This is a genomic window from Psychrobacillus sp. OK032 (genome assembly GCF_900111345.1).
In the GTDB taxonomy this organism is placed as follows: Bacteria; Bacillota; Bacilli; order Bacillales_A; family Planococcaceae; genus Psychrobacillus.
Window position 1 is genome coordinate 1 of record NZ_FOGY01000009.1, and the last position, 57,671, is coordinate 57,671.

The 57,671-nt window shown below is 37.0% G+C and carries 65 protein-coding genes and 1 rRNA gene; 44 read left to right on the plus strand and 22 right to left on the minus strand.

Annotated elements, in window-relative coordinates; all coding sequences use genetic code 11:
- Positions 1 to 92, plus strand: a 5S ribosomal RNA gene (gene rrf, locus BMZ04_RS16445); the annotation flags it as partial.
- A 386-nt stretch (positions 93 to 478) separates the two neighbouring features.
- Here rrf and BMZ04_RS16450 read toward each other — a convergent pair.
- The gene (locus tag BMZ04_RS16450) at positions 479 to 838 is read right to left on the minus strand and encodes a VOC family protein (protein ID WP_093273840.1); all 360 of its coding nucleotides are present in this window, start codon (positions 836 to 838) and stop codon (positions 479 to 481) included.
- A gap of 147 nt (positions 839 to 985) precedes the next feature.
- Between BMZ04_RS16450 and BMZ04_RS16455 the strand changes: the two genes are divergently transcribed.
- The 5 genes from BMZ04_RS16455 to BMZ04_RS16475 all read left to right on the plus strand — a co-directional run bounded on the left by BMZ04_RS16455 (position 986) and on the right by BMZ04_RS16475 (position 4,826).
- Positions 986 to 1,864 carry a helix-turn-helix transcriptional regulator gene (locus tag BMZ04_RS16455; RefSeq protein WP_369802683.1) on the plus strand — a complete coding sequence of 293 codons (879 nt, stop codon included), beginning with the start codon at positions 986 to 988 and terminating at the stop codon, positions 1,862 to 1,864.
- A gap of 296 nt (positions 1,865 to 2,160) precedes the next feature.
- Positions 2,161 to 2,535 carry a GntR family transcriptional regulator gene (locus tag BMZ04_RS16460; RefSeq protein WP_093273844.1) on the plus strand — a complete coding sequence of 125 codons (375 nt, stop codon included), beginning with the start codon at positions 2,161 to 2,163 and terminating at the stop codon, positions 2,533 to 2,535.
- The gene (locus BMZ04_RS16465) at positions 2,532 to 3,410 is read left to right on the plus strand and encodes an ATP-binding cassette domain-containing protein (protein WP_093273850.1); all 879 of its coding nucleotides are present in this window, start codon (positions 2,532 to 2,534) and stop codon (positions 3,408 to 3,410) included. Before BMZ04_RS16460 ends, BMZ04_RS16465 begins: the two co-directional genes overlap by 4 nt.
- Positions 3,397 to 4,128 (plus strand): hypothetical protein, encoded by a 732-nt coding sequence (locus BMZ04_RS16470; RefSeq protein ID WP_093273853.1) that lies wholly within the window; start codon positions 3,397 to 3,399, stop codon positions 4,126 to 4,128. Before BMZ04_RS16465 ends, BMZ04_RS16470 begins: the two co-directional genes overlap by 14 nt.
- Positions 4,125 to 4,826, plus strand: coding sequence for a hypothetical protein (locus tag BMZ04_RS16475; protein ID WP_093273857.1), 702 nt, complete (start codon positions 4,125 to 4,127; stop codon positions 4,824 to 4,826). Before BMZ04_RS16470 ends, BMZ04_RS16475 begins: the two co-directional genes overlap by 4 nt.
- Positions 4,827 to 4,852: 26 nt before the next feature.
- On the opposite strand, the gene BMZ04_RS16480 is transcribed toward BMZ04_RS16475, so the two are convergent.
- Positions 4,853 to 5,995, minus strand: coding sequence for an FAD-dependent monooxygenase (locus tag BMZ04_RS16480; protein WP_093273861.1), 1,143 nt, complete (start codon positions 5,993 to 5,995; stop codon positions 4,853 to 4,855).
- 95 nt (positions 5,996 to 6,090) lie between these two features.
- On the opposite strand from BMZ04_RS16480, the gene BMZ04_RS22920 reads away from it, so the two are divergent.
- Positions 6,091 to 7,080, plus strand: a complete 990-nt coding sequence (locus BMZ04_RS22920) for a GNAT family N-acetyltransferase (RefSeq protein ID WP_255367977.1) — start codon at positions 6,091 to 6,093, stop codon at positions 7,078 to 7,080.
- 7 nt (positions 7,081 to 7,087) lie between these two features.
- On the opposite strand, the gene BMZ04_RS16490 is transcribed toward BMZ04_RS22920, so the two are convergent.
- Positions 7,088 to 8,083, minus strand: a complete 996-nt coding sequence (locus BMZ04_RS16490) for a PQQ-dependent sugar dehydrogenase (protein ID WP_093273866.1) — start codon at positions 8,081 to 8,083, stop codon at positions 7,088 to 7,090.
- Positions 8,084 to 8,247: 164 nt separating this feature from the next.
- On the opposite strand from BMZ04_RS16490, the gene BMZ04_RS16495 reads away from it, so the two are divergent.
- Positions 8,248 to 8,982, plus strand: a complete 735-nt coding sequence (locus BMZ04_RS16495) for a sulfite exporter TauE/SafE family protein (protein ID WP_093273870.1) — start codon at positions 8,248 to 8,250, stop codon at positions 8,980 to 8,982.
- An 18-nt stretch (positions 8,983 to 9,000) separates the two neighbouring features.
- Positions 9,001 to 9,963: a D-2-hydroxyacid dehydrogenase family protein gene (locus tag BMZ04_RS16500; RefSeq protein WP_093273874.1), complete on the plus strand. Its 963-nt coding sequence runs from the start codon at positions 9,001 to 9,003 to the stop codon at positions 9,961 to 9,963.
- A gap of 42 nt (positions 9,964 to 10,005) precedes the next feature.
- Here BMZ04_RS16500 and BMZ04_RS16505 read toward each other — a convergent pair whose 3' ends face one another.
- Positions 10,006 to 12,168, minus strand: coding sequence for a M28 family peptidase (locus tag BMZ04_RS16505; RefSeq protein WP_218145529.1), 2,163 nt, complete (start codon positions 12,166 to 12,168; stop codon positions 10,006 to 10,008).
- Positions 12,169 to 12,359: 191 nt separating this feature from the next.
- Here BMZ04_RS16505 and BMZ04_RS16510 point away from each other — a divergent pair, with 191 nt between their 5' ends.
- A complete protein-coding gene (locus BMZ04_RS16510) occupies positions 12,360 to 13,520 on the plus strand; it encodes a PstS family phosphate ABC transporter substrate-binding protein (protein ID WP_093273879.1) in 1,161 nt (386 codons plus the stop codon).
- 40 nt (positions 13,521 to 13,560) lie between these two features.
- On the opposite strand, the gene BMZ04_RS16515 is transcribed toward BMZ04_RS16510, so the two are convergent.
- From BMZ04_RS16515 to BMZ04_RS16540, 6 genes are all read right to left on the minus strand, one after another.
- Positions 13,561 to 13,971, minus strand: coding sequence for a DUF3021 domain-containing protein (locus BMZ04_RS16515; protein WP_093273885.1), 411 nt, complete (start codon positions 13,969 to 13,971; stop codon positions 13,561 to 13,563).
- On the minus strand, positions 13,968 to 14,426 hold the full coding sequence (locus BMZ04_RS16520) for a LytTR family DNA-binding domain-containing protein (protein WP_093273888.1): 459 nt from the start codon (positions 14,424 to 14,426) through the stop codon (positions 13,968 to 13,970). The genes BMZ04_RS16515 and BMZ04_RS16520 overlap by 4 nt, the downstream gene beginning before the upstream one ends.
- Before the next feature lie 49 nt (positions 14,427 to 14,475).
- Positions 14,476 to 15,222, minus strand: coding sequence for an ABC transporter permease (locus BMZ04_RS16525; RefSeq protein ID WP_093273895.1), 747 nt, complete (start codon positions 15,220 to 15,222; stop codon positions 14,476 to 14,478).
- A gap of 12 nt (positions 15,223 to 15,234) precedes the next feature.
- Positions 15,235 to 15,954 (minus strand): ABC transporter ATP-binding protein, encoded by a 720-nt coding sequence (locus tag BMZ04_RS16530; RefSeq protein WP_255367978.1) that lies wholly within the window; start codon positions 15,952 to 15,954, stop codon positions 15,235 to 15,237.
- Positions 15,955 to 16,203: 249 nt separating this feature from the next.
- Positions 16,204 to 17,214, minus strand: a complete 1,011-nt coding sequence (gene bioB, locus BMZ04_RS16535; protein ID WP_093273901.1) for a biotin synthase BioB — start codon at positions 17,212 to 17,214, stop codon at positions 16,204 to 16,206.
- Complete coding sequence (locus tag BMZ04_RS16540) at positions 17,211 to 17,813, minus strand: biotin transporter BioY (RefSeq protein WP_369802684.1); 603 nt, start codon at positions 17,811 to 17,813, stop codon at positions 17,211 to 17,213. Before BMZ04_RS16540 ends, bioB begins: the two co-directional genes overlap by 4 nt.
- 157 nt (positions 17,814 to 17,970) lie before the next feature.
- Here BMZ04_RS16540 and BMZ04_RS16545 point away from each other — a divergent pair, with 157 nt between their 5' ends.
- The 11 genes from BMZ04_RS16545 (at position 17,971) to BMZ04_RS16595 (ending at position 29,155) form a co-directional block, all read left to right on the plus strand.
- Positions 17,971 to 18,900, plus strand: a complete 930-nt coding sequence (locus BMZ04_RS16545) for an AEC family transporter (RefSeq protein WP_093273904.1) — start codon at positions 17,971 to 17,973, stop codon at positions 18,898 to 18,900.
- Between the two features lie 12 nt (positions 18,901 to 18,912).
- Entirely contained in the window at positions 18,913 to 20,547 is a 1,635-nt protein-coding gene (locus BMZ04_RS16550; RefSeq protein WP_093274616.1) for an ATP-binding protein, read from the plus strand.
- Positions 20,507 to 21,196, plus strand: a complete 690-nt coding sequence (locus BMZ04_RS16555; protein ID WP_093273909.1) for a response regulator — start codon at positions 20,507 to 20,509, stop codon at positions 21,194 to 21,196. The genes BMZ04_RS16550 and BMZ04_RS16555 overlap by 41 nt, the downstream gene beginning before the upstream one ends.
- Before the next feature lie 134 nt (positions 21,197 to 21,330).
- A complete protein-coding gene (locus BMZ04_RS16560) occupies positions 21,331 to 22,365 on the plus strand; it encodes a Bug family tripartite tricarboxylate transporter substrate binding protein (protein ID WP_093273912.1) in 1,035 nt (344 codons plus the stop codon).
- Between the two features lie 53 nt (positions 22,366 to 22,418).
- Positions 22,419 to 22,868: a tripartite tricarboxylate transporter TctB family protein gene (locus BMZ04_RS16565; protein WP_093273915.1), complete on the plus strand. Its 450-nt coding sequence runs from the start codon at positions 22,419 to 22,421 to the stop codon at positions 22,866 to 22,868.
- 18 nt (positions 22,869 to 22,886) lie between these two features.
- The gene (locus BMZ04_RS16570) at positions 22,887 to 24,413 is read left to right on the plus strand and encodes a tripartite tricarboxylate transporter permease (RefSeq protein ID WP_093273917.1); all 1,527 of its coding nucleotides are present in this window, start codon (positions 22,887 to 22,889) and stop codon (positions 24,411 to 24,413) included.
- Between the two features lie 209 nt (positions 24,414 to 24,622).
- On the plus strand, positions 24,623 to 25,237 hold the full coding sequence (locus BMZ04_RS16575) for an NUDIX hydrolase (protein WP_093273920.1): 615 nt from the start codon (positions 24,623 to 24,625) through the stop codon (positions 25,235 to 25,237).
- Positions 25,238 to 25,356: 119 nt separating this feature from the next.
- Positions 25,357 to 26,178: an alpha/beta fold hydrolase gene (locus BMZ04_RS16580; RefSeq protein ID WP_093273924.1), complete on the plus strand. Its 822-nt coding sequence runs from the start codon at positions 25,357 to 25,359 to the stop codon at positions 26,176 to 26,178.
- Positions 26,179 to 26,329: 151 nt separating this feature from the next.
- Positions 26,330 to 26,941, plus strand: coding sequence for a pyroglutamyl-peptidase I (gene pcp, locus BMZ04_RS16585; protein WP_093273927.1), 612 nt, complete (start codon positions 26,330 to 26,332; stop codon positions 26,939 to 26,941).
- A gap of 141 nt (positions 26,942 to 27,082) precedes the next feature.
- Positions 27,083 to 28,471, plus strand: a complete 1,389-nt coding sequence (locus tag BMZ04_RS16590; protein WP_093273931.1) for a plasmid pRiA4b ORF-3 family protein — start codon at positions 27,083 to 27,085, stop codon at positions 28,469 to 28,471.
- A 21-nt stretch (positions 28,472 to 28,492) separates the two neighbouring features.
- Positions 28,493 to 29,155: a GNAT family N-acetyltransferase gene (locus BMZ04_RS16595; RefSeq protein ID WP_093273934.1), complete on the plus strand. Its 663-nt coding sequence runs from the start codon at positions 28,493 to 28,495 to the stop codon at positions 29,153 to 29,155.
- Positions 29,156 to 29,177: 22 nt separating this feature from the next.
- Here BMZ04_RS16595 and BMZ04_RS16600 read toward each other — a convergent pair whose 3' ends face one another.
- From BMZ04_RS16600 to BMZ04_RS16610, 3 genes are all read right to left on the minus strand, one after another.
- Entirely contained in the window at positions 29,178 to 30,047 is an 870-nt protein-coding gene (locus tag BMZ04_RS16600; RefSeq protein ID WP_093273937.1) for an AraC family transcriptional regulator, read from the minus strand.
- A gap of 92 nt (positions 30,048 to 30,139) precedes the next feature.
- Entirely contained in the window at positions 30,140 to 30,808 is a 669-nt protein-coding gene (locus tag BMZ04_RS16605) for a GNAT family acetyltransferase (protein WP_093273942.1), read from the minus strand.
- 33 nt (positions 30,809 to 30,841) lie between these two features.
- Positions 30,842 to 31,744 (minus strand): carbon-nitrogen hydrolase family protein, encoded by a 903-nt coding sequence (locus tag BMZ04_RS16610; protein WP_093273945.1) that lies wholly within the window; start codon positions 31,742 to 31,744, stop codon positions 30,842 to 30,844.
- 159 nt (positions 31,745 to 31,903) lie between these two features.
- Here BMZ04_RS16610 and BMZ04_RS22925 point away from each other — a divergent pair, with 159 nt between their 5' ends.
- The gene (locus BMZ04_RS22925) at positions 31,904 to 32,038 is read left to right on the plus strand and encodes a hypothetical protein (RefSeq protein WP_255367979.1); all 135 of its coding nucleotides are present in this window, start codon (positions 31,904 to 31,906) and stop codon (positions 32,036 to 32,038) included.
- 40 nt (positions 32,039 to 32,078) lie between these two features.
- Here the strand turns inward: BMZ04_RS22925 and BMZ04_RS16615 are convergent, their stop codons facing one another.
- Positions 32,079 to 32,495 (minus strand): helix-turn-helix domain-containing protein, encoded by a 417-nt coding sequence (locus BMZ04_RS16615; RefSeq protein WP_093273949.1) that lies wholly within the window; start codon positions 32,493 to 32,495, stop codon positions 32,079 to 32,081.
- A gap of 165 nt (positions 32,496 to 32,660) precedes the next feature.
- Here BMZ04_RS16615 and BMZ04_RS16620 point away from each other — a divergent pair, with 165 nt between their 5' ends.
- From BMZ04_RS16620 to BMZ04_RS16655, 9 genes are all read left to right on the plus strand, one after another.
- Positions 32,661 to 33,176, plus strand: a complete 516-nt coding sequence (locus tag BMZ04_RS16620; RefSeq protein ID WP_093273956.1) for a hypothetical protein — start codon at positions 32,661 to 32,663, stop codon at positions 33,174 to 33,176.
- A gap of 83 nt (positions 33,177 to 33,259) precedes the next feature.
- Positions 33,260 to 34,264 (plus strand): nucleoid-associated protein, encoded by a 1,005-nt coding sequence (locus BMZ04_RS16625; RefSeq protein ID WP_093273960.1) that lies wholly within the window; start codon positions 33,260 to 33,262, stop codon positions 34,262 to 34,264.
- A 725-nt stretch (positions 34,265 to 34,989) separates the two neighbouring features.
- Complete coding sequence (locus BMZ04_RS16630; protein ID WP_093273964.1) at positions 34,990 to 35,670, plus strand: response regulator transcription factor; 681 nt, start codon at positions 34,990 to 34,992, stop codon at positions 35,668 to 35,670.
- A gap of 44 nt (positions 35,671 to 35,714) precedes the next feature.
- Positions 35,715 to 37,424 (plus strand): sensor histidine kinase, encoded by a 1,710-nt coding sequence (locus BMZ04_RS16635; protein WP_255367980.1) that lies wholly within the window; start codon positions 35,715 to 35,717, stop codon positions 37,422 to 37,424.
- A complete protein-coding gene (locus tag BMZ04_RS22465; protein ID WP_177184483.1) occupies positions 37,417 to 38,352 on the plus strand; it encodes a hypothetical protein in 936 nt (311 codons plus the stop codon). The genes BMZ04_RS16635 and BMZ04_RS22465 overlap by 8 nt, the downstream gene beginning before the upstream one ends.
- A gap of 141 nt (positions 38,353 to 38,493) precedes the next feature.
- Positions 38,494 to 38,673 (plus strand): ATP-binding protein, encoded by a 180-nt coding sequence (locus BMZ04_RS23205; protein ID WP_369802687.1) that lies wholly within the window; start codon positions 38,494 to 38,496, stop codon positions 38,671 to 38,673.
- 297 nt (positions 38,674 to 38,970) lie between these two features.
- Entirely contained in the window at positions 38,971 to 40,080 is a 1,110-nt protein-coding gene (locus tag BMZ04_RS16645; protein WP_093273970.1) for a TolB family protein, read from the plus strand.
- A 284-nt stretch (positions 40,081 to 40,364) separates the two neighbouring features.
- On the plus strand, positions 40,365 to 41,111 hold the full coding sequence (locus BMZ04_RS16650; RefSeq protein WP_093273973.1) for a hypothetical protein: 747 nt from the start codon (positions 40,365 to 40,367) through the stop codon (positions 41,109 to 41,111).
- A gap of 438 nt (positions 41,112 to 41,549) precedes the next feature.
- Complete coding sequence (locus tag BMZ04_RS16655; protein WP_255367982.1) at positions 41,550 to 41,741, plus strand: DUF2798 domain-containing protein; 192 nt, start codon at positions 41,550 to 41,552, stop codon at positions 41,739 to 41,741.
- Positions 41,742 to 41,821: 80 nt separating this feature from the next.
- On the opposite strand, the gene BMZ04_RS16660 is transcribed toward BMZ04_RS16655, so the two are convergent.
- The 3 genes from BMZ04_RS16660 to BMZ04_RS16670 form a co-directional block, all read right to left on the minus strand.
- Complete coding sequence (locus BMZ04_RS16660) at positions 41,822 to 42,355, minus strand: dihydrofolate reductase family protein (RefSeq protein WP_093273979.1); 534 nt, start codon at positions 42,353 to 42,355, stop codon at positions 41,822 to 41,824.
- Positions 42,356 to 42,441: 86 nt separating this feature from the next.
- On the minus strand, positions 42,442 to 43,020 hold the full coding sequence (locus BMZ04_RS16665) for a hypothetical protein (RefSeq protein WP_093273983.1): 579 nt from the start codon (positions 43,018 to 43,020) through the stop codon (positions 42,442 to 42,444).
- A gap of 96 nt (positions 43,021 to 43,116) precedes the next feature.
- Entirely contained in the window at positions 43,117 to 43,518 is a 402-nt protein-coding gene (locus BMZ04_RS16670) for a hypothetical protein (protein WP_093273986.1), read from the minus strand.
- A gap of 99 nt (positions 43,519 to 43,617) precedes the next feature.
- Here BMZ04_RS16670 and BMZ04_RS22470 point away from each other — a divergent pair, with 99 nt between their 5' ends.
- Positions 43,618 to 43,764: a hypothetical protein gene (locus BMZ04_RS22470; RefSeq protein WP_177184484.1), complete on the plus strand. Its 147-nt coding sequence runs from the start codon at positions 43,618 to 43,620 to the stop codon at positions 43,762 to 43,764.
- Positions 43,765 to 43,864: 100 nt separating this feature from the next.
- Here the strand turns inward: BMZ04_RS22470 and BMZ04_RS22475 are convergent, their stop codons facing one another.
- Complete coding sequence (locus BMZ04_RS22475; protein ID WP_177184485.1) at positions 43,865 to 44,167, minus strand: hypothetical protein; 303 nt, start codon at positions 44,165 to 44,167, stop codon at positions 43,865 to 43,867.
- A 1,050-nt stretch (positions 44,168 to 45,217) separates the two neighbouring features.
- Between BMZ04_RS22475 and BMZ04_RS16680 the strand changes: the two genes are divergently transcribed.
- From BMZ04_RS16680 to BMZ04_RS16710, 6 genes are all read left to right on the plus strand, one after another.
- Positions 45,218 to 45,418: a cold-shock protein gene (locus BMZ04_RS16680; RefSeq protein WP_093273989.1), complete on the plus strand. Its 201-nt coding sequence runs from the start codon at positions 45,218 to 45,220 to the stop codon at positions 45,416 to 45,418.
- Between the two features lie 150 nt (positions 45,419 to 45,568).
- Positions 45,569 to 46,207: a PAQR family membrane homeostasis protein TrhA gene (locus tag BMZ04_RS16685; protein WP_093273994.1), complete on the plus strand. Its 639-nt coding sequence runs from the start codon at positions 45,569 to 45,571 to the stop codon at positions 46,205 to 46,207.
- Between the two features lie 41 nt (positions 46,208 to 46,248).
- A complete protein-coding gene (locus tag BMZ04_RS16690; protein ID WP_093273999.1) occupies positions 46,249 to 46,674 on the plus strand; it encodes a GatB/YqeY domain-containing protein in 426 nt (141 codons plus the stop codon).
- A gap of 319 nt (positions 46,675 to 46,993) precedes the next feature.
- Positions 46,994 to 47,476, plus strand: coding sequence for a DUF2975 domain-containing protein (locus tag BMZ04_RS16700; RefSeq protein ID WP_093274007.1), 483 nt, complete (start codon positions 46,994 to 46,996; stop codon positions 47,474 to 47,476).
- 11 nt (positions 47,477 to 47,487) lie between these two features.
- Positions 47,488 to 47,703 (plus strand): helix-turn-helix domain-containing protein, encoded by a 216-nt coding sequence (locus BMZ04_RS16705; protein WP_093274011.1) that lies wholly within the window; start codon positions 47,488 to 47,490, stop codon positions 47,701 to 47,703.
- A gap of 48 nt (positions 47,704 to 47,751) precedes the next feature.
- Positions 47,752 to 48,999: a DUF4153 domain-containing protein gene (locus tag BMZ04_RS16710; protein WP_093274015.1), complete on the plus strand. Its 1,248-nt coding sequence runs from the start codon at positions 47,752 to 47,754 to the stop codon at positions 48,997 to 48,999.
- Between the two features lie 731 nt (positions 49,000 to 49,730).
- Here the strand turns inward: BMZ04_RS16710 and BMZ04_RS16715 are convergent.
- Positions 49,731 to 50,294: a hypothetical protein gene (locus tag BMZ04_RS16715; protein WP_093274019.1), complete on the minus strand. Its 564-nt coding sequence runs from the start codon at positions 50,292 to 50,294 to the stop codon at positions 49,731 to 49,733.
- Between the two features lie 454 nt (positions 50,295 to 50,748).
- Here BMZ04_RS16715 and BMZ04_RS16720 point away from each other — a divergent pair, with 454 nt between their 5' ends.
- The 4 genes from BMZ04_RS16720 to BMZ04_RS16735 all read left to right on the plus strand — a co-directional run bounded on the left by BMZ04_RS16720 (position 50,749) and on the right by BMZ04_RS16735 (position 52,949).
- The gene (locus BMZ04_RS16720) at positions 50,749 to 51,294 is read left to right on the plus strand and encodes a GNAT family N-acetyltransferase (protein WP_093274023.1); all 546 of its coding nucleotides are present in this window, start codon (positions 50,749 to 50,751) and stop codon (positions 51,292 to 51,294) included.
- Between the two features lie 187 nt (positions 51,295 to 51,481).
- A complete protein-coding gene (locus tag BMZ04_RS16725; RefSeq protein ID WP_093274028.1) occupies positions 51,482 to 51,784 on the plus strand; it encodes a DUF3139 domain-containing protein in 303 nt (100 codons plus the stop codon).
- A gap of 148 nt (positions 51,785 to 51,932) precedes the next feature.
- Positions 51,933 to 52,370, plus strand: a complete 438-nt coding sequence (locus BMZ04_RS16730) for a VOC family protein (RefSeq protein ID WP_093274033.1) — start codon at positions 51,933 to 51,935, stop codon at positions 52,368 to 52,370.
- A 357-nt stretch (positions 52,371 to 52,727) separates the two neighbouring features.
- Entirely contained in the window at positions 52,728 to 52,949 is a 222-nt protein-coding gene (locus BMZ04_RS16735; protein WP_093274036.1) for a hypothetical protein, read from the plus strand.
- A gap of 229 nt (positions 52,950 to 53,178) precedes the next feature.
- On the opposite strand, the gene BMZ04_RS16740 is transcribed toward BMZ04_RS16735, so the two are convergent.
- On the minus strand, positions 53,179 to 53,589 hold the full coding sequence (locus tag BMZ04_RS16740) for a pyrimidine dimer DNA glycosylase/endonuclease V (protein ID WP_369802688.1): 411 nt from the start codon (positions 53,587 to 53,589) through the stop codon (positions 53,179 to 53,181).
- Between the two features lie 210 nt (positions 53,590 to 53,799).
- Complete coding sequence (locus BMZ04_RS16745; protein ID WP_093274044.1) at positions 53,800 to 54,291, minus strand: hypothetical protein; 492 nt, start codon at positions 54,289 to 54,291, stop codon at positions 53,800 to 53,802.
- A 359-nt stretch (positions 54,292 to 54,650) separates the two neighbouring features.
- Here BMZ04_RS16745 and BMZ04_RS16750 point away from each other — a divergent pair, with 359 nt between their 5' ends.
- Positions 54,651 to 55,775: an NADH-dependent flavin oxidoreductase gene (locus BMZ04_RS16750; protein ID WP_093274049.1), complete on the plus strand. Its 1,125-nt coding sequence runs from the start codon at positions 54,651 to 54,653 to the stop codon at positions 55,773 to 55,775.
- A gap of 50 nt (positions 55,776 to 55,825) precedes the next feature.
- A complete protein-coding gene (locus tag BMZ04_RS16755) occupies positions 55,826 to 56,557 on the plus strand; it encodes an MBL fold metallo-hydrolase (protein ID WP_093274052.1) in 732 nt (243 codons plus the stop codon).
- A gap of 135 nt (positions 56,558 to 56,692) precedes the next feature.
- Here the strand turns inward: BMZ04_RS16755 and galU are convergent, their stop codons facing one another.
- Entirely contained in the window at positions 56,693 to 57,577 is an 885-nt protein-coding gene (gene galU, locus BMZ04_RS16760) for a UTP--glucose-1-phosphate uridylyltransferase GalU (protein ID WP_093274056.1), read from the minus strand.
- Between the last annotated feature and the right edge of the window lie 94 nt (positions 57,578 to 57,671).

The following is a 57,671-nucleotide window of genomic DNA, read 5'->3' on the forward strand; positions in this document are numbered from 1 at the left end:
ACACCCGTTCCCATACCGAACACGGAAGTTAAGCTCTTTTGCGCCGATGGTAGTTGGGGGATTCCCCCTGTGAGAGTAGGACGTCGCTGGGCACTAATAAGAAGTCGTTATCGAGTAATCGGTAACGACTTTTTTGTGTTCTTAGAATAGCAGTAACAATAAGAAACGACATTTCCCAGGAAATAACGACATGATTCATCAAAAATTTGAAGTTTAAATAATTCTTCAAAGATCGTTTTCCATCGGAATATATTATTTCTCCTTTTTATGCAAATTTACTTTTTAGCTAGTAAGTGATTGCCCCATTTTAGGGAGAGATCGTCCAACTATCGCGCAAGATTGTCCTGGTTTTAAAAGACAGAATAAAATAATGAAAATTTATCAATGGAATTGTACATAAATAAACAGTAAAAGTTATAATTGGGCGGCTTAAGAAAAATCTATTTATAAAACAAAAAATCCCCAATAAGGGGGATTATTAACTAGAAATTTCACTCATTAACGCATGGGTGTTACCTTCTGTGTCTTTGAAAAATGCCATCCAAGTTTCAGTATCATCCATTTTAGCTACCATATGTGGTTCATCTATAAATGTTGCCCCTGCTGCTTTCATACGAGTTACCTCTGATTGTAAATCATCTACTTTAAAATACAACACAGAACTTGGATGATCAAATTCTTCCGATTCCGGCCTACTCAATAATAGTCTTGTATCTTCACACTGGAAAAAGGCTAGCCCGCTTGTTTCGAATAACAACGGTAACCCTATTACTTCTTTATAAAATTCGACAGCACGTTCCACGTTTTCTACATTTACTGCAATTTGACCTATCTTCATCTATAAAACCTCCATCTCTCTAATACAATTTCTATATAAATCCAAAAAATCCTTTATACTAATTATATTAAGTAAAGTTTCGCAAAAAATATCAAAATGAAACTAAATAGAACGATTATGATAAGTACTAAGGAGGTGCATGAGCTAGTGAATATCATTCAAAAAACGGTAAGCTGGCTAGAAACAAAGATTGAAGACTCTATTAAAAATGAAGAGATTGTTCAATTCACAGGATATTCCTTTTATCATTTTCATCGTTTATTTCAAAAGCATGTTGGCATGTCACTCCATGAATATGTACGACAAAGAAGGATCACAAGCGCAGCAAATAAACTTATTTACACAGATACTCGGATATTGGAAATTGCAATTAGTTATCAGTTTGAATCACAAGAATCCTTTACGAGAGCATTTCGCAAGGTGTATGGATTACCGCCAGGAAAGTATCGAACGCTCATGCGGACTTTATTGGAAGAAAAAATTTTTGAGGAGGTAGAGAGAATGGAAGGTTGGTTTTTAAGTGGTACGAATAGTGAGAGTTATGAGATGCGAAGAGATATTGAAAATGTTCTTAAAGGAAATGCTTCAGGTCAATTGCGATCTATAGGAGAAGTTGCAAAAGAAGGTTTCGGAACTGTCATGCAACAGTTTCATGCGCAAGAATGGCTAGGAAAACGCATGAAATTGTCTTGCTTTATTCAAACGAAGGATGTGGAAGGGGCAGCTGGATTATGGATGAGAGTCGATGGGAAAGATGGAGACACCTTGCAATTTGATAATATGCAAAACCGTCCTATTAAAGATACGACTGGTTGGAATCATTACTCGGTAGTGTTAGATGTTCCACCAAATGCAGGTGCTATTTATTTCGGTGTTATGCTGCTAGGTGCTGGAGAGGTATGGATGGATGAATTTACATTAGTAGAAGTGGATGAAAAAACACCCTCTACGAATATGATGATGCCTGAAAACATGCCAAGTAAGCCAGTTAATTTGAATTTTGAACTAGAGTTAGAATATAAATGAGTAACGAACAAAAAGTATTATTGGACTCGCTATTACTGCTACGATCTTTATTCTTATAATAGCTTTGAAATTTTACTTAGGAAATAGCTTTTACGATTGGATTAAAGATATTGTTAACCATTAAATATGGAAGTATACAGGCGTAATGGGACCGTCAGATATATCGAAATTAAAACAAGCAGCCACATTCCTATAATGTGGCTGCTTGTTTTAATTAGATAGACATTTTCGAAAAATTGATATATACTACATTACAACACTAATGTACTGACTCTCTTGAAAGGAGGACAGTTAAATTGGATTTAAATTCAGATAGCACGAAGCCTATTTATATTAGAATCGCAGAATGGATTGAAAATGAAATAATTGCTGATCGTTTTCAGAGTGATGAAAAAGTTCATTCTCAATATCAATTAGCTGACCTATTTAACATCAACCCAGCAACAGCAGCAAAAGGATTAACGATACTTGTAGAACAACAAATCCTGTATAAGAGAAGAGGATTAGGCATGTTCGTAGCATTAGAAGCGAAAAGCATGATTCTTGAGAAGCGACGAAACGAAACATTAACACAGATGGCAATGGAGCTTGTTTTAGAAGCAAGGCGGCTATCTGTGACAGAAGAGGAACTGATTCAGTTGATAAAGAAATGTGAGGGGGAACAAAAGTGACGGTTATTGACTGCCAAAATCTAAAAAAGCGTTATAAGAGAATGAATGCATTAGAAGATATAACATTTCAATTGGAAGACCAAAAAATTACCGGTTTGATCGGACGTAATGGCGCCGGGAAAACGACATTGCTAAAAGTATTAGCTGGTTTTATTCGAGAAAGTTCTGGAGACGTTAAAGTATTCTCAAACAACCCATATAACAATTTGCGTGTATCAGCAAACAGTATATTGGTTGATGATCAAATGAGCTTTCCCGATTCTTTGACGCTAGCAGATATATTAGAGACCGCACCGGATTTTTATAAGAGATGGGATGCGGAGCTTGCGACTAACCTTTTTCGGTATTTTAGATTGAATCCAAAACAATTACATGCAAGATTATCTAAAGGTAATAAAGCAACGTTTAATATGATTTTTGGGTTGTCGACTAGATGCGAGTTGACGATGTTTGATGAACCTACAAATGGAATGGATGAAGCGGTTCGATCGGATTTCTACCGAGCGCTATTGAAAGATTATATAGCACATCCTCGTACCATCTTGATATCGAGCCATCACTTAGCGGAAATGGAGCATTTGCTAGAAGATATTTTACTTATCCACAAAGGGAAGGTTGTTTTTCATCAATCATTAGAGGAAGTAAAAGAGTATGCAGTTGCTCTTCAAGGTCCGACAAATTTAGTAGAAAAGATGACTGCGGGGAAGGAAATTCTTCATACGAAGCAATTAGATAGTCAGCGGAAGTATGTAGTGATTAGAAGGGAAGACTTACCTCTGATAGAGGGGGTTATGATTTATCCGGTTTCTGCTAGTGATGTGTGCATGTATGTGACGGATGATAGGAAAGGGGGAATCGATGATGTTTTTAAGTAATAGTACATTGGGAGAAGTAGTTAGGACGCAAGTAAAATTTAAGATGAATGCATATTTGGGTACTCTCGTATCTCTAGTTTTTGTACAGTTACTTGGGCTGGTATTTTCGATGAATGGAACGAGTTCTATGAGCACCAATATTAACAATACGGATATTCAAGTCGTTGTAGTTTCGACGGATACTGTTTTCATATTTGTAGCAATTTGGGCGCTGTTTATTGGGAACGTCATTACAACAAAGGGATATCGAAATAGCAACTTATCGTTTGTCACAAATAGTTTTAGCAATAATTTATCAAATATTATTGTACTTATTATGATGAGTGTATTTGCTGGTGTTACTACGTTTTTATCTAATAATATATTACGCACTGTGCTGCCTCTTTTTAACAATGTAGATTATGTGAAAAGTGTAAGTATTATAGATGATCCGCTTGGTTCGATTATCAATATGGGCTTATTAATCTGTTTAATTCTTATGATTTCTGCTGGAGGGTATCTATGGGGAACGCTTGTTTATATGCATAAGGCATATATGTTTCTGTTAATCGTTTTAATCATTGCAACACCTACGACGAAGACCGGTCAAATGATTCTTCAATTTATATTTGTTGATAATGGATCTTTGTTATTTTTGATCGTCAAATTAATTGGTGTATCAATTGTTCTCTTTGTACTAGCAATTGTTTGTTCGAATCGATTGGAGGTCAGACGATGAGTAATTTCGCAATGTTATCCATTTTACCTTTTCTCGGTATACTATTTATCATCTGGCGAATACTTCGGGTGGCAAAAAGTACATCGAATCGTTTCAATTGGTCGCAACGATTGAATAAGTGGGTACTATATATTTATGTAGGTATTCTTTTATTGGCAGCTTTTGTGTATGAACTTATCTCAGCAAATGGGGATGAAATTGTAGCTCCAAAAGAATATACAATGCTTAAAACTGAAAATAAAGTATTTCAGCAAGCATTTGAAAACAATGAGGAAAGTAAGTTTGATCCAAATTTTTTAGTAGAAGAATGGACACAAGAATTAGAAGGAGATACATTAGAAATAATTTCAATTGGTTCTAATTTTCCAACTGAAAGATTGAACATTGAATGGACGGATTCAAAGGAGCAATTGGTGGAAGTCAAAATGTATAAGACACATTCATACATGGATGGTATAAACTTGGGAGAGGAAATCCCATTATCAAAGATTGAAATAAAAGACAAACAAATAATATTGAAAGCCCCTCCTCATAAAGAACTAACATATTATCGTTTTTCCAATGAACTAGCGGCCCTTTCGATTGTTGATAGCTTGGATGTCAGGGAACAAAGACGTGTTTTAGGCTACACATATATTTACTTAAAAGTCCCAAAACATATTAATGTGATAGATAAAGATGGACTACAATTTTATTAAGCAAGAGTGCCTTCTTAGAGGCACTTTTATTTTTGTTTCACATCAAATAGAAACTTTAATCGCCATAACAGCAATTTAGATGGGATTAATGGAAATAAAAAATCACGAGCACTAGCAAGTGAGCGGGAACAAAGCTGTGCTGCTGCACCGATTTGCCGTGATAAGTTAATCACTTTTGTCGTACGCGCTATACGTTTTTCTTCGTAATAAGTAAGTACTTTTTCCACTTCATCGAACTGCTGAAATGCGTTTCCAAGCACGATCGCGTCTTCAATCGCTTGTCCAGCACCTTGTCCCATATTTGGGGTGGTTGCATGTGCAGCGTCGCCTAGTAACACAATACGACCGAATGTGAAGTTGTGCAGAGGCTTAATGTCCATAATGTCATGATGAAGTATGAACTCAGTTGGCGTATCCCGAATTGTGGCAGGTACTATATCAGGAAAATGTTTATAAAGATTGGCGATTTCCTTGCGTTCGAGATGTTGATAAAAAGGATCCTTTTCGCGTGCATTGATACATGCAAACCAGTAGATTTGTCCATTTCTCATCGGTGCCATACCAAATCGGCCGGTAGAGGACCAAATTTCAGTTGATGTAAACTCGTCTACTTTGCCTTTATTTTCCGTGATACCGCGCCAACAAGTATAGCCAGAATATCGTGGAGCAGAATTTGGCACTAGTTTTTTTCGAATAGGGGAATGAATACCATCCGCAGCAATAAGTAAGTCTGCGGTCACTTCTGTTTCATCTTCAAAATAAGCGGTTACTTTGTCTCCATTCTGTTCAACATTCACACATTTTTTATTGTAATGAACCGTAGTTGGTTTTAATGCTTCTAAAAATGTTTGATGTAAATCAGCTCGATGAATGGTAATGTTCTCTTGTCCAAATCGTTCTTTTAGTACGGAGAAATCAATGGAATTTAGTGTCCGCCCTTTGGCATTTAGAAAAATTTGCGTGTGCAAAACGTTCCCATTTGCAAAAACTTTTTCACCGACACCAATATTCATAAGGGCTTGCATGGCATTCGAGCCAATTCCAATACCAGCCCCGACCGGTTGAAAAGTTGGAGATGTCTCGTACACGTTTACCGAAAACCCTTGTTTTTGTAAAGTTATAGCAGCGCAAAGACCTCCAATTCCACCGCCAATAATTACAATATCCATAGCAATCAGCACCTTTCTTATCCTTAGTTTATCAAATTAAATTGAAAATTTTATGTTATGCTAATATAAAATCAATGATTGGGGGAATTATTGTGATGGAACTTGTAGTATATGATGAAAAATATCGAACTGCATTAGAAGATTATCCACTGTCAGAAGAACATCTTACGTACACAGCACATCCGCTTGAATTGCTCGAACGAAGAGTTCGCATGTCAACTTACACACCAGTAGTGATATTAGAAAATGAGCAAGTTGCAGGTTTTTTTGTGTTAGATACGGGTGATGATAAATTCCATTATACAGATCAGCCAGATAGTATTTTACTTCGGGGATACTCGATTCATCCAGCGTATCAAGGTCGAGGAATTGCAAAGTCATCTATGGCGCTCATTCCATCATATATAAAGGAACATTTTCCTCAAGTAAATCAAGTTGTACTAGGCGTTAATGAAGCGAACAAAGCAGCACAATCCCTCTATATAAAAGCAGGATTCATCGATGAAGGGAAACGATTTACTGGAAGATCGGGTGTACAGATTGCTATGTGTTTGAAGTTGAAGGAAATTATTATTCGACAAGCAATCCCTGGAGATGAACAAGGGATTGTAGATATATGCGTTACTGCACAGTGGAATACATATAAAGAGTTGTACACAACGGAATACATAGAAAGAATCATTGAGAAGTATTATACGACTGCACGAATTCAGGATGAAATCATATCTACAAGTCGTGAGTGGAACGGATATTATGTTGCGGTGCTAAACGACCAAATTGTCGGGGCAATAGGTGGAGGAGTAGACGAGGAAGGTGTAGCAGAAATATACGTACTGTATTTAGATCCTGTAAAACGTGGACAAGGTATTGGCACTAAGTTACTAAACTATTTTACGGAGATTCAGCGTATACAATACAAAGCAAAAGAACAATGGGTGTCAGCTGCAAAAGGAAATGATCTCGGTATTCCTTTTTATGAAGCACGAGGGTTCATTTTTCAAATGGAAGAACAGGCTTATGAAAGTACTGGAGATGACAATATTAGTTCATTGCGTTACCACCGAATGATAAAATCCCCTTGTTAAAGGGGGATTATTCATTCAATTTATATAACACATCATCGTCTGCATTAGGTGTTCCTCGTCCATCCGTATTATTCGTAATAAAATATAGTGATTCACCATCTGAATATACATCTCGAACTCTTCCAAATCCAGTAATCGAACGCTCGACTTCTCCTGTGGAAACATCCATTACTTTTACTGCTTCTCCGCGGAGTGTGGCGACGTACAGTTTTCCTTTATGAAAAGTAATACCAGATGGAGCCCAGGTTTCTATGTCTCCTGAAGTTATAATAGGTATTTCTAGCCCTTCTTTCGCTTCATTCCCTTGTATAATTGGGTATCCATAGTTTTTCCCTTGTTCAATACGATTAATTTCATCATTGGCAGATTGACCATGTTCTGCTTCATAAAGTGTTCCATCTTTGTCCCATGCGAGCCCTTGTGGATTACGATGTCCACTTGAGAAAATTTCGAAGGATCCGTCCTCCTTCATTCGTAGTATTTTACCATTAAGAGAGGTTGGATCCTGAGCATTTTGTGGGTTCCCAGCATCTCCAACAGTTACATATAGTAGATTATCAGGTCCAATTGCTAACCGACCACCATGATGGATATTTCCAGTAGGTATTTTATCGAGGTGTATGATCTTTTCATACCAAGTATTGTTTTCTTTTTTCAATGTCACCACTCGGTTGAAAGCCTCTTCGTTTTGATCATATGTGTAATAGGCATATGCTTCCTGTGAATCCTTGAAATCATTCTTCAACACAAAACCTAGTAGCCCAGCTTCTGATGCATGAGATAAGTTACTTGATAGCTGTAAAGTTTCATGTTCTACCTTTCCATCGTTTATTTTTGCAATAGTACCTACCCGTTCGGATATATATAAAGTATCTTCGTATTGATTAATTGACCATGGAGTATTTAGATTGGTTGCAACTTTTTCTGCAATTGGCTCAGCATCTGAAATAGTTTCATCCGAACAACCGACTAAAATTAGTGATAATAGTAATAACTTTTTCATCGTAATCCCTCCTTGTATAATAGTTCCCGTTTTTTTAGTACATTCATCTGCTACAACTGATAAGTATTTTTAATGCAATACGATAAATACTATTGAATTTACTTATAGGCTAGGGAGCGGTATGCTTTAGATACATTCAGTACGAAATGAAAGAAGGCTTTTCTATGGAATTTATCCTCTTTTTTATGATAGGGGTTGTTGGCAATGTTGTCGGCACATTAGTTGGTGGTGGGGGGCTTATTAGCTTACCAACGATGTTACTTATGGGATTACCAGTACATTCTGCGATTGGTGCAAACAAAGTATCCAATACGGTTAGTTCGTTAACTAGTTTTCTCGTTATATTTAAACAGAAAGAAGTTTCTGGAAAAGAAGCATTGGCTGTCATCGCATTTTGCTTAGGCGGTGGCGTTTTAGGTGGACTGATTGCCTCGTTTTTAAGTGGGCAAGTGTTGACGATTATTGCGATTTTATTACTCAGCTTTGCATTCATTACATCTTTCATGGGTAGCGGAAACTTTGATGGAGCGGAGCCGTTACGTATCAATAAAAAGATAGGTCCAGCCCTACTCGGAATTGGTATGTATGACGGTATGTTTGGGCCAGGGAGCAGCACGCTGGCAATGTATTTGTATGCTAGTCAAAAAATAGCATATATCCGAGCGGTTGGTCTAGCAAGAATTGGCGTTTTCGCAAGTTGTTTTGGAGCATCTATAACGTATATATCGACTGGAAAAATCATTTGGCCACTGACCATTGCATTGATGATTGGAGCAATAGTAGGTGCCCAGTTAGGAGTACGTTTAGCACGCAAGTTAAAATCAGAACATATAAAGCCGCTACTCAGAGTAGTAACAGTGCTATTGCTCGTACAAATAGTGGTGGATTATTTAAAATAATGAAGAGGGGATTATTTTATGAAACTTCGTTGCGTTATATTAGATGATTATCAAAATGTAGCACTAGAGTTGGTTGATTGGTCCAGTGTCTTGGAGAAGGTAGATGTGCAATCATTCAGTAATCATTTTGAAAGCGAAGAACAATTGGTAGAGGCAATTAGTAATTTTGAAATTGTCATTATTATGCGTGAAAGAACACCTTTTACTGCATCTTTGTTTGAAAAGCTTCCAAACCTAAAATTACTTATCACATCAGGCATGAGAAATGCATCGATAGACCTCGTTGCTGCAACAAAACAAGGAGTAATTGTTTGTGGTACAGCGAGCATGTCTGAACCACCAACGGAGCTAACTTGGGCGTTAATATTGAATCTAGCTCGACAAATTACAAAAGAAACTAATGAGTTTCGCAATAACGGTCCATGGCAAAGTACGGTTGGGGCAGATCTATATGGCAAACGCCTTGGAGTCCTAGGACTCGGTAAAATCGGAAGTCGTATGGCAGTAATAGCGCAGGCATTTGGCATGGAAGTGATCGCTTGGAGTCAAAACTTAACGAGAGAAATAGCCGACAAATATGGCGTACAGTTAGCAGCATCTAAAGAAGAACTATTGGAATCGAGCGACTTTGTTTCCATTCACCTTGTGTTAAGTGAGAGAACGAAGGGACTAATTGGTCTAAAAGAATTGCAGCTTATGAAAACTTCTGCTTTTCTAATCAATACTTCACGTGCAGCAATCGTGGATAAAGATGCGTTAATAAAAGCACTCCGAGAAAATTGGATAGCAGGAGCGGGCATAGATGTTTTTGACATCGAACCACTTCCAGGTAATCATCCATTCCGTAAGCTACCAAACGTTCTGGCTACTCCTCATTTAGGCTATGTGAGTGAACAGAACTACAGCATCTATTACCGTGAAGCAGTAGAAGATATTCAAGCATTTCTAGATGGGAAAGTTATTCGGCAAATCAATTCATAATGAAAAGGAGTTCCTAACAGAATCGTTAGGAACTCTTTTCAATTATTTCAACTCAGTTAACATTGAACCAAGTTCTATTACGCTTGCAGTTTCATCTGCAACAGTTGTTTTAAGTAACTCTTTTTGTCTTTCTAAAGCACCGCTTAATGTTTCAAGTTCGACAGTTACATCGGCATTAGCTTGTTCTCTTTTTGCCTGTAACGAATTAATCGTGTCAAATAGATCTTCATGATCGACAATTCTACCTTTACCCCACATAAGTTTTTCTTCTGGAGCTTCTAGTACGTAGTCTGTGAAGTAATCAAATACTTCTTTATCGAAATCATATGCATACCAGTTATTATCAACTGCATATAAATACTCGTCCAATGGAGAAGCGATATCGCCTTTATTTAACGCATCAATGGATAAAGCTAATTTATCAATATTGTTTTGTGCATGTTCGTGAGGGAAAATTTGCTCGTCTTCCCATGTTAGGCGCACAAACTGATCCTCTGCATATTTAAATGCAGCAAGTAATCCACTATTTAGATCTCTACTTTCTTGATATAGCTTGTTAGCTGTATCAGAATCGCCTTTTGTTAGTGCGGCTAAATAGTCTTCATTTACTTTTGCAACACGCGCATTTACTTCGTCTGCGGTTGCAATAACGCGATCGATTTCTGTTACCAGCTCGTCTGATGAAACATCAGCTTTTTCAAATACCTCTGCATGAATATCTTCTTTCATAGCATTCAAACGAGTTGTGAAATCTAGTGGAACTACAGCAGTTTCATCATAGTGCATGGCAAGTAATCCATATAAATTCAAATGAAATTGCAGTGCATCTTCATTGTATGTGTCTTCATTATCAAATTGAGAGTGGTAATGAGTACGCATGAAATCACTATCCTGGAAGTCATTACGAAGTGCAGGAACACCGGCAATCCCAAAAGAGAAATCATCTGACCAAGTACGAAGTGGTGATATAACTGAAATACCATCTTTATAAACACCTTCTACAGTTGGTACTTTCTCTGTAAATTTCGTTAAATAGTTATTTAACTCATAAACAGAGCGGATTTCATCTTGTGTTGTATGTTCATAAGCAGGAAGCTCAAAGTTCATATTGGCAAAAGCCTTACCTACCCATTCTGGGTGGATATTGAAAATTTGATTGTACGCACCTGTTGACCAGTCATAGCGAGTATTGGAAACGCCCCACTCTTCTGCAGCAAGTGCATTGAAAATAATCGTTTTTTCTGGTTGATAACCGCTATCCACTAACCCTTTGGCAATACCCATCATCAAACCAATTGCTGCGTTGTCATCTTGGAATCCGGAGAAATACGAATCATAATGCGCAGATAAAATGATATACGATTCTGGGTCTTTACCAATGATTTTACCGTAGTAGTTATACGTTTTGCCATCCAGTTTCACAGTAGATTTTGCATCAAATTTTACAGTCATTGTACCGTTGTTACTAGCTTCTAATGCTTTCTTTAAATTATTTCCATCTGTTTGAGACATAGAAAACGCAGGTGCATCATCTGGTCCACAAATATCTTGCGCATTTAGAGCATCTGGATCCACATCACCATAGCCTGCCTCTTGTACTGCAATTACAGCTGCTGCACCTTTTAAATGTGCTTGATAAGTAGGATAGCTGATCCACCATTCCTTGCGTTGGTTAATATCTATTAAAACAAGCTTGCCTTCAATATCCAATCCTTCAAGGTCATCTTCAGTACCTTTCCCACCATAGATAATCTCAAGTTCTTTTTCGCCATTCGTGTCAAAGTTTACTTGATAGGCACCTAGAACAGCAAGATGTTCTTTCCCATCTGCGTCGGTAAAGGTTAAATCTGCTTTTTCAAATTCCCAAGTGTCGACGGTAAATTCATCTTTTGTCACTTCGGTAAGCCCAATTTTCTTCATTTCTTCCCCAATTTTTTCCCCAGTTTTCAATTCCGCTTCAGAACCAGCAGGACGATATCCTAGCTTTTCATTGGTTTTAAATTCTTCAAGACTTTTTGCGAAATTATAGGCGTAATCTACGTCTACTGCAGAAAGATAATTGCTATTTGCTTCTTCTCGAGTAACAAGTTTACTATCTTGAACAGTATCTTCTTTCTCTTTTGATGTTTCTTCTTTTGGTGTACATGCCACTAATAACATTCCGACTATCATCGACAACGTCAGGTAGCTAATAAGCTTTTTCATTTATCACATTCCTTTGCGTTTTTTTAATAACTAGATAATTAAACGACATTTATTAAATATTAGCAATACTAATATTGAAAAATATTTATCAACAATATAGTTCCCCAAAAATTATTGAATAAACAGGCGCATTAAAGAGAAAGGGATATCCGTATATTTGTAGAATATACAAAATGGGGGGGAGATATCTTTTGGAGAAAAAGTCACTTGTGGAACCAATTTTATACGCACTCTTTGTACTTGTAGGAATGTTTTTTTTAACGTTATTTATATTATTCATTGTATTACTAACAGGAAATATACATTATGTTGTGTTAATTATTACAACAGCGGTAGTTTTGTATGTTAGTTATGTATGTTATCTTTTTCATTTTTTCAAAACGAAGAAACGGAAAGTCGTATTCGGAAGTATTGCCGGCGCAGTTATTTTAGTTAGTTCGATTTCTCCTATTCAACAAATTTATAAGAATTGGATTCCTTCAGTGGATGCAGAAGTAAATGTGTACGATTATATGCCTTTCTCAGATTCCAGAAAGATCGCAACTTTAGATTATGATTCTACTTTGAAGTTGACAGGGGACTTACCCAAAATGGACGGTGCAACGGCACTTTACCCACTTTACTCTGCATTTGTTCAAGCGACATACCCTAAAAAAGAATATGATCCATTTGATAGTGAGGTCATGGTCAATACGACGATAGATGCGTATACCAATTTAATCAACGGGAGAGTGGATATGATTTTTGCCGCAGCACCTTCCACATCACAAGTTACTACGGCAAAGCAAAATGGGAAAGAGCTTAAAATGGCACCAATTGGACGCGAAGCATTTGTCTTTTTTGTCCACCAGAAAAACCCTATTTCTGGTCTTTCAATGGAGCAAATAAAAAATATATATGGTGGGAAAGTAACGAATTGGCAAGAAGTTGGAGGGGCAAAGGACAATATCCGAGCATTCCAACGTCCAGCAGATAGTGGAAGCCAGTCGGCCTTGGAGCACTTAATGGGAGAACTTCCAATTATGGAAGCGCAAACAGAGGATATTGCTACTGGAATGGGTGGTATTATTAAAGAAGTCTCTCAATATAAAAACTACAAAAATGCTATTGGATATACATTCCGTTTTTATTCTACTGAAATGGTACAAAATAAGAAAATTAAGCTATTAGAAATAGAAGGTGTCGCACCTACTAGGGAAACTATACGATCTGGAGAATATCCGATTGCTTCGGAATTTTACATTGTGACAGCAGGTACAGATAACCCAAATGTAGAGAAATTCATCGCATGGATCTTATCTCCACAAGGACAGGAACTAATTGAAAAAACAGGATATGTATCGTTAGAGTAATAAAGAGAAGAGCTCTTAAATTGAAGCTCTTCTTTTTCGATTAAAGCATCTCCAGCTCTTCATTTAATTTCTTCATTTGTCGATTAAAATAAAGATAGAATGACGTCCAAAAAATAACGTAGAATCCTAGGAATAAAGCAATGGCAATGAAAAAACTAGCCATATTAAATGGTACCCATCCAATTCCAAAAGCTAAAATGAAATACAATATGATAACCGTGACAAAATGTAAAGCTGTTTGCTGATATAGTCGCAAATTCGGATTTTCAAAATAGAGGGAGCTGACCGTGAAAAACCAACCACAAAAGATAGAACCAAGTGAATTTTTCAGAAATAATGTCCCATCTAGCATAATATGATCATTTGATAGTACATACAAATTTGTAAATACAATTGCAAGAAATGCACCGAAGAAAATACCAATCATACTTCGAAATAAAAAGGTTTTCACTCGCTTTTCCTCCTATTCATTTTTAATGCTTCTTTTATCGAAGTCACATAAGTACGAGAAACATATTCCTTCATACCTGATTTAAAATATACACAAAGTGTGCCATTAAATGATGCCTCAAATCGGCTTAATTCATGAAGATTTGCAATAACCGATTTGGAGAGCCGGATAAATTTATTGGAAGGAAGTATTTCTTCCAATTCATACAGTTTTTCTTTTAATTTGTATGAACCAGTAGAGGTTACCGCGACAACAGCCTCTTTTTCGGTGTGAAAGTAATGAATGTCACTCGGTTTTAAAATATGTTGCATTTCTCCATCTTTTCCTACGAGAAATTCTGTTTCACGACCTTTGATAAAATCTAAAATCTCCTGTACAGGACCGTCTAATTCCGGTGTTTCAATAATCACTTTTGTTTCTTTAAAATCATTATCTATATTCAACGATACTTTCAATTCTTTACACCCCTCTCCACTTAAGTGTAAACGTTTCGAAGGAAGTGGGCTATCCTATTTTTCGTTTATTCTGAATACGAAGAGTGACGAGTGCAATCGCAACTAGTGCTCCAATGTAGCCAATCGAAAGAAACACATTATTATCAAAAGTAAGCTGCCCATTCCATACAGCGATAAATAAATTATTCATATGATACATCGGATTGAAATCGGCAATAACCTGGATGAATTTCGGCATCATACTAATTGGCATTGCAAACCCACCCGTAAAAATCACTACTTGAAAAATTACAATAGAGAAAACTAAAGCACTATTCATATTTTTGAAGAAGGAGTAAATAGCAGATGCGATGACAAGCAATGCAGCATTAAGTAAGATGAAAAATCCGTAAGAAGTTATCAGTCCTAATAACTGGAATTCCAAATCATACATCAAAAGTCCGATGATAGAGATAAATCCAAATCCTAGACTTGTAATGATAATGGAGCGGATAATGCTAGAAAGTAGTAACGTATTTTTAGAAACTGGGGAAAGATAAATTCGTTTTTCTACCCCTGTCGTGCGATGTGTTACTTGATCGAAACCGAAAGCGAAAAACACAACCGTGAATGTGATGACTAAGATGAAGGATGGTGTATACGTTTGTACATAGCTTAAATTTCCTGCATACGTTTGCTCTCCAAACAATTGCCCCATAAAAACATACGTTGCAGGTGGTACGAAAATAGTGAAAACTAAGTAAAACAATTCCCTTGAAAACATTAATAAATCATATTTTAACTGCGTCACTAACATAACTTTTCCCCCTTAAATAGATACTTTCTTAAGATAGAACTCGTTAATCGATTTGTAGCCAGATGCTAAAATGCCTTCCGTTGTATCGAATACTTCATTTAATCCATTATTGATAAGCATCACTTTATCGCAATATAATTCGATTTCATCCATATTATGTGTCGTTAAAATAACCGTTCCGCCTGTTCGTTTATTGTAATCTGTAATGTAGGACCAAAGGATATTGCGCATATGTGGATCCAGTCCAGTTGTTGGTTCATCCAATATAAGGAGTTTTGGTTCTGATAAGAAAGCGATTGCTAAACTAACAATTTGTTTCCAACCACCTGAAAGTTTATCAAAGTACTTTTTTCGGTGAGGTTCCAATTTAAAATCAGCCATGACCTTTTTTATGTCAATGGAAGATTTGTAATATGCTTTGAATAATTTTAGTAATTCTTCTACTTTCAATGTTTTATAAAATTGCGTTGGTTGGAGGACAACAGAAATTTGTTTACGAATTTCTTCAAGCTGGTTCATAGACAGTGATTTAATATTTTCATCCAATACGCTAACTGTTCCTGCATCGTATTGTTTGATTGTCATTAAAATCTCGAGAAAGGTTGATTTTCCAGCTCCATTTTTTCCAATCACTCCAATGACTTCTCCAGATCGGGCTTGAAAGTTCACTCCTTGTAACACATTGTTTGTTCCATATGATTTTTTTAGATCGCTCACATTAATGATATTCACGTGTAATCCCTCCGGTAATTTTCTTTGTATTGCCATTGTATGGCTAAACTTCATCTATGTAAGCTGGATTTTTGTGACTGGTGGGATTAGGGGAGTGACTTGCCAAAAACAGCTGGTCACTTACAGAAGGACAGAGATCCGAAATACGATTACTAAAAAAGACGTTGAAAGTGACTTAATCACTTTCAACGCCTTTTTCTATTTATAGTAAAGGGGTTACGATTGTCCAGGATAAAGAATTGGTCATAGTTAATAACTTACTTCAAAATGTTCAGCACTTCGTGCGAAAGCATCTTTCTCTACAACAAATCCTAAATCTTCAATCATCTTTAAATCTTTTTCTGCTTCTTGTCCTGAGGTTGTTAAATAGTCCCCTAGGAATATAGAATTTGCAGCATATAATGCCATTGGTTGCAAGGAACGTAAGTTAAGTTCGCGCCCTCCCGCAATTCTTATTTCTTTCGTTGGAAGCATGAAACGAGCAAGTGCCACAATACGTAAACACCACATCGGCGTTAAAGGTTCTTTGTCTGCAAAGGCAGTTCCATCAATCGCGTGTAAGAAGTTTATCGGTATAGAGTCTGTATTTAAAGATGAAAGTGAACGCATCATGCTAACAATATGTTCGAATGATTCGCCCATTCCGATAATAACGCCAGAACAAGGAGACATTCCAGCCTGTTTCACTTTCTCGATGGTTCCCACTCGATCATCAAATGTATGAGTGGATACGATATTTTCGTGGAACTCAGATGATGTGTTTATATTGTGATTATATCGATCAATACCAGCTTCTTTTAATTCTTCTGCTTGATTATCCGCAAGAATACCGAGACACCCACATAATTTAAGTGGCAATGTTTCTTTAATTTCTTTTGCTGCTGCTTTAACGGTTGCTAACTCATGTCTACTTGGACCTCGACCACTTGCAACAATACAAAAAGTTCCAGCTCCTAGCTCTGCCGCTCGTTTTGCACCTTTCACAATTTCATCTTTTGTCATCATTCTATATTTCTCAATAGGTGCATCTGATTCAGAAGATTGCGAACAGTATCGGCAGTTTTCAGGGCATAAACCTGACTTTGTGTTGATCAGCATATTTAGTTTGACATCATTTCCATAGTAATGGTGGCGTATCAAATATGCTGCATCTAATTGGGATAGCGTATCCTTACTATCTGCTTGTAAAAAATCGAGACATTCCTGATCTGTTAGCTGATGGCCATTCAAAACATTTTCTGCTAGTGCGTGCCAATTCATCCTATCACCTCATTTTTAATAGTGGAGCTACTTTGTGTCTTAGCTGGAAAAGCTCGAAGCACTTTATACGAAATCATGGCGGAAAGAACAGATAACGCAATGTCTTTTGGAAGGGGGACCATCATAATAGTCCATCCCATTTTATAAGAGAAGCCTTCTGGAGCGGCAAACCAAAACGAATAGGCTAAATACATCCAGTTAGTTCCAATTATATAAACGATGACAGTTCCGATTAAAGACGCAACTAAAAGCATCTTAAACGATTTACTCTTTTCCGTAACAACTCCTGCAACCCAAGCAACAAAAATGAATGCTAATAAAAATCCAAATGTCGGGCTGAGAATGGCGCTAATTCCACCACTAAAACGTGCAAATACTGGAATACCAGCTAGTCCAATGAATAAATAAATTGTCATTGCAAGAGGTCCATATTTTTTCCCGAGCAATGTACCAGCAAGTAAACTAACTACCGGCTGAAACGTAATAGGAACTCCAGCGATAACGAAAAATGGAAGCAAGGAGGTAATATTTGCTCCAATCCCCATTAGCGCAGCAAATAACGAAGCCAATATCATTCCATGCAAACGTGATTTTACCAATTTATACACCCCTTTCGCTTTTAATTATAGGTATTGAAAGTAAAAGTGTAAACCATTATTTTATTTTAGTTAACACATTTGTTGTGTGGCAGAAAATTATAAACAGTGCGATAATATTCGGTGAGATATGTATTTTTGGGGGGAAGGGGTATTGTGAATGGTTTATTTAGGCATGGTTTTTTTTCAAGTAGTTGCCCCGATTCTGATTATGCTTGGCATTGGAGCGGCACTGCAGCTAAAGTTTCAATTTAATTTGAAGGCACTTTCGAATTTAATCACCTATTGCTTAATGCCGGCAGCTGTTTTTATCAATATATATGAAACAAAGGTGAATGCAGAAGTATTGGCACAAATCGTGTTTTACCTAGTAATCTTCAGTATTTGTTTAATGGTGTTAGGAACGATCATTAGTAAACTATTAAAACTTAATAGTAACCAAGCGGCTATTTATAAAAATAGTGTGGTACTCATTAACTCTGGAAACTACGGTATTCCAGTCAGTCAGATGCTTTTTGCTACGAATCCTCTTGGAACATCTATTCAAATTATTATTGTGATTTTCCAAAATATTATTACGTATACATATGGTCTTTATAATTTAATCGCTTCTACAAAATCTGGCCTAGATATTTTACGGAGTTTGCTCCGTATGCCTATTGTCCATGCGCTCCTAATCGGTGCAGTGATGAATATATTCGATATTGGTATTCCAATATTTTTACGTATTCCCGTAGATTATTTAGCGAATGCGTTTATTTCGATTGCTTTAATTACCCTAGGTGCGCAGTTAGCACAATTAGATATTAAAACGATTTTAAACAAAGTCATATTAACAAGTACAATTGGCCGCTTAGTGTTAGGACCAGTCCTAGCGTTTGGATTAATCCTATTAATGGGGTTTGACGGAGTCGTTGCGCAGTCATTATTTATCGCAAGTGCGTTTCCAACGTCTAGAAATAGCTCAACCCTTGCACTGGAGTATGATGTGGAGGCAAATTTAGCTGCTCAAATTGTGTTGTTTTCGACGGTCGTTAGCTGTATTACGGTAACAATTGTTATTTATCTTTCGAATATTTTGTGGGGATAGTGAGTGAAGAGAATGGAAAAGAGGTCATTACAAGCACGTATTTTTGGTTTTGGAGCAGTCTTTGTATCAGTCGTAGCGATTATGACGGGTATATCTTTTTACTTTATCATTTCGCATGCGATTGAAGGCCAAATTGGAGAAAGAGCGCTTAGTATTGCTGTAACAACGGCAAAGCGACCAGATATTGTAGCAGGTTTCGGGTCAGAGAATCCATCAGATACGTTACAGCCGATTGCGATGTCTATTCAGTCAGATACAGGAGCGGAATATGTTGTTATTGGGGATAAAGAAGGTATTCGTTATGCGCATCCAGTAGTAGAAAGAATCGGGAAAAAAATGGTTGGGGATGACAATGAACAAGCCCTATTAAACGGGAGATCCTATATTTCGGAAGCCACTGGCACACTTGGTACAGCGCTTAGAGGAAAGGCACCTGTAAAGGATGAGAACGGAGAAATTATTGGTATTATATCAGTTGGGTTTTTAAAAGAGGATATGACAACGATATTCATTCGGTATGTGGATAATATTTCCTATATCGTCGTGATTGCGATATTACTAGGAATTCTTGGTTCTAGTATATTGGCAAGGAATATAAAGAAAGAACTGTTTAATCTTGAACCAGCAGAAATAGCGAATTTATTTACAGAGCGTAATGCATTAATAGAATCCGTTCGTGAAGGAATTATTATGGTAGATGCAAAAGGCATAATTACAATGGCAAATTTAGCAGCACTTGAAATATTATCATTACCGTCGCAGACCGAATTAGTCGGTCGAAACGTTTGGGATGTTATACCAAATACATATCTTCCGCAAGTACTAGAATCGGGCGAAGAACATTTAGACCGATCGATGGAAATAAGAGGGGAAAAGGCAATCGTCAATCGAATACCAATTCGTGTAGGCGAGAAAATTATCGGCGCTGTGTCTAGTTTTCGTTCTCAATCGGACATTGACCGTTTAGCAGAAGAACTATCTCAAGTTAAGCAATATACGGAGGCTTTACGCGCCCAAACACATGAATATAATAACTTTTTATATACGATTTCAGGACTTATTCAATTGAACTCTTATGACGAAGCCATTAACTTAATCCATGTAGAGACGGCAGAGCATCAATCCCTTATTCAATTTATGACGAAACGTTTGCAGGATCCATTCCTTGGAGGAATTGTTATAGGGTTTCTTAATCGTGCAAAGGAATTAAAAGTGCGGTTTATATTGGATGAAGATAGTTATTTAGAAAAACTACCAAAACATCTACAAAAGCATCTATTTGTGTCTATCATTGGTAACTTAGTGACAAATGCATTTGAAGCGGTTGAAAAATTACCAGAAGAGCTGCGCAATGTCCGCATATTGATCGTGGATAACGGAGAGGAAATAATAATAGAAGTAGAAGATTCCGGAGCAGGGGTGCCGGTGGAAGTACTGGATGTAGTTTGGCAAGAGAAAGTGTCTACGAAAAGTGAAACGAATCGGGGATTTGGTTTGGCGAAGGTAAAGGAAAATGTGAACGATCTAGGTGGTTCTATTGCGCTTGAAAATGGAGATTTGGGTGGAGCACTGTTTATCGTTTCTATTCCAAAAGGGGGATATTTACATGACAAAGCAAATAGAGATATTAATAGTGGAAGACGATAAACGAATTTCTGATATTCATAGACGATTTATTGAAAAGTTAGAAGGATTCAAGGTTATCGGTTCTGCGTACACAGGAGAAGAAGCAAAGGATTGGATTATTTCGTATATGCCAGATTTAATTTTACTAGATGTATATCTTCCAGATACACTGGGAACGGATTTACTGACAATCATTCAAGAACATAGTCCGGATACAGATATCATTTTTATCACTGCAGCAGCAGAGTCAGAAATAGTGAAAAAAGCGTTTCGAGGAGGCGTGGCAGACTATATTTTAAAACCACTAACTTTTGAGAAGTTTAAAGAAAGTTTACTATCCTATAAGATGAAAAGGGATATTCTTACAGGTACCGGGAAAGTCCAAGAAGACTTAATCAAGTCTCTTTGGAATAACACTTCTTCCGTTTCTAATTCAGAAGATACTCCGCCAAAAGGAATTGATCCAATTACGAAGGAAAAAGTGGTCAATCATATTAAGAAAGTGAATGACGGCATTACAGCGGAAGCACTTGGGGTGGAGGTTGGTGTAAGTCGTTCAACTGCAAGGCGTTACTTAGAGTATCTTGCTTCTGAAAAGCTTGTCTACGCGGAACTTATTTATGGAACAGTTGGTAGACCTGAACGGAGATACTTTATCCATTTGTCGTGAACAATATGAACAAAATGATCACAATTTTCATTATCCAACTTATCGCCATAAACATTGTATTTGTTAAATGTTCTGATAAATTATTAACAAGCGTATGAAAACGCTATCATTACATGGGGGATAAGGGGGATTTTATGAAAACTTGGAAGAAAGTCACGTCAATCGCGTTTACAGCGGCTTTGGCAATAGGCTTAGCGGCTTGTTCGTCAAGTGAAAAAGGAAGCGAAAGTAAAGTCGAAGGAACAACTGCATCGGATTACCCGAAAAATAATATTACGATTGTTGCTCCATCAGGTGCTGGAGGCGGATGGGATTTAACAGCACGATCTATAGCTAAAACGATGAATGATACGAAATTAATCGAGAAATCAATCGTTGTTGAAAATAAACCAGGAGGCGGCGGTGCTGTTTACATGGCACAGTTCGCAACGAAAGAAGCGAAAAATGACTATGTACTGATGGTAAAGTCACCACCAATTCTTATTAATAATGACAAAGCGGAAGGGAATAGCCCTTACGGTTACAGAGATACAACTCCACTAGCACAACTAACTCGTGACTACGGAGCAATTGTTGTAAAAAGTGATTCATCTTTTGAAACACTGCAAGATGTTCTAGATGCGATAAAAGAGGATCCAACTGCAGTAACACTGGCAGGTGGATCTGCACCTGGATCAATGGATCATCTAGTAGGAATCTTGCCTGCATTTGAAGCAGGAATTGATCCAAAATCAGTGAAGTATGTTTCATATGATGGTGGGGGAGAAGCAGTTGCTGCGTTACTAGGTGGTAATGCTGACGTTATCGCAACTGATGCATCTACTATTGCAACATATGCAAAATCTGGAGATGTACGCGTATTAGCAGTTAGCTCTTCCGAACGTTTACAAGGTGAACTAGCAGAAGTACCAACTTTTAAAGAGTCTGGTATCGATGCAGAGTTTACGATTTGGAGAGGTATTTTTGGACCGAAAGAAATGTCTGAAGGTGCGGTAAACTATTGGTCTGACAAACTAGCAAAAATGGTAGAAACAGACGAGTGGAAAGCAGAGTTAGAGAAAAATGGTTGGGCAAGCGAATATCGTAACTCAGCAGACTTTACTACTTATTTAGAAGAACAAGATAAAGTGATTGTGGAACTTTTAACAGCACTTGGCATGCAAAAATAATAGTATAAAGGCGGCTGCAAAGTCGCCTTTTTAAGTTAGGAGGGAATAAAAATATGAATAAAAAATTCGACCGGTTTGCCGGTGTTGCCTTTTTGTTAATAGGAATTTTATTTTTAATAGAAAGTCAAAAAATTTCCGATAGTGCCTATGGTTCATCTGTCGGTCCAAAGATATTTCCAATGTGGCTTGGTATTGTTTTGATGGCTTTGAGTATTCGACTAATCTATGAAACGTTTAAATACAAAACGGAAGAATCGAAGAAAGAAAAGCTACAATACAAGAAATTCTTTATTATTTTTGGGAGCGCAGTTCTGTATGCATTTTTCTTAGAGAAAATTGGATATGCTGTATCCACTTTTCTATTTTTATTGATCGCATTTCAAACGATGGAACGAGGAAAAGTGGTCTATTCCGTTATCATTTCGGCAGCTTTTTCATTTGGTGTGTATTATTTGTTTTCAGAGGTTCTCGGCGGTTCACTGCCAGGGTTTCCACTGTTTTAGGGAAGGAGAGATTAAGCTATGGATACATTACAATTTTTAGCGGACGGATTTAAAGTTGCGTTTCAATGGCATAATATACTGTTTGCATTTGTCGGTGTTCTTATCGGGACTGCAGTAGGCGTTCTACCAGGTATCGGCCCGATGAGTGGTGTTGCTCTTCTTATTCCTGTAACAGCGACCATTACTTCAGGAATGCCAACAGGAGATGCAGCAGCAAGTTCACTTATATTGTTAGCAGGAGTTTACTATGGAGCAATGTACGGAGGCTCTACAACTTCGATTTTATTAAACACACCAGGGGAATCGTCCTCTGTAGTTACTACATTAGATGGGTATCAAATGGCTCAACAAGGTCGAGCAGGATCCGCTTTATCAATCGCAGCAATTGGTTCCTTTTTTGCGGGAATTGTGGCATTAATAGGACTTGTACTTTTAGCTGAACCACTCTCAAATGTGGCGATAAAATTTGGACCAGCTGAATATTTTTCACTAATGTTATTAGGGTTAGCGGCTGTTAGTGGACTTGCGGGAAAATCAATGACAAAAGCATTGATGATGACGGTTTTCGGACTAATGTTAGGAACAATTGGAATTGACGCAGTTTCTGGTATTGCCCGTTTTACATATGATCAGCCGGTTTTATACTCAGGCTTGGAGTTTTTAACAATCGCAGTAGGATTATTTGCACTTGGAGAAGTTATTAAAACAATTCTAGAGCGTGACGAAGAAACTGGAAGCATAGCAAAAATCAATCGAGTATTACCGACAAAGCAGGATTTGAAGGATAGTACAGTTCCCATTGTTCGTGGATCTCTTCTAGGCTTCTTTATAGGTGTTTTACCAGGAGCAGGAGCAACTTTAGCATCTTTCTTTTCTTACACAACGGAGAAGAAATTCAGTAAAAACCCCGAGTCGTTCGGAAAAGGAAATATTGCTGGTGTAGCGGGCCCAGAATCAGCGAATAATGCAGCCTCTGGTGGAGCAATGATTCCACTTCTTACGTTAGGGATTCCTGGATCAGGTACAACCGCCATATTAATGGGCGCACTAATCATGTACAATATTCAACCAGGTCCACTACTATTTGATGAGCACCCTGAAGTTGCATGGGGATTGATCGCAAGTATGTTCATCGGGAACTTAATGCTACTTGTACTGAATATGCCATTGGTAAGAGTTTTCGCTAAAATTATTCAAACACCGAAAAAGTATTTACTACCAATGATTATCGCAATCTCATTTTTTGGTGTTTATGCAGTACAATATACAACGTTTGATTTATTCCTATTGTTGGGCTGTGGGATTTTAGGTTATCTATTATCAAAGAATGATTACCCGGTGGCTCCTTTAGTGCTAGCACTTGTATTAGGACCAATGATTGAAAATAATATGCGACGTGCTTTAACAATTTCTAATGGAGATTTCAGTATTTTCTTTACGAAACCATTGTCATTAGTATTTATTGTTGCAGCTGTAGCGTGGTTGTTAGTTCCATTATTGCTCAAGCTTAGAGGACGAAAAGTTATTATAAATGAAGAAGGTTAATAGGAATGCAGACTCCGTTTACGTGTAGAGTCTGCATTTCTTATTATACGATTATTTGTGGCCGTATAGAAAATCTTATGACTCTAGCAGGACTACGATATAGTGAGAACTTATCTCTGAAACAATGTCATGATTGTACTGCTTCTTTTCTCAACAGTAATTTTCATGATACGATTGGAGTATAAAAAGCTATGGGAGGGGGAGGTTCCGTGTTCATGGATAAGCTGAAGAATAAGTTAAACGAAAACCAACCTCTATTTATTGGGGAGGAGACCGCATTACGTTCAGCTATTATGATTCCACTCGTTCAAGTGGATAAAGAATGGCATGTCCTTTTTGAAGTACGTTCACTAACAATGAGAAGTCAACCAGGGGATATTAGTTTTCCAGGTGGTCGAATCGATCCTACAGATGCATCGCCAATGGATGCAGCCATACGAGAAACCCATGAAGAATTAGGTATTGATCCAGCATGTATCAACGTTTTGGGACAAATGAGTGCGTATATTTCATCGCCTTCTTTTGTTGTGTATCCATTTGTAGCGACGATTGACCAAGATCAAATACATTCCTTCAACAGACAAGAGGTAGAAGAGGTATTCACGATACCAGTCGACTGGTTGTTAAGTTATCAACCTTATATGCACACAGTATCGGTTCAACCGATGCCCTTAACCGATTTCCCTTATGAAAAGATTGTGAATGGCGATAAATACCAATGGAGACCACGTGCGATAGAAGAATGGTTTTATGATTTTGAAAAATATACAATATGGGGTTTAACTGCTAGGATATTAAAACATTTTGTAGAGACGATTAAGTAGATAGTTTTATTAGAAAATGTGAATAGGGAATTTTTATAACTGTGTTCGAATATGTTGTATATAACGAAGAGTGGACAAGAATTCTATTATTGTTGCTCTTACGATAAGGAGGCTAGCTGATGACAGTGTCGGTAGGAAAGTATGTGGAAGTAGATCCTGGTGTAGAATTATATGTTCAAGATATAGGAAGTGGTGACCCAATTGTTTTCATCCCTGGTTTTACATTTACAACGGAAGTGTTTACCCATCAAGTCGAACATTTTGCCAAAACAAATCGAGTAATTGTTATTGATCCAAGAAGTCATGGTCGCTCATCGATTACGTTACAAGGAAATGATTATGTAACTCATGGAACGGATTTGGCAAAGGTACTCGATGCATTACAACTAAAGAACGTAACGCTGGCAGGCTGGTCATTCGGGTGCTTAACAGTTTGGGAGTATCTTAAACAGAACGGCTATGACAATGTAAAATCCCTTATTTTCATTGACATGTCACCAAAGGCATTATCAACAAACGATGTAGAAGATTGGGTGGAAGGTCCTTTAGGTGACATTGGGGCAATCTATAACACTTACTTACGCAATCCAGCTGGTCAACGGGAATTTATGAAGGCATATACAACGAGTGTCATGGTACAACGTGATGTAACCGAGGACGAGTTGAATTGGCTAGTAGAGCAATCTTTAAAAACGCCTTATTATATTGCTGCTAATTTATTTGCTTCTGGTATGTTCTCTGATTACCGTGAAGAGGCGAATGAAGCGAGCGAAACAGTACCTACATTGACGATTGTTGCGGATCATTGGGCAGATACAGCAATTGCGTTTACACAAAAAAATTCCCCGAAAACCTCCATAGAAGTACTTGGCGGGCACCTCATGTTCTGGGAGCATAGTGAGAAATTTAATAAACTGGTAGAAAAGTTTTTAAAAGCATGACTGTGAAGTAAAAAAATTTAGAAATGCAGACTCTCTGTAAGCTGAGAGTCTGCATTTTTGTGAAGTGATTATTTGTGACCGTGCAAGTGAGTTGACATACATGTGGAAGAAACACAAACTAAAGATAAAGAATAAACGAGGAGGCAACAAGATGAAGAAACTATTATTAACAGGATTTGAACCATTTCTATCTTTCACAGTAAATCCTACTATGCGCATTGTAGAAGAGCTAGACGGACAAGATATTGCCGGTTATGAGATAGTAGGACAAGTATTGCCAGTCGATTTTGCATCATCTGGAGCTGAACTATTAGCACATATCGAAGAAATAGAACCGGATGTGGTTATTTCATTAGGTCTAGCGGGAGGAAGATACAAAATTACACCAGAACGCATTGCGATTAACGTAAAAGATGGAGCAGCTGACAACGAAGGACATGTCCCAATCGATGAATCTATTAATCTAGAAGGAGAACCAGGCTACTTTTCCACATTGCCGATCCGTCAAATGGTCAACAAACTAATAGAAGCAGGATTCCCTGCAGAAATATCCAATACAGCAGGAACTTATCTATGCAACAACGTCATGTACGAAGCTTTGCATTATGCGAAAACAACGAAAATCGATATGAAAGCTGGATTTATCCATATTCCCGCTTCTCATGAACTAGCTATACAGCATGGAAAGATACCCAGTTGGTCACATGCAGATTTGAAGCGAAGTGTGGAAATTTGTATTGGAGTACTTGGGGAAAAATATTGAAGGAAGTTTAACAATAATAGAAATGCGGACTCAGCGTTTTTTGGTAGAGCGAATATTTATGACCGTCCGAGAGAGTTTACATAAATGTGGAAGAAACACACAATAAGTATACAGAAAAACAAAGCTTGAGAGAGGTGACGTATGAAAGCATATATATTGAAACTAACTTTTGAAAATATCCAACCATCCATTTGGAGACGTTTAATCTTACCTGCTGGGGCAACTTTCAACCGTCTACATGAGACGATTCAATATGCAACGAATTTCCAAAGTTATATGGAACCTTATCATTTCTTTGCAATCGAGACGGATGAATTCTTTAGTACAAATAATGGAGCTATTTTAGAAGAATATAAAGGACAGAAATTTGCTGGCAAAACAGTGAAGTCCCCTACCCATATTAAAATAGATAAGTACCTTGAACAACAAGGGCATCTCCTCTACACCTATGATTTTGGGGACGACTGGAGAATTCAAGTCGAGCTAGAAGACACGGTAGAGGATTATTATTTTGGTTACCCAACACTATTAGAGGGAGAAGGGGTAGCGCCGCCTGAGGATGTCGGTGGGCCACCCGGGTATGAGGAGTTTTTAAAGGTGTACCATGACCCAAAGCATCCAGATTATTTGTCGACCTATGCATGGGCAGAGCGCCAAAACTACTTACAGTTAGATATAGACAAAGTGAATGAGCAGTATAAGTTTGTCAAATACAAAAAGACAGAATGGCAACAGATCGACCACGACAATTATTTCGTGTTATCCGATAAATATCGGGGAGCAGATTACGTAGAGATAGAAGAACTCCCGAACAAAGACCTCGTCATTCAATATGCAATAGCATGTTCCAATCTATATGGAATGATAAAGTATTCCAATTTTCTAGAGATATATAATGCACAAAACGAGCCTTCTCTATCGAGTAAGGAGTTACACGCATTATTGGCATATCCTGCATATCAAAAACAACTAAAGCAACATTTTGTATTGCTTTATAGACAAGGATTTGTTAACGAGACTATAGATCATTTTGATGAGTATGAAGCTCTTCTAAAAAGCACAATTGGCAAACCTTTTTACGTGCCGACAAAAGCGGAATTACTTCGTTATACAGACAATTTTTATATTGAAAAGACAGCCCACCAAGAAAAGCTTGCGAAAATGATTGCAAAAGACTTTTTCGGTGGCAGTTCCCTTATGGTGAATAATGAAATAATCGACTTAGTAGGTCATTTACAAGTGTTGGATTGTAACCCCCAACAAGCGATACAAGATTTTCTAAGTCGTTTCGAAATGAAAGACATGACCCAATTAAACGAGTACGTGCAAGAGATTAACATGATAGCAAATACGACACGCATTTGGGAAAACAGAGGTCATACACCAGATGAACTTTTCCAAATGGAAAAACATTATTTAAAGCCATTACCAGTACCGAGCTTAAATGTCATCGACGGTGGCAAAATAGGCAGAAATGATTCTTGCCCATGTGGCAGTGGAAAGAAACACAAGAAATGTTGCGGGAAATAATGGCGCTAGGGAGGTAGGGTGATGTATCGAAAAGAATTATTTGTATTCCAAGAAGGAAGGCCAATTCGAGCGATTGTAAGAAACTATGTGGAAGAGGATTTTAAAGACTTGATTGCCATTCAGCAAGAATGTTTTCCACCCCCCTTTCCGTCTGAATTGTGGTGGAGTGAGGAGCAGCTTGAAAACCATGTGAAGCTTTATCCGGAAGGCGCATTATGCGTGGAGATAGATGGTGAACTTGTTGGCTCCATTACTGGAGTATTGGTTCATTTTGATCCAGATAACCCAATACATACTTGGGAGGAAGTGACGGATCATGGTTACATTCGAAATCACAATCCTCAGGAAAAAACATTGTATATTGTAGATATTTCTGTCAAACCCGCATTTCGTAAGCTAGATTTAGGCAAGCTGTTGATGCAGTCGGTATATGAGCGGGTCGTTCACGACGATTTGGATCGCGTGCTTGGAGGAGGAAGGATGCCAGGGTATCACCATTATGCGAAGCAACTGACGCCTGAACAGTATGTGGAACGTGTCCTGGCTGGTGACTTGAAAGACCCAGTGATTTCATTTTTGCTCAGATGTGGGCGCACCCCAGTTTGTGTCGTTCCAAATTATTTGGAGGATGAGGAGTCACACAATAATGCTCTGTTGATGGAATGGAAAAATCCTTTCAAATAACACAGACAAGCACTTTATACCATTATTTAACTTTTTTGTTCACTTCATTTGTTTTTGTCTGATACTCTTTCGGAGAGACACCATATTTCTTCTTGAACTGTTGCAAGAAAGCGGACATGCTTTGATATCCAACTTGAAGTGCCACATTTGTTACACTCTCGGAAGGATTACGTAGCAACTGTGCTGCTTGTTCCATGCGAATGGTTGCTACACGTTCCATAGGCGTTAGTTGGAAAGCTCTTTGGTACATGCGATTCAACTGTGATTCACTAACATTTGTTACTTCCGTTAACTGCTTCATTCGAATCGGTTGGTGATAATTTTGTAAAATATAGCTTTCTGCGTTTCGAATAGGAACCGGTAATAAATAGTGATCAAGGACATACGTGATTTTGGACAGCATATGTTCATTTGGAAAGATGTAAGCCATGATTTCCAGTAACGCAAGATGAACAAAATAAGGTTGGTTTTTGGAAATATGAACAAGGGTTTTTTCGAGTAGGATATTGATCTCCACCGTCCACGGTTCCTGTAAAATACATACTCGATTTGGATTCTCGAGTAGCGAAGGAGAAAAACGGTTGTGTTGCTGCAAGAGGTGAACAAATTGCTCTGTTATGGAGATAGATAATGGAAAGAGAAGCGTACTGCTTTTCTTACTAATCTCAAACTGAACATTTACACCTTGCGGATAAAACACATATTCTCCTACCTTGAGTATGCGAGATTCGTCTTCACCGATTTGATAAGTCAAACTACCTTCCAGGACAAAAAGGATTCCGGGTTCCGTTGATGTGAATGCAGAACTTGTTTTGTTTTGATAATGAGAAAATGAAATACTATCAAGCACAATATGATTCTCTTTTTTTAAAACATCAAGTATTTCTTTCAATTCGGCACACCCATTTCCGGTTTGTTAGTTAAATTAACTATAATGGAAAACGCCTCTCTATATCAATAGAGAGGCGTTTATCAAAAAATGAATTATAAAGGATACAGTTCGATTTCGTCTTGAGATTCCAATTCTGCAATCATCGTGTGCCATGCTTCCGGTTTATGCGACAGAATCGCATAATATGATTTCAAGAAATCAGCGATAAAATTGGCATTTAACGTTTGGACATCTTGAAATGGTAAGAAGCAGAAATCCAAGTCAGTAACGGCATCGCCTTCATTTGTCCATGAAGGGTGCACGTACGTGAAATTCAATCGTTTAAAGCCGAGATGAGCTAACACTTCACGACGTACAAATGGATTCATTGCCTTAATTCCACCAAACGCATGGTCAAGGGTTCGGTACGGATCGTAAATCTCGGCAAACACACCAATCAACTCGACGTTATGCTCTTTGGAGAGCTGCACTAAATCTACATGTCTTTTTTGGGCTAGGAACGGTCCGACTCCTATGCCTTCCTTTCCAATCATCGTAAAGTCCGTCATTGATAACTTCTTATCTGCATAGAAACGATATTCAGTTGCACCTACAACTTCACCATCCTCTACTGCCACAAACATACGAATAGTTGGGTCAAGTAAAGGTTCTCTCCATAATTCGTACTCAAGTACTTCTTCAGCAGGAAATACTTCTTGCATCAATCTGTGCATTTTCGGAAACAATGGGTCTTCTATGTTTTTTATTTGAACATATTCCATTACACTCACTCCTTTTGATTAATTACCTAAAGTTTACTTTTGCAAGACCATTTCCTTTGTCATGGAAGCTTCAACAGTCATTGTACCAAGGTCTGGATATAAATCGAATCGACGGTCTCTCCATGTTGTAACGGAGCCGTGTGCCCGAACTTCATTCAATAGTGACAAGTCAAGATCAGCAGAAATAACCATATCGTTATTAATTTCACCTTTTACCAAAATACCATCTTGCGGGAAAGGTACATCATTTGGCGTGATTACAGCTGCTTGTCCAAAGTTTCCGCGCATAAAGTCTACCGTTGGAAGTGATCCAACAGTTCCTGTTGTTACAACATACACTTGGTTTTCAATTGTGCGTGCGTGGCTTGTGTAACGAACACGGTTGAAGCCGTGGCGGTCGTCGGTACAGGAAGGGGAGAAAATCACGTCGGCACCCATGCCACGAACCATTCGTACTATCTCCGGGAATTCAATATCGTAACATGTTAAGAGTGCTATTTTTCCTTTTGGCGTTTCGAAAATTCGGAGAGACTCACCCGGCGAAATTCCCCATTCCGAGACTTCAGTCGGCGTTAAGTGAAGCTTCGCTTGTTCACCAATATGACCATCCGGCGAAAATAGATGCGCAACATTGTATAAACGCTCCTCTTTGCGAATGACATGAGTCCCACCAATTATATAAACTCCATGTTCCATAGCTAGCGATGAAAAAAGCCGATAATAGCTTTCAGTGTAATTCGGTAGGTTTTGGATTGGTTGACCTTCGCCAGTATCAGAAATGGAAAGCAACTGTGTCGTTATAAATTCTGGAAACAAAATAAAATCAGTATTGAACTCAGCAGCTGTTTTCACATAATGTGTCACCTGTGCCTCGAATTCCTCAAAATTATTAATTGTATGAAGATGATATTGTACAGCAGATACACGTAGTTTCATCTGTATACCCCCCTTGAAAATAGTATCTATTTTTTAAAATAATAGATGAATCATATCATAAAAAGTGAAAAAATCCATACGAAATTCAATCATAAAATGATGTGATTCTTGCATCTTGAGGGAGGCTACTCTGATTTCTACAAATGTGCCAGTGACTGTTTGTCGTATGCAAAAGCAGCGAAACCAGAAATGAAGGCAGGATTTATCCACATTCAACATGGAAAAATCCCGTGCTGGTCTCATGATGATTTGAAGAGTAGTGTAGAGATTTGTATCGGGGTGCTTGGTGAATGATATGTAAAAAGGAGGAGTAGGAAAATTCCCTGACTCCTTCTTACTTTAGACCGGAAGATTTTAGGACATTCTCTTTATACATTTCTTTGACTGCTAAAGGCATTTCTTTCGTGGATTTCCATTCCGATTGTTCGTCATCAAAAGTCTTTTTCAAGTCCTCAGGAAATTTCATTTCATACAGATCGTCTATACTCTTAACTCTTAGAGCTGCCATTATAGCAAAGAGCTGAACTTTATTTATACTAATTCCTTTGCCATTAACAAGGTCTGATATTGTTCCTACCCTCATTCCTGTCATTTGTGCTAAATCCTTTTGCGTGATCCCTCTTTCTTTCAACCGATCATCTATCTTAATAGCGAAGTAAGCCTCTCCTAGTAATCCCGCCGTATTCATTACGACATTATTCATTAGACTATGTCCAGATTGTAATAAATCCTGAACCTTCATTTTTTTCATAATAACTATCTCCTTTGCAATGTTTCCGCTAATGTAATACATAGTAAAAGTATGTCCTACAATGTGTCAGTTAACTCAATGTTCGTCTAAAAAGTAATAGACTGTCGTTAAATACTCGAAGAAAATTAGGATATAACGTATGATAAAAGGAAAAGGGGAATGTATATGTACGATCCAACCATTTTTGAAAATTTAAAAGTAGCATTGGAAAACCTTGTGTATGATTTAGATAATATCGATCACAAGATACATATTACAAACCGTGTAGACCGAATGGATTTTTCCATTCTAGCTCGGGAGTTCGCTATTCAATTTACACTCGTCACCCAACAAGACGTTACAGCGGAAATTGTGTTAAAGGCTTCCTTAGAAGATTTAGCAGGGGAGATATTAGAAACACCTGGTAAACAGCTAGGCTGTTCCTTGTTATTACGGTTTAACAAGGGAGTGCAAAATGTAGACCTACAATGTACAAAGATTGAGCAAGCATTAAACAGTATTTGGGAGAATGAGATCCAATTAACGCAAACATTAAGTTATGTGTATGATCAGAAAGCTTCCGGTTATCTCAATACGATAGACATAGAGTTTATACACAAAATTAATGAGGATCATATGGATGATATTACAGATTTTCTTGATCATGTATTAGAGACATTGGAAGTGTTGCATGGTATATAGAAACTATGAGAGAACTTGCCATCTTTCAAGCAGAGTATGATATGGTAAACTATCTACAAATCATATTTTAGAAGGTGAACACCATGCTTGAAGTAAGCGAAAGTAAATTAGCACAGTATGTCGTGCACTATATGGGCGATGAGCTCGTGTTAGGGCAGGAAGCATACCCGCAGCCAGAGGTCATGCTAGAAGCGGCCTTTACACAACTTGCGTTCCATAAACTCGACCTAGATCAACAATATGCATTTTTTCATGAGACGGATATCGGATTAAATGAAGTGTATACATACGCGAAGAGTATTTTTGATAATCCTAATAGTTTCCTAGAACAATCACAACATATCGCCAAGCACTTACATAGTGTATCGCAACACCCGAATATAAAAAATGGTGAATTATTTACCGGCCTATTTGAAAATAGCTTGTTCCATAATGAAGTCAGACAAGTAATAGCCATCGTGAAAATTGAAGAAAAAGAAATGTTTTTAGATGTCAAAAATGAGCAAAACAATGTGGTCGTGAATGGCGTCGATGGTATTAATGTGAAGAAAATTAATAATATGTGCGTCATTGTAGATATGGGCCAAGACGAAGTGCCGGCAGTATTCTTGAAAACGAAAAGGAAAGAGGATGTCGTGTACTGGCAAGAGCGTTTTTTAAAGCTCAAAGTGGCGGACGAAAGCTTCCATAAAACGAATTTAGCATTAACAGAATGTAAAAAATATATTCTAAAAGAAGAAACTTTTACGAATACCGATAAACTAGGTTTTTTAAACAAAACGCTTGAATACTTTCGAAACGAAGAAGAATTTCAGGTAGACGACTATATCGAAACGGTATTTGAAACGGCGAATGAAGTACAAAAAGACGTCCTTATTAATACGGTAAAGCCATATGAAACAGAAATATCTGAGAGTGCTATTGCGAAAGCAGAAAAAAGTTATAAACGTAAAATTAAACTCGATGCAAATATAGAAATTCAAGTAAATGTACGTGATATCGACAAAGTGAATGAACTGATTGAAGTCGGTTATGACGAAGTGACAAATCGTAAGTTTTATAAGATTTATTTCGAAGAAGAAGCATAAACAATACTGTTGAGTTACCCTGGTTCCGATTTAGATTGGAACTGGGTGATTCAACAGTATTTCCTTTTAATTTCGTAGAAAAGTTAATCATACTAGCCCATTTTCAACTTGTAACTTCACTCACATTAAGTCCAGTAGCTATTGCCATTAACCCCACAAATCAACCTTCTTTCAACATTCCACATACTGCCTTCTCAATACCTTGTTCAATACCTTCCTCTCGACCTTTATCTCTCCTAGAGTTAGGCAGATCAAAAAATTCATCCGAGTTGTCTAATTGGTTGATCTATTTCACAAGCCCTACCTCCTCTTTTTCATCTAGTTTTAAGTAGTATTCAATAAATCCGTTTATTAACTGGGATTGTGCTGACACTGTAGCGTGTTAAAGGTATCAAGAAAATTTATGATTAAATTGAAAAATACCAAAATGGATGGACCACTTATTCTACTTGTATGTTTTTTCCCTTATCATATCTGGATAAAGAAAGTATTAGAAATAAATATTTATACTATACAAATTGCTAGACTAAGTCTATATAAGATACTGTCTTTACTATCTTAGGCAAGCGCATACTGTTCTTCTGAAATACATGAAGAGTACACACGATGTACACAAGAGTACTATATACTGGATCTAGAAAGTATAAACGGGGGTGTAGTGTAATGAAAATAAGAGCATTCATGTCCATACCTAAAGGAATTGGATAGATGTGGAGAGTGCGACAATGAAACGAAGGATATTGTTAGTGGAAGATGACATGCTTTTGCGTGAGATTATAATGGATTATTTCAAAATGGAACAATGGGAAGTGTACGAAGCGGAGAACGGAAGACTAGCGCTTGAGATTTTCAAACAAAATTCCATTGACCTGATTGTTCTGGATATTATGATGCCGGAAATGGATGGATGGTCGGTATGCAGGCGCATTCGCGAGAAGTCTGACGTACCAATTATCATGATCACAGCAAGGGTGGAAGACGATGATCAGTTGATGGGGTTCGAGCTTGGTGCCGATGAATATGTGACGAAGCCCTTTAGTCCGAGATTATTAGTTGCTCGTGCTATTGCTTTATTGAAAAGAACGGAAGGGACGATTGGTCGTGAAGGAGATATGCTTACCTTTGGGGATCTAATGGTGAACAGGATGGCTCATACAGTTTCCGTGGCGGGAAATAAGATTTCTCTGTCTCCGAAGGAATACGATTTACTCCTCTTTCTTATAAAGCACTACGGTAAGGTTTTGCCACGTGATTATATTCTGGATGCGGTATGGGGATATGATTATTTAGGGGATTTGCGGACAGTAGACACCCACATAAAAAAATTAAGAGCCAAGCTTGGGGACGAAGGCCGATATATAGGCACTGTCATTCGCGCAGGCTATAAATTTGAGATGGAAGCATGAGAAGACAGGGGGTAGTCTTTAAACTTTTCGTGGTGACTTCTATTATGATTTTGATTGTTTTTTCTTTGGTGATGGTTGCAGAAGGCTTGTTTTTCGAACGATTTTATCGGATGTCCAAGATCCATGCATTAGAACGGAACATGAATCATTTCGAGGATAAATACAAACTGGTCGAATCCAATAAACGCCAAATTTCTCGGCTACTCGGTTCATTTATGAATGATAATGATACAAGTACTTCCATCTTAAATGAGAGGTTTGAACGGATAAGCATAAATCCTTATTTTCTGGAATTACAAACAGACAGTAAGACCATTACAATTCGTATCCCCACGGATGGAATGGAATTAGATGCTATTCCGCAAGGGATTCAAATCGACGAAACACTGGAGGTAGACGGGATCTTCATGGATGAGGATGATACCATCATGCAGCTTGTAGACATACAGCAGAAAAATGAAGACCTCATTAATGGGTTGACACGTGTGAAGGGGAAGGTAACGGATCTAATGCTGCCTGAGCAGCGCTCCTACAACCTACTTTATCAGGATACCCTAATTGATGAAGCACTCCAGGACTGGATGCCGAAATTGGAACAATATGAGTCTCGTTTACAGAACGGTTCGCCTGTTCAGATGGAATGGAGAGATAATTGGAGCGGTGTCCAATATGCTGTTCTTATTCAATCACTATCAGAGAGTAAAAATACGGATCGTTATTTAATAGTCATGACTTCTCTGCAACCAGTCGGTGAAGCAGTCGAGATACTCAAGCGATATTTTGTTTATTTGGCGCCGGTAATTCTTATGCTTATCATTATTCTTTCTTTGATTTACTCCAGAATTGTATCCCGTCCGTTAGTTACGCTAAATCGTGCTGCAAAGCGTCTTGCTAAGTTAGACTTTACCATGGAGCCCGAAATCCATTCGAAAGATGAATTCGGAGAGCTATCGCGTAATATGATATCTTTGTCATGGAATTTAGATACGACCTTAAAGGAACTTACCGATATGAATGTGAAACTACAAGCGGAGATGGAAGAAAAGCAGCGGTCTGAACAACTTCGTAAAGAGCTGATTGGGAACATCTCTCATGAATTGAAAACTCCTTTAGGCATTGTTAAAGGTTTCGCAGAAGGGCTGCAGGATGGGGTGGCGAGCGACAAAAGAGACCGTTATCTGGCTCTCATTGTGAATGAAACCGATCGGATGAATGCCTTAATCATGGATATGCTAGAGCTTTCCAAATTCGAGGCAGAGGCCATTCAATTAACGCTTAGAAGCGTATCCATGACAAGCCTTATTCAACATGTAGTTGATTCGTTTTCTCATCAGTTGGAGAGCAAGCACCTTCAATGCAAGTTAAACAAAAAGGAAGAGGAAGAACTGTTCGTAAAGGCAGACTCTAGACGAATCGAACAGGTTGTACTTAATTTATTGAGTAATGCCATTCGACATGCAGTGGAGAACAGTGTCATTACCATTAGCATCGAGCGAACATCTGCCAGAAAGATATACACCGTAATCGAGAACAACGGACCGCCCATTGCAGAGGACGATTTGAGCCGGATATGGGATCAATTCTACCGGGGTGAGCGATCCCGGGATCGTAAATCTGGAGGGACCGGTCTAGGACTTGCAATCGTCAAACATATCCTGGAGCTTCATGATAGCGAGTTTGGTGTGATGAATACGAATAAAGGCGTCGCATTTTCATTTACCTTATATGAAAGCGGAGGAGAAATACATGAATAACAAGAAATACATCTATATCATTTCAGCACTGTGCGTGCTGCTTATGACCAGCGGATGCACTAACGAATCACCATCTGGAGACTCGGATACTAATGAGGAGCAACCATCGGAAACCAATAACGCGCAGCCATCTGAAACCAATCAAGGCAATACCATAACAACAGATGATGATTCAGAGAATACCGATACTGAAATATTAATCGTTATAGATCAGACCCCAAAACCGATAGAAGGAAATAGTTTCGATTTCATAATCAACCAAGTCCCGGAAGGATTCGCTCTAGCCCAAATGCAGTGGATTTCCAAGGATAACCTGATTGTAAATTCGGTTCAAGATGCCATTCGAAACGGAGCGAATGGGGAAGATGGATTTTACATTAGTGGGAACGGACAATACTCTGGTTTCATATATCCAGATATGATGAAGGGCGATGAAGGTCAGGTTGTATTTCTATTCATAGATGCTCAAGACAATGATTTAACTTGGAAAAAGAAATTAACTTTGAGTCCGTCAGCAAACTCTCAGGAGGGGAGTAAGGATGAAAACGCCGTTGAGAATCCACAAGATACGTTGGAGCAATATATTCTGGCTATCACTAATCAGGATGCTGGAAAGTTGGTCGAGTTATACGGCGGTAGCTATAACGGACTCGTGAATTTATTCTCCGAAACGGACCCTAATGACAAGCAGAAATTATTTGAACAGTATCTGAACATGATGCCTAAGATTTCTCTTAAAGAAGTTCTTGAACAGACGGAAGTAAGCAAGGACGAATATAAATTCGTGATTACGTTAGAGCAGGAAGACGGAAGCTTGTTCGAGACAAGGGAGATTGATACGCTCACCGATAAGATTACTTACACAGTTAAAAGAGTCGATGGCAAACTGAAAATGATGGAACTGCCTCACGGCCAGCTTAGTTATTAGTTTGATGGAAGTCTTCAAATCGGCTGGGAACATAAGTCTAGCCAAATATATATAAGAAGAAAAAGTCAACCCTATTAATGTTTCTAATTGGTCATGAGGCTTTAGAGTTCAAAATTAACTCCTAAAGTTGAGTAACCAATTATAAGTAATGCAATAAAATATACTGCGGGAAGTCAAATTATAATAAGAATATTTACTTTGGCTCAAAAGAGTTCTGTATCTCTTGTCATAGAAGACAATGGTATTGGTAAAGAGGGGAAGGACCACAATAGGATTTTTTACGAAGGCTTTTACTGGTTAATATGGAATATGTTTTTCTAAAAAGAGACGGCGGTATGGGACTTTATTTATCCCAAAAATTATGAAAAAACATGGGCTTGGGTTAACCATAGAATCCAATACGACTATGGTGATAAACATTAATCTTCTTTATATATGATGTAAATAAGGTAAGTGAAGCTCACAAAATGATGAAATGCATCGGATTAAAACTAAGTGAATCTGAATTGAAAAGGTTAACTAAAAAGTCTGACGATAGTGATTCTGCTTACATCGAAGGTAGGCGCTGTATAAAAACTGTAATGAAGGATATTTTTACATGAGATAAAAGACAAGGGGATGATCAATACGAAAAAGTTAAAAATATTTGCTACGCTCCTATTAGTCTTATTGACTCTTACTGCTTGCGGCATGCGGCAGGAAGAAAATAGAACCGTGAACATAGAGCCGAGTGAAAGCATTACCGTTAATGGAAACAAATCCACCGAAACTAACTCACCCTCTATTTCCATTGAAAAAATCGTTAAATATGAGGGAATGGAAATTACTGATTGGTTAAATGAACAGACCGTTGTCCTTTCAAAGGAAAACGAAGACCTTGAAAAAATGAGCCTCTTAGATAATTCCGAATCCTACCCCAGAAGCATATACCTGTACAATCTGGATACAAAAGAATATAAAAAAGTAAAATCGCAAAAGAATATGTTTCTTGGCGGGGCGATATTGTCTCCCGACAAAAAACACCTATTGTACTATGAATACTCTATTGGTGATACCGCCTATTATGTGATGAATATGGATGCAGTAGAACAATCTCCCGTGACGGAGGACAATCTTGGAATCGCCTATACAGCCGAGTGGACCTACGATCAACATGTGATCGGTGCTTCCTATGCTGGTGGGGCATATATGGCTGATACAAATAGGAATATTACTCCGATTACCGAGCTATCGGGGGAACAATTGTTCACAGTGCAAAAAATAAAGGATAAAATTTATTATATTATGACTGACAGCACCTCCTTCCAGTTATACATGCTGGATTTGGTGACGAAAGAAAAAAAGAATCTGAAGGTTGAGAATGCAGATGGAATAACACTTTCGCCCGATGGGAAGCAAATGCTGATTACTCAAGGAACGGAATCCACGAGAAGGCTTCTTGTTGCTGATGCCGAGGGAAATGTTTTAAGAACAATAGCCGAGGGTTCTGAAGTGACCGGTGCTTCCTGGTCTCCTAACCAGCAGATGATCGCATATCAACTCAAATCTTCCATCGACGGCGTAGACACTAGCGGAATCTATTTGTACGATGTGTTAACGGAAAAATCCGTACAAATTATGGAGAATGTCGGAGCTTCTAAAATAAGATGGAGTTCATCTAATAAAAAAATTGCAATTACAGAACTAAATGAAAAAAACTATAATAGCAGCATTGTATATTTGAAATAGTACAAAGTATTAGTTTCCGATTTTTATAAAGATACTGGTTAAGAAGATTAATGTTTGACTATGGTGATAAACATTAATCTTCTTTATATATGATGTAAATAAGGTAAGTGAAGCTCACAAAATGATGAAAGACTTCGGATATAGACTAAGTGAATCTGAATTGAGGAAGTTAATTAAAAAGTCTAATGATAGTGGAACTGCTTACACCGAAGGTAGTTTATATATTCATGCATCTAGTTCGAAGATTCAGATTAGGTGGTAACAATAATAGGGAGGAAAACAAAATGCTTAAATCATTAAAAATATTAACAGCACTAGCAATAACAGCATCTTTAACTGCAACAACTATTAGTCCAACCTTTGCACAAACTAAAGTAATGTGGGGTAAAACAGAATTAAAAATTGGACAGTCTGGTAAGGTTACAGTGATGAAACTTACTAAACTTTATACTATAGGTAAAGACAACTCTTTATCTGAAAGTCGTACTGTTAAAAAAGGTGAAGAGTTCAGAGTATATCAATACAAGAATCAAAATGGAGGTCTATACGGAATAGGTGGTGGACTCTTTGTTAAAAAAGATTCAAATATCAAGTATGAAACTCCCTCTAAATCAAAATTAGAGTTAGTTAAAAATGGTGCTTCAGAGTCGTACTATGGTGAGTGGATTATTAATCAAGTTCAAGCTTATGGAGTAGGTACTTATAGTAGTGAGGATGCAGAAAGTTTATTCGGGAAAAGTTTAACTTTTACAGCTAATAAAGCAAGTTATTTTGGAGATCGACCCTCACATATAGAAAAGGTGGCTACCAAACCTATTTACACCGAAACGATTATTTCAGAAAGTGATTTCGTAGCAAAATATCGTATCCCTTCGGATCTTTTAGGAATTGAAGCACCTACTATTACAGAAATTAATGTTTCAGATTCAAATGGCCATGTTTCTACATTCTTAATAAAAGATGATAATACATTAATTATATTCGGTGGTGGCACCTATTTTGAGCTTATTAGGAAAGCCTCAAAGAATTAGTAGGTAATGGTGTAGATACTAATCAAATACAGAATCTAGGTTAGATCAGGTAGAACTGCTTATCTCAACAGATGAACAGGAACGCAATCTATGGGTTGTAACTTCCTGTATCCAAAAAAAGCTGTTAAGAGCGGTCCTCCTCTTGACTGGATTCTTTGGATACAGGACCATCCTTAATGGATGCCGTTTTGAGAAGGACCTAACTTTTGTGTGTCCAAAATATTGACTTAGATCCAATGCACCAATGTAAATTCATCCTAACTGCACCATTGCCTTATAATTCTAATTAATAATTCGTTTTACTAATGTACATATAGATGATAATATAAGTTCTCTTAACCAAAATAAATAATAGGTTAGAATTTTCAATTGTTGAACGAATGGCGGAGAAAAATGAATATTAATTATAGATACAAGCGGATTATTTTTGCTTTTTTAATGGCTTTTAGTATGTCCTGTTTTATTACATTTATATTAATCTCCATAAGTAATGGTTATAATAGTTTGTTTTTGTCTACGTGGTTGAAAACTTGGTCACAGGCTTTTATATGTGCTCTTTTTGGTGCTTACTATTTTCCAGTATTAATACAAAAAATAATGCAAAAAATTAATTTTGTAGAAGGCGAGTAAACTATGTTTTCTTTCAATCGCTTTTAAAATAAGAAGAGGACAAGACATGTGAGAACTTCTTTACTGTCTTGTCCTTTTTGTTATCTTTTCACTTCGTAATGCAACTCGGCAAATTGATTAAAACGATTTATGCTCTTTAAGGTAAGTCCTGTTTCAAAATCCATTTCTTTGAACAAAGGAATTCCTTTTCCAATTATCACAGGAGATACTGTAACAATCATCTCATCCACTAATTTATTTTTGATAAACGAGTGTAATAGATCTCCACCGCCCATTACCCAGATATTTTTACCTTCTTTGTTCTTCAATTGATTTGTAAAGTCGACTACATCTCGACTAAAGAATTGGACGTTCTCATTTTCCTGACTGACGGTTCTAGAGAAAACATAGCATTCCTTACCTTCATAAGGGAAGCTTTCCATTTCTTGCTCCATGACCCAGTCGTACGTGCGTCTGCCCATAATTACCGTATCTACTGTATCGTAGAATTCGGAATATCCATTATCTCCTTCACCTTCGACCTTAAACAACCAGTCAAGAGAGTCATTCTCTGTTGCAATATATCCATCTAAGCTTGTCGCAATGAACAATACGACCTTTCTTTGATTCGTCATAAGAACCTCCTTATGGTTAGTTTAATATATTAGTTTCTAGCGCATGATTTTGCAACCTAGTACCCGAATTCTCTATCTTAAAGATTTCAAGGTTGATTTGCAATAGCACTTGATGAATTGGAAGTGAGTGCACTTTTCAAAACCATATTTGTGACAATTAAACCCAAGATGATGGCTATACCAAATACAATGAGAGAACCAACCAAAGCTAGTTTCACCGTCATCAGAAAGAGTATTGCAATCGCAAGCATAGTCATGATAATAACAGAATTCCAAAGAGTACGATCTCTAACCGTTTCCAATAAACTCGAAGAAGGAACGCTTTTGGTTTCAGCATTTGCTGCTGTTAAAATTATTTTTAAACGACGAAGATTAATAGCAGGACCCATAAAGGACATGACAACTAATGCTGCTAAAGATATATTAATCCAAGCAACTCCCCAACCCCATGTAGTGAAAACTAAATATAAAGCCGGTAATAAAATCAAAATAACACTGAATGGTAATAACCCGTCCATTTTCACTGCTAATGAAGACCAATCCCGCAAAGCTTCCGTCTTCTTCGCGTGCAGCATTGCAATCATAGCAGTTAGAGTTATTCCAACGGCTACAAACATCACCACTGTACCGAGTATGTGGAAAAACAACATCACATTATAAATCATCTCTACACCCTTTCTTATTGCCTTACTATACGCATCATATTATCTAATTATTTTGAATATAGATAGTTCTTTTTAATTATAACGTTATGCTACTCATTACTCATGCTCGGCAAAAAACGCAAACAGATCACGTTGATACATCTTTTCAAAAACACCACTATAATATCCAGCAAGATTACGGATTTTCTTCTGTTTAGCAGCATGTAGGGAAATCATCGGCGCTTCATAACCAATACTTTCATAAAACTCTCGTTCGTGTGGTAATAATTGAGTCACACGGTATGTCAGACTTCTATAAACACCATACAAATGACTCACCATCTTCTGGTCTTGTCCAAGCAAAGCAAAAATAGCAGACTTGAATCGTTGATAAAAAGTTGGTTCCTGCTTTTCTATGAAGTTATCCACAGCATTTGCAGAGCTCACATTTTCACTAGAATACGTATTATGTAATAATTCTTTTTTAGAGATTAAAGAGATCTCGGTTACATTCTCCAAAACTTCCGCCTCAGTACTTGCTATATCAAGCTTTTCGACAAGCTAGGCAGAGGGACGAGCCAGTCAGAAATCCGTTCTTGGGATAATTCCATGTTACATATGTATCGCGTATTATATGATAAACATATACCGGATGATGCAGGAGTTGCTATTCAGTACAACATTCCTTATAAGTCCAAGCGTGTCGATTTTCTTCTTTCAAGTCATGATGGGGAAAAGATTTATTTTGATGCATTTTTTTCATAACAAATCTTGCAATAGGCTGTGCATCATATTTTCTTTCTTCTTATAATAGTTACATTAAAGTCTAATTCCAAACAGCATACTGACATATATTATTGATAGGTTACTCTGATAGGAGGTGAGTATATGCTACTTTTTTCACCAGTTCCAGGAAGATTCTTTCCCCCAAGAAATAGACAAGTATTTGGCCCTCCTTATCAGGGACAGCAGTTTGGCCCTCCTTACCAAGGACAACGATTTGGAGCGCCTTACCAAGGGCAACAGTTTGGCTCTCCTTATCAAGGACAACAATTTGGAGCGCCTTACCAAGGGCAACAGTTTGGCTCTCCTTATCAAAGACAACAATTTGGAGCGCCTTACCAAGGGCAACAGTTTGGCCAAACTTACGACAATAGATGGAACCCATCTTTCATGTCCCCTAACAATTCATCTCCAGGTATTTTAGGAAAACTGCCGAACCATCTCAACACACTTATAGGTCACGCCGGTACCATACAGAATGGATATAATATGATGAGACAATTAGGATCTGTTATGGGTTTGTTTAGATAGTGAAAAGCCGATGTTCTCTTATATATGGGACATCGGCTTTTTATAATAATGCTCCTAACAACTAGAGAAATGGATGTTGAAGAGGGAGATTACTTGCAGAAGTAAAAAGTAACCCATTATATATTCCGTCTAAAAAACTAAATATTTAGAGTTTTTTAGACGGAATATATTACAACCTCGCTCGTTAAATTAGTTTACTCATACTTTGTAATGATAAATGTCCCTATGGTAGAAAAATTACTCATTCCTTCAAAGATATCCTCAACTTCAGACAGTGATATTTCACGTTGACCATTTTTTGAGGCTGTAATTTCCCAGAAGCGATTTGTGCAAGCATAGCATCAAAACGATGAGCAGTCTGTAATTTCTAGACTTGGTAGATTACTATGTACTTTGTCGAAACGAACTACTACTAGGAAAGCATAAGAGGCTGCCGAAATGAATTCTAGGATAGCCTCTTAAACCTTCTCCGCCTTCTTCTCAAAATACCAATGCAACCTAAAATCACAAATCTCCTTCGTCCACTCATAAATAATCCCATGCACTGAATCTGCCACATCAAGATTCCACTTCATACATTTTCGTCAAAGCTTCAAAAGTGGCCTTTTCAAAATACATTGCGTGCACTCATTTCACGCAGAACAAGTTGAGTATAGGCAAAAAAATATCTTTCGAAAAGTCATAAATATAGTTAATCGAACCGGTGTCAGACTCAAATGTTCCCTAATTTTGTGCAGGTTGAATAAATTGTTGGACAAATATAAATAACTGTTGTATACTTAGGACAATAATTAAATTGCTTAACAGAAACAATGAATTCACATATTACAAAAAGTAATCGTGAGTCTTCGGTAGCTTTTTGTAATATGTGAATTTTTTATTCACCAAAATGGAGGTTTTTTACATGACACAAGGTACAGTAAAATGGTTTAACGCAGAAAAAGGTTTTGGATTTATCGAAGTTGAAGGCGGAAACGACGTATTCGCTCACTTCTCAGCTATTCAAGGCGACGGTTTCAAATCACTTGACGAAGGTCAAAAAGTTGAATTTGATATCGAAGACGGTCAACGTGGACCACAAGCAGTAAACATCGTAAAACTTTAATTCTTCGGAATCAAGTAAGGAAGAGACACTCTTAATGGGTGTCTTTTTTTTGTCTTTATTTTAAATATGTCCGGATAAAAATATTTATAACCGTTTATAAGAAGTGATAACATAAGGATATAAAGATCTATCAGATAGGAATGAACCAAGATGAGTAATACACATATATTCTCAAAGCGTGAAGAGATTGCGAATGCAATCATTCACGGAATTGGAGCTCTTTTAAGTATTGCGGCTCTTGTCATTTTGATTGTGTCTTCTGTGACACGAGGAACGGCGTGGCATGTGGTGAGTTTTACTTTGTTTGGAGTGACGATGGTGCTATTATATGCATCATCCACACTCGTTCATGGGTTTCCGGCGGGTCGAGCGAAAGATGTTTTTGAGATAATGGACCACTCGGCCATTTACTTTTTCATTGCAGGGACGTATACTCCTTTTTTATTCCTTGCTGTAAAAGGAACACTTGGCTGGACGTTGTTTGGTATTGTGTGGGGGCTTGCGATAGCAGGTACGGTGTTTAAAGCATATTTTGTGAAGCGCTTTTTGCATACGTCGACTTTATTGTATGTTGTGATGGGCTGGTTGATGGTATTTGCATGGAAACCACTAGTAGCAAACGTTTCGAATCAAGGTCTTATTTATCTAGCTGTAGGTGGCGTGCTCTATACAGCAGGTGCAGTTTTTTATGTATGGCGCGGGTTTACGTATCATCATGCGGTCTGGCATATTTTTGTACTTGCAGCATCCATCTTGCATTTCTTTGCAGTGATGACTTTATTGGCGTAAAATTACTAATATATTTATTGTGAGGAAGGAGCTTTATTGAAATGATAAAAACAACTGTATTTGAACAATTAAAACGTGCGATGAAAGAGAAGGATGTATTAGCAAAAGGCGTACTTACACTTTTAAAATCGGCACTGGATAGCGCAGAAAAAGAAAAAGGTTCAAGCCTTTCACCGGAAGAGGAAATTGCTATTGTGAATCGCGAAGTGAAACAAACAAACCAAGCGTTAGAAGGAGCTCAAAAAGCAAATCGAGAAGACTTAATCGAAAAAGAAGAAGCAAAACTAGTATTATTAAAAAGCTTCTTACCAAAACAATTAAGCGAAGAAGAAATTGCAACGATATTAACAGAGGCTGGAATTGTAAAAGGTATGAATATGGGCGATGCGATGAAAATTGCAAAACCATTACTAACTGGAAAAGCAGACGGATCCACTATGTCCAAAGTCGTGAAAAATTTAATCTAAAAAGAGAGTGCCTAGCGCGAGGGCACTGAAAAAATTACGTTTTAAGACAATCAAAAATAGGCAACTTCTTGTTCGATTTTGAACAGGAAAGTTGCCTTTTTTTTGATCTTTTCTATCCTTTTTCTTTGGCTCTGTTAAAGGAAAAGGTTGATTAATAGTTAATGATTGTGGAGTAGGTTTCCCTATATAATTTTGCATTTATTTTTGCTTAAAACAAAAATAGTCAATAAAAATGTTGTTCAAATTAATAAAATTTTATTGTAAATCGATAAAATATATATTAAAATAAAAATAAGAATAAATAAGTGAGGTGCTTTTTATGGAAAAAGTAACAACGTTGTTTTTAAAAATAGCTGTTATTCTTTTAGGAATCCCAGTTCTTGCTCTGTGCATCTTTTTGGTGCCTGAGATGGCGAATCTTGCAGCAAAATTGCTTCCAGAGTTTGCTTTAATAAAATATCTCGTTTTCATCGCTTTTGATGCATCGGCGATACCTTTTTACTTTGCTTTGTATCAGGCTTTCAAACTCTTACGCTATATTGACAAAAATAAAGCTTTCTCCGATTTATCTGTAAAAGCTTTAAAGAAAATCAAATACTGTGCCATCACAATCAGTATTTTGCATGTGCTAGTTTGGCCGCTCTTCTATATCTTTGCGGAAGTAGACGACGCACCAGGAGTTATCTTTGTCGGATTGGTTGTTCCTTTTGCTTCGATGGTTATCGCAGTCTTTGCGGCTGTTCTCCAAAAACTTTTACAAGAAGCAATTAATATCAAATCAGAAAATGATTTAACGGTCTGAGGTGAATAACAATGGCAATTATAATCAATATTGATGTGATGTTAGCAAAAAGGAAAATGAGCGTAACAGAACTTTCTAAGAGGGTTGGAATAACAATGGCGAACCTTTCTATATTGAAAAATGGAAAGGCAAAAGCGATTCGATTATCCACTTTAGAGGCAATTTGTAAGGCTTTAGAATGTCAGCCTGGAGATATTTTAGAATACAAAAGTGACGAGGACAGTTAAACATTGTGGAGGAAACTTAATATAACAATTATTAGGGGAGGTATAACTATGGAAATTAACAATTCGATTATTCGAAATATTGCTAACCCTCATGAGCTGGAGAGAATGTATAGAAAAGACCCGAAAGCTTTTAAAAGGTCATTCCCACACGCATGGGAACAAAACCCTGATTCTCAGGTTCTTGGTGTTTGGTATGAAAGATTGCATTTCAAGGAGACGGCAAATACAGAAAAATCTTCCTTGCTTCAAAAAGGTTTCTTATTCATGGGAATTTTAGCCATTCTGGCCGGGATAAGCACCAGGATCATTTTCCATTTTGTCGAACAGGAAGCAATTGCTCCAATTAACCTGGCTTTTGGTATAATTCCCTTTATTGCTGCCTATTTTGTTTACAATAATACTCCGAAAAAAAGTGTTATTTATTCCCTTGCAGCATTGTTCCTAATTTCAGGGATTTATCTTAATATGCTGCCGTTAAATTATAAAGACAGTATTATCCTTGTTTATTTACACCTTCCCATATTCTTATGGGTATTGGTAGGACTTGCATTTACAGGAAATGAATATTCAAAAGGCAGTACAAGATTAGCCTTTATTAAATTTAATTTGGAATATTGTATTCTCTACGCCAGCATGGCAGTTAGCGGAATGGTACTAGCGGCATTAACCATGCAGTTATTTAGCTTTGTTGGCCTGGATATAGAAGAATTCTATTTTAGTAATGTCGTTTTATTTGGTGCTGCGGCTCTCGCTATTGTGGCTGCATACCTGGTATCAATGAATCTTAAACTTGCTAAGAATATTACACCATATATAGCTAAAATTTTTAGTCCTCTTGTCCTGGTCACATTGTTGGTCTATCTTATAACGGTTATATGGGTCGGAAAAAATCCATTCTTGGACCGCAATTTCCTGATAGCCTTCAACGGAATACTCCTTGGTGTATTGGCCGTTACCATATTTTCCATTACCGAGAGCGACTCAGACGAGAAAAAGAACATTTCAGATTATATAAATTTTGCCTTAATTATTCTTGCTCTTATCATTGACAGTGTGGCCTTGTCCGCCATCGTGTTCAGACTTTCTTCTTATGGGATTACGCCTAATAGACTTGCTGTTTTAGGAGTAAACATACTTATCTGGGCAAATCTAATTTGGATTATGCTCTCCTATATGCGATTTCTACAAAACAAATCCGGACCTTCAACTATCCAAGATGCCGTTACTAAGTATTTGCCGGTCTACGGACTATGGGCAGCTTTCGTTACATTTACTTTTCCTATAATTTTTAATTAGAAAGGCTCTGTTATTGTAACGAAAAGCTAATCTTCTATAACGTATAAATTCTTAGAGCCGATATTATGCAGCTTTTTATACAGAGTTGCATAGTCTTGGCTTATTTTCATTACTAAAATTAAAAAGAGGGTATTCAAACTAGAAGACATATTATATTGTTGCAACTAGATTCTTTAAAATATGTCCAGTTTCATGTGCCAAAAGAAAAAGGATTTCATGAAACGTATTTGATAAGCTAAACTTGCAGGTTTTAATTTTGAGTTTGATTTAGATTAAATGTGAAAAGATGTACTTACACTAAAGAGGGCGTTAGTTGAAGAATAATTAAGTAATATTATGAGTGAGGTCAGACTTTAGTTATTCAATTAAAAGGCACGATTGTTGAATAAGCTTCACGTTTCTTGTTCAACTAACGGGTGCTTTAGCAAAAAGGGTTGTTAGTAGACAGCCTTTATTCTTATTCAACCAAAGAAGCAGTTTAGTTTAATAAACATTCTTTTTAATTTTTAGCTCTGTTTAACTTGATCGTTGTTTTATCAAATTAAGAAGCGTATTCATACTAAAATTTGAATACACTACTTCTCCCTATAGGTAATCATACGAGGTGTATCATATAATTAAGCAACTATTTGTTCTCGTATATAAAATCAATCTCTTCAATTCTTAATGCATCCCCATTGGTACCTAATAATATTTGCCCTCAAAATTTTAATGTCCTTTAAAAGTAGACTTTAAGGGTACCATGAAAGTTTGGTATCACTGTCTAATGGTTGGTTTTTAATCTCAGCACTCAAGGCATTGAACCATTTGCTTAAAATTTCTTCTTTTGCTAAATTTGCATTGTCATCGTCTTCCCAAATTACATGAGAAAACCAAGCACCAGTTGCCCATTCAAATTGTAGCTCAGCAAATGCAATCTTAGGGTGTTCAACTTGTGTAAAGTTACCATTTACTGCAGAAGCGACAGTAGATGCTTGAGGTAGTAATTCATTTTGAATCTTCTCTTCTATAATAGGATTTTCAAGTTGATTCCACATAACTAGCAAGCCATCTACTTGATAAAAAATATCGAAAGAAGGTTGTTCCCCCATATCTACCAAGACAAAGGCACGTTCTACTGTGTTGTTAGTCGCCTTAACCGCATTTACGATAATATTCTGTGCAATTTCCACCCAGAAATTCATTCCTTCTTCTTCAGGTGACTCTAAATATAACTCAGACTCAAGTTCAGAAATAGCAGCTTCTCCATTATTAACATCTTCTACTTTCTTAAAAAAACGTTTAAAGAACCCCATTAAATGCACATCCCCCAATTCTATTAATAAAAAGAAAAACAATTTTATTTAGATGTTCGTAAGCAATACACCTCAATGTTATTATTCTAAAAGTTTTACCATAAACCTTGTTAGGCTATCATTTCTATTTATGGAATTGTAACGTATGTTTCATTCGTTGTATACAAACTTTTCATGGCAAATATACGAACTTTGTGAAGTATTGGCTTAAAGTAAAGGGTGCTTTAGTTAAACATGACCATCTTTGCGATGTTCTATTTTTTATTTAAAACATCAAGTAGATCTCAGATATCCATTGTGGAATGTTACACGTTAAACTAACGCGGCAGGTTAGTTCAACAAGAAAATTTTTTATAAAAGTAAGTTAATTATTGTGATAAAATAATTATTCAAAACTTTATTTAGCTTTTCAAGCCCCAAATTGCAGGATAGTTAAGATAAGGAGGAGTTTGTCATAAGAGTAAATCCGATAGAATTTCATATTCGTAATTTTAGTTATATTATAAGGTCAGCAAAAGAGAACGATGCCAAAAACTTGTCTGAAGTACGTTTGCAGATAGATGGCGAAACAGAAAATATGGATAGGGAAAAAGGCGAAGCGTACATACATGAAGCAGGTTTTAAACAACTAATCAAAGAAGAAACCGAAAGTCCTCATAATCTATTTTTAGTTTGCGAAGCAAACGGTAAGATCGTTGGCTTCTCAAGGTGTGAAGGAAATCAGTTGAAAAGAATGTCTCATAAAGTTGAGTTTGGTGTTTGTATACTTAAGGATTACTGGGGATATGGCATTGGAACAAACTTGTTAAAAGAAACTATCAGATGGGCTGATACAAATCAAATCAAGAAAATTACTTTGAATGTACTTCAAACCAATGAAAAGGCTATAATGCTCTATAAAAAGTATGGTTTTGAAGAAGAAGGAGTATTAAAGAAGGATAAGCTGTTATCAGATGGAAATTATTATAATACCGTAATAATGGGAAGATTTAAAGAATAATTCTAATGAGTTCTCATTCTTCAACTAACTGGTAGCTATAGCAGAACAAGACTATCATTTCGATGGTCTATTTATTTATCCGAAACATCAAGTAGATCTCAGAAATCTATTGTGAAATGTTACACTATCTGAAGACGCAGTTTAGTTGAATAACAAATTAATTTAGATATTTTAAGGAGTTTGCAAAGTGAAGAAATTTGGAACAGTTTTATTAATATTTCTTATTATTGTTGGAATTATTTTTAGTTATATCCAATATAAAAAATCAACCGTTGAAGAAAGTGTAATTAACTATCTAATTACAGAAAAGAATATTCCAAACGATGACATTATTTCGAGCGAACCATTTATTGCAAATTTACAGGGTGATAAGAATTGGATGGTCAGTGTTAAATTGAAAGATGATGAGAAAACATACTTTTATTACAAAAATAAAGGTGAAGTTGTCTTGGAATCTTATATAGAAAACGGAGTAGAATACGTTCAGTAATTTATGACCCTTTTTTGTTGGTCTTATTAAACTAAAGGGGTAGGATTGTTGAAGAAGGATATTTTCTGTCTTAAGCGAAATAGAATTTTAACCAAACTTTACACGAATATAGGTATTGAAAATAACGGAAACATGGGAGGTACGAGATATGAAGATCAATAGAATAGATCATGTGAGTATAAACGTAAATGATCTTTCAGAGGCTAAAGCGTTTTTTCTTGATTTAGGACTTGAAGTGCAAGCGGAATGGGAATTGGATGGAGAACAGTTAGACAGAATAGTTGGGCTTAATGATGTTAAAACGGCATGTGTAGGATTGGGGATGCCAGATGGTCAGGCATGGATAGAGCTAGTCAAATTTTATACTCCGTCAGATGAAAAAGATATTCAGCAACCTTTTGCAAATACGTTGGGGATCCGACATATTTGCTTTGCTGTTGAAGATATTGAAGCTATTGTTGCGAAGTTGAAAAAGAAGGGCACGGAAATCTTTAGTGAGATACAGCAGTATGAAGAGAGTTATAAGTTATGTTATGTTCGTGGTCCAGAGGGAATTATTTTAGAGTTGGCGGAGAAAATCAGATAAATATTGAATGGGACTTTAAATGATTTAAATTTCCAACTTTAAAGATTTCTTCTTAAACTATCGGGTGCTTTAGTTAAGCAAGTGGCTGCCTGTAAGGGTAGTTTTTTCTTGTTGAACTAAAGGTACAGGTTAGTTGAAGAGGAACATCCGATAAAATAAACAATAAATTACACTAATAAAGGTATTGTAATAATTGCTGTATTACCCTACTAATATAAGAGGTGTTTTTTTGTTTCTAGTTCCTATTATAATCACAATACTTTTCATAATGGTCCAAGCGGAGATAAGTAAAAAGGGATTTATTAAGAGTGGTTTTATAATTGGAATAAGTATAACAACGAAAAGAAGGTGTAGTGGTTGATAAAAACAGTATTTGCAGGTTTAATAACATTTATTGGTGTAAGCAGTTTACTTTTATTGATTGGATATTTGTTTCATTTTAAATTGTTCATGTTTAGTTTTTACGAGGAAACTTCAACAGGGTTCGAAGCTGGAGGTTCAGTAATTCCTTTTATTATCGCAATAATTTGTAGTTATTTTATCGGTAATTACTATCAAAAAAGACAACATAGTTGTTAAGCTAATGGGGTGATTTGGTAAAAAAAGACAGGTAAAAACGAGCTTGGAAATGCTTCTCCAAGCTCATTTTTCTATCCAAAATTGATCATTAACTTTATCTTAGCCTTTTCTTTTGACAATGTGAGTATTTGCTTGAGATTGACCGCAAACATCGCTATGGACTTGGCGCTTCTGTCATTGTGTAGCAAAGAAACATTCATGTTTGTTTGCTATACGGGGCAATCAAATGCTATTTTCCCATCTCGACTACATACATCTTCGTTAAAGCCTCATAGCGCTCCGCATCAAAATCCTTCTGCCCACGCATAAATTTTTCTTTTAGATTAAAATAACATATCTCGAAGTATTCCTCGTTATGATGATGAACGAATGGATGTGTTACCTTCTCAAAAGGTCCATTTGCAAAATAACGTTCCATTTTATCTACCGTGCGAATATTAATATCACGTGCACGCATTTCACGCAGAACAAGCTGTGTATAGGCAAATAAATCATCTTTTGGGTAGTCATAAATATAGTTAATGAGAATATGACGATCTTCTTTCGCAAAAATACTATTTAACTCACGCCATTGTGCTAACAGCTGTGATTTCGGCAAGGTGCTGAGTAAACTTTGGTGCCATAAACGCAAAAAAATCATCTCCTGTTCAACCAATTGTACAGTAATGATAACAAAATAAATTCATTTTTTTTCTTAAAAGCATTCATTCTTGATTTAAATCAATGATTCTCCCTCGGAGGCCGAGACCGATATCATAAATAAAGAAGCGATTCTAAGAATATGAAAATTCTTGGAATCGCTTTTCTTATACGTAGTGAAAATCTCACTTTCACGCTTCAGTAACAAACACTAACACCAAACGATAATTTTATAGGGGGTGGTTTGAGCGGGGATACTTCTGGTGGTAGGTCCATAGCTAACAATTAAATTCCGATTTGCAGGGTTTCTTGTAAAGGCTTGCCCATTTGTTAATAATATTGGTGTCGATGGTGAAATATTTAATCTTAATTGACCATCACTACTCTCTAACTGGCTATTAAAATAATCCACTTTTACATTTTGATAGGCACTATCTTTTACCATAACAAGTGCCCGATATTGTGGTGGGTAAATAAAAGGAACAGGTGTATTTGCATCATAATATCCAGTTACCCAATCTCCTACTGCTACCATAGCATGGTCTACAAAATAAGTAGTAGGGGATACCACAAAATTTACTAAATCTCCGTTGCTGTTAGTTACAGACATTAATGTATAACAACCTTCTCCTTCTCCATTCTGTTCAATCGCAAAATCACTAATCATGGTGACGACACCATGAAAAGGTTGAAAATTTACCATTCAACTATCTTCCTTTCAATTTCAATAGATAGAACCAGAAGCTGTTTCCATTTCTATTAATTTATGTGAAAGGACCTGTTATGGTGTACATTTTTGCATGCGGTTTCAAGTCCATTTACATAGGTACAAAAAAATGAATCTCTTTATGATGAAAAAAATACTAGTTACATACGTATAGAAACTAATGGCAAGATCGGAACAATAAATAAATCCCTGTGTAGCATACTATCACGGAATAGTGTGTAGCATAGGGAATTTTATATGGCAGATTGTTGGAAGAGTACGGCTAACTTCTGTAGTATTAAATATAGATAACACATTGTCCTTCTTAGGAAGGGCTAAAAAAGGAGTTAATACAAATGAAGCAAAAATACGAAAAGATTTTTCAAGAATTTACGTTTCCATCAGGAGTAGAAGTAAAAAATCGAATTATGGTCGCGCCTATGACTAACTATTCCTCTGAAGAAAATGGAGAGGTTTCGCAAAGTGAGCTAGCTTATTATAAAGAGCGTACCGGTGGAGTCGGAACATTCATTACTGCCTGTGCGTATGTGAGTAAAGACGGTAAAGGATTTCCGGGGCAATTCGGTATTGATGATGATAAATTCCTTCCAGGATTGAAAAAAATAGCGCAAACTATCCAGTCGAATGGGACAAAAGCGATTATACAAATTTATCATGGTGGCAGACAGTCGCCACCACGATTACTGCCAGATCAACAACCAGTTTCAGCGAGTGCAATTGCTACGGAACATGAAGGCGCAACAGTTCCGAGAGAGATGACAGAAGATGAAATAAATAATACAATCCAAGCTTTTGGTGACGCTACTAGAAGAGCTATAGAAGCAGGTTTTGATGGAGTAGAAATCCACGGCGCGAACACCTATTTATTACAGCAATTTTTCTCTCCACATTCAAATAGAAGAGAAGATCTATGGGGTGGATCTCTTGAGAATCGTATGAAGTTTCCTTTAGCTATCGTAGATTCTGTCAAAAAAGCCGTAAAGGAATACGCAAAGAATCCATTTATCGTTGGCTATCGAATATCACCGGAAGAAGGAAGTAATCCAGGGATTCAGTTGGAAGACACTTTTCAATTTGTCGATAAGCTAGCAGATCAAGGATTAGACTATTTACATGTGTCTGTAAATCATTTCTGGAATGGCTCCTTCCGTGAAAAAGATAAAACACAGTCAAGAATTATTAAAATACATGAAAAAATAGGAGATCGTGTTCCGGTAATTGGAGTAGGTTCATTGCATACACCAGATGAAGTGGTAGAAGCACTTGAAACAGGTGTCCCACTCATTGCTTTAGGTCGCGAACTACTAATGGAGCCGAAGTGGATGGAGAAAGTCCAAGCAGGTGAGGAAGACCAAATACGTAAAACTCTTTCTAGACATGCCCAGGAAGAATTAGTTATTCCAGATCCATTATGGGACAGGCTGATGAATGTAAAAGGCTGGTTACCTGTAGAAGATTAAAAGCGCATGGCTGAATTATCGGAAGGATTCGAAGAAAGAGGCTAAAACCTATGGAGTGTAGAGTGATTGGTATGTGGGGAGGATTCCCTAAAAAGAATGGTCCTTGTTCGGGATACTTAATTCAGCATGAAGGGTTTTCGTTATTAATCGATTGCGGAAGTGGAGTATTAACGGAATTACAAAACTATATAGATTTAAATGATATTAATCATGTCATACTAACCCATTATCATTATGATCATTTTAGCGATATTGGAGCGTATTTATTTTCTAGACTAGTGAATACACATTTAGGTAGAGCAGATGAAGAATTATGTGTGTATGGACCAGAGGATGAAGACATGAGAAAGCAGGTGGAGGATGTTGCGTATTCTCGATTTGCTTCATTTAACGAAAAGAGTAAGTTAGAAATCGGACCATTCATCTGTACATTTATGAGAAATATTCATCCAGTTGAAACGTATAGTATAAAAATAGTATGTAGCAATAAAAGTATTGTATTTACATCTGATACTAGCTTCACGCCAGATTTAATTTCATTTGCAGCTAACGCTGATCTTCTTATTACGGAAAGTAGCTTGTATCAAGGAATGGACGGAGCAGCTTCCGGACATATGACGTCCGAGCAGGCAGGTATACTAGCATATCAATCAAATGCAAAAAAGGTGTTATTAACACATCTTCCACACTACGGTGACTTAAACGATTTAATAGTTAGTGCAAAAAAACAAGGCAATGAAAACATAGAATTAGCAGAACCAGGAATGCTGATTGAATTATAAAAGCTGATGGAATGAATGCCCTTTAAGGCATTTGTTCTATCAGTTTTTATATGCATTGAAGGGGAAACAACTAGCTTTGAAAAGGGACTTTACGCCAATTTCTTTCTCAGCTAGTCTTCTTATAATTTTAGGTTTTTAATTTACGATATCGTTAATGGTCATACTTAATTCTTTAATGTAAGTAGATAGTTCATCTCGAAGATCCTCTTGCTGAAGTGCAAATTCAATTGTAGTTTTCACAAACCCAATCTTATCTCCAACATCATATCTTTTTCCTTCAAAATCATATGCGAACACCCGTTGAATTTGGTTTAGTTTCTGTATGGCATCGGTTAACTGAATTTCTCCCCCTGCTCCTACTTCATGCTTATTTAAAAACATAAAGATTTCAGGTGTAAGAATATAGCGTCCCATTATGGCAAGATTGGAAGGAGCTGTTCCTTGAGCTGGCTTTTCAACAAAGTTTAGTACCTGGTAAAGTTTTTCCACTTGTGAACCTGGATCAATTATTCCATATCGGTGTGTTTCTTTACTCGGAACTGTTTGAACCCCGATAACAGATGAATGAGTTTCTTCATATATATCAATTAATTGTTTTAAACAAGGTGTTTCGCTCTGAACGATATCATCACCTAGGAGAACAGCAAATGGGTCATTACCAACAAAATTACGTGCACACCAAATAGCGTGCCCAAGCCCCTTTGGCTCTTTTTGACGAATATAGTGAATTTCTGCAAGGTTTGTAGAGTAACGAACCTTGTCTAATAAGTCCAATTTTCCTGTTTTTAATAGGTTTTGCTCCAATTCAGGGGCAAAATCAAAATGGTCCTCAATGGAGCGTTTTCCTTTTCCTGTAACGATGATAATTTCCTCAATTCCAGACGCTATTGCTTCTTCCACAATATATTGGATGGTAGGCTTATCGACTATCGGTAGCATTTCCTTTGGTTGTGCTTTAGTTGCTGGTAAAAATCTAGTCCCAAATCCAGCTGCAGGAATGATTGCTTTTTTTATCTTCATTACATCCTCCTTCAATCTTAATTACTTTGTATAGTGAGCAGTTGAACAATCGTCTAGTACTTGGACGAACTCTCCCAAAAGTTAGACAATCGTA

Coding starts and splice junctions, on each gene's coding strand:
- BMZ04_RS16450 (WP_093273840.1), bottom strand. CDS start 838: ATGAAGATAGGTCAAATTGCAGTAAATGTAGAAAACGTGGAACGTGCT.
- BMZ04_RS16470 (WP_093273853.1), top strand. CDS start 3,397: ATGTTTTTAAGTAATAGTACATTGGGAGAAGTAGTTAGGACGCAAGTA.
- BMZ04_RS16475 (WP_093273857.1), top strand. CDS start 4,125: ATGAGTAATTTCGCAATGTTATCCATTTTACCTTTTCTCGGTATACTA.
- BMZ04_RS16480 (WP_093273861.1), bottom strand. CDS start 5,995: ATGGATATTGTAATTATTGGCGGTGGAATTGGAGGTCTTTGCGCTGCT.
- BMZ04_RS22920 (WP_255367977.1), top strand. CDS start 6,091: ATGGAACTTGTAGTATATGATGAAAAATATCGAACTGCATTAGAAGAT.
- BMZ04_RS16490 (WP_093273866.1), bottom strand. CDS start 8,083: ATGAAAAAGTTATTACTATTATCACTAATTTTAGTCGGTTGTTCGGAT.
- BMZ04_RS16495 (WP_093273870.1), top strand. CDS start 8,248: ATGGAATTTATCCTCTTTTTTATGATAGGGGTTGTTGGCAATGTTGTC.
- BMZ04_RS16500 (WP_093273874.1), top strand. CDS start 9,001: ATGAAACTTCGTTGCGTTATATTAGATGATTATCAAAATGTAGCACTA.
- BMZ04_RS16505 (WP_218145529.1), bottom strand. CDS start 12,168: ATGAAAAAGCTTATTAGCTACCTGACGTTGTCGATGATAGTCGGAATG.
- BMZ04_RS16525 (WP_093273895.1), bottom strand. CDS start 15,222: ATGTTAGTGACGCAGTTAAAATATGATTTATTAATGTTTTCAAGGGAA.
- bioB (WP_093273901.1), bottom strand. CDS start 17,214: ATGAATTGGCACGCACTAGCAGAAAATGTTTTGAATGGCCATCAGCTA.
- BMZ04_RS16545 (WP_093273904.1), top strand. CDS start 17,971: ATGGTTTATTTAGGCATGGTTTTTTTTCAAGTAGTTGCCCCGATTCTG.
- BMZ04_RS16550 (WP_093274616.1), top strand. CDS start 18,913: ATGGAAAAGAGGTCATTACAAGCACGTATTTTTGGTTTTGGAGCAGTC.
- BMZ04_RS16555 (WP_093273909.1), top strand. CDS start 20,507: ATGACAAAGCAAATAGAGATATTAATAGTGGAAGACGATAAACGAATT.
- BMZ04_RS16560 (WP_093273912.1), top strand. CDS start 21,331: ATGAAAACTTGGAAGAAAGTCACGTCAATCGCGTTTACAGCGGCTTTG.
- BMZ04_RS16565 (WP_093273915.1), top strand. CDS start 22,419: ATGAATAAAAAATTCGACCGGTTTGCCGGTGTTGCCTTTTTGTTAATA.
- BMZ04_RS16570 (WP_093273917.1), top strand. CDS start 22,887: ATGGATACATTACAATTTTTAGCGGACGGATTTAAAGTTGCGTTTCAA.
- BMZ04_RS16580 (WP_093273924.1), top strand. CDS start 25,357: ATGACAGTGTCGGTAGGAAAGTATGTGGAAGTAGATCCTGGTGTAGAA.
- pcp (WP_093273927.1), top strand. CDS start 26,330: ATGAAGAAACTATTATTAACAGGATTTGAACCATTTCTATCTTTCACA.
- BMZ04_RS16590 (WP_093273931.1), top strand. CDS start 27,083: ATGAAAGCATATATATTGAAACTAACTTTTGAAAATATCCAACCATCC.
- BMZ04_RS16595 (WP_093273934.1), top strand. CDS start 28,493: ATGTATCGAAAAGAATTATTTGTATTCCAAGAAGGAAGGCCAATTCGA.
- BMZ04_RS16605 (WP_093273942.1), bottom strand. CDS start 30,808: ATGGAATATGTTCAAATAAAAAACATAGAAGACCCATTGTTTCCGAAA.
- BMZ04_RS16610 (WP_093273945.1), bottom strand. CDS start 31,744: ATGAAACTACGTGTATCTGCTGTACAATATCATCTTCATACAATTAAT.
- BMZ04_RS16615 (WP_093273949.1), bottom strand. CDS start 32,495: ATGAAAAAAATGAAGGTTCAGGATTTATTACAATCTGGACATAGTCTA.
- BMZ04_RS16620 (WP_093273956.1), top strand. CDS start 32,661: ATGTACGATCCAACCATTTTTGAAAATTTAAAAGTAGCATTGGAAAAC.
- BMZ04_RS16625 (WP_093273960.1), top strand. CDS start 33,260: ATGCTTGAAGTAAGCGAAAGTAAATTAGCACAGTATGTCGTGCACTAT.
- BMZ04_RS16630 (WP_093273964.1), top strand. CDS start 34,990: ATGAAACGAAGGATATTGTTAGTGGAAGATGACATGCTTTTGCGTGAG.
- BMZ04_RS16635 (WP_255367980.1), top strand. CDS start 35,715: ATGATTTTGATTGTTTTTTCTTTGGTGATGGTTGCAGAAGGCTTGTTT.
- BMZ04_RS22465 (WP_177184483.1), top strand. CDS start 37,417: ATGAATAACAAGAAATACATCTATATCATTTCAGCACTGTGCGTGCTG.
- BMZ04_RS16645 (WP_093273970.1), top strand. CDS start 38,971: ATGATCAATACGAAAAAGTTAAAAATATTTGCTACGCTCCTATTAGTC.
- BMZ04_RS16650 (WP_093273973.1), top strand. CDS start 40,365: ATGCTTAAATCATTAAAAATATTAACAGCACTAGCAATAACAGCATCT.
- BMZ04_RS16655 (WP_255367982.1), top strand. CDS start 41,550: ATGGCTTTTAGTATGTCCTGTTTTATTACATTTATATTAATCTCCATA.
- BMZ04_RS16660 (WP_093273979.1), bottom strand. CDS start 42,355: ATGACGAATCAAAGAAAGGTCGTATTGTTCATTGCGACAAGCTTAGAT.
- BMZ04_RS16665 (WP_093273983.1), bottom strand. CDS start 43,020: ATGATTTATAATGTGATGTTGTTTTTCCACATACTCGGTACAGTGGTG.
- BMZ04_RS22470 (WP_177184484.1), top strand. CDS start 43,618: ATGTATCGCGTATTATATGATAAACATATACCGGATGATGCAGGAGTT.
- BMZ04_RS22475 (WP_177184485.1), bottom strand. CDS start 44,167: ATGGGTTCCATCTATTGTCGTAAGTTTGGCCAAACTGTTGCCCTTGGT.
- BMZ04_RS16680 (WP_093273989.1), top strand. CDS start 45,218: ATGACACAAGGTACAGTAAAATGGTTTAACGCAGAAAAAGGTTTTGGA.
- BMZ04_RS16685 (WP_093273994.1), top strand. CDS start 45,569: ATGAGTAATACACATATATTCTCAAAGCGTGAAGAGATTGCGAATGCA.
- BMZ04_RS16690 (WP_093273999.1), top strand. CDS start 46,249: ATGATAAAAACAACTGTATTTGAACAATTAAAACGTGCGATGAAAGAG.
- BMZ04_RS16700 (WP_093274007.1), top strand. CDS start 46,994: ATGGAAAAAGTAACAACGTTGTTTTTAAAAATAGCTGTTATTCTTTTA.
- BMZ04_RS16705 (WP_093274011.1), top strand. CDS start 47,488: ATGGCAATTATAATCAATATTGATGTGATGTTAGCAAAAAGGAAAATG.
- BMZ04_RS16710 (WP_093274015.1), top strand. CDS start 47,752: ATGGAAATTAACAATTCGATTATTCGAAATATTGCTAACCCTCATGAG.
- BMZ04_RS16715 (WP_093274019.1), bottom strand. CDS start 50,294: ATGGGGTTCTTTAAACGTTTTTTTAAGAAAGTAGAAGATGTTAATAAT.
- BMZ04_RS16730 (WP_093274033.1), top strand. CDS start 51,933: ATGAAGATCAATAGAATAGATCATGTGAGTATAAACGTAAATGATCTT.
- BMZ04_RS16740 (WP_369802688.1), bottom strand. CDS start 53,589: ATGATTTTTTTGCGTTTATGGCACCAAAGTTTACTCAGCACCTTGCCG.
- BMZ04_RS16745 (WP_093274044.1), bottom strand. CDS start 54,291: ATGGTAAATTTTCAACCTTTTCATGGTGTCGTCACCATGATTAGTGAT.
- BMZ04_RS16750 (WP_093274049.1), top strand. CDS start 54,651: ATGAAGCAAAAATACGAAAAGATTTTTCAAGAATTTACGTTTCCATCA.
- BMZ04_RS16755 (WP_093274052.1), top strand. CDS start 55,826: ATGGAGTGTAGAGTGATTGGTATGTGGGGAGGATTCCCTAAAAAGAAT.
- galU (WP_093274056.1), bottom strand. CDS start 57,577: ATGAAGATAAAAAAAGCAATCATTCCTGCAGCTGGATTTGGGACTAGA.